General features: G+C 66.2%; 45 protein-coding genes (1 of these 45 only partly in view). 18 read left to right on the top strand and 27 right to left on the bottom strand.

Translation table 11 applies throughout. The features are described 5' to 3' along the window. The coding region (locus L6D89_RS13175) for a contractile injection system protein, VgrG/Pvc8 family (RefSeq protein WP_248285743.1) at positions 1–391 on the bottom strand (391 nt) is incomplete at its 3' end. Positions 392–776: 385 nt separating this feature from the next. Next, positions 777–1115 carry an I78 family peptidase inhibitor gene (locus L6D89_RS13170; RefSeq protein WP_236199994.1) on the bottom strand — a complete coding sequence of 113 codons (339 nt, stop codon included), beginning with the start codon at positions 1113–1115 and terminating at the stop codon, positions 777–779. Between the two features lie 251 nt (positions 1116–1366). Between L6D89_RS13170 and L6D89_RS13165 the strand changes: the two genes are divergently transcribed. Continuing rightward, complete coding sequence (locus L6D89_RS13165) at positions 1367–1741, top strand: hypothetical protein (RefSeq protein ID WP_236175313.1); 375 nt, start codon at positions 1367–1369, stop codon at positions 1739–1741. A gap of 33 nt (positions 1742–1774) precedes the next feature. On the opposite strand, the gene L6D89_RS13160 is transcribed toward L6D89_RS13165, so the two are convergent. Beyond that, the gene (locus tag L6D89_RS13160; RefSeq protein WP_236199993.1) at positions 1775–2647 is read right to left on the bottom strand and encodes a LysR family transcriptional regulator; all 873 of its coding nucleotides are present in this window, start codon (positions 2645–2647) and stop codon (positions 1775–1777) included. 108 nt (positions 2648–2755) lie between these two features. On the opposite strand from L6D89_RS13160, the gene L6D89_RS13155 reads away from it, so the two are divergent. The 7 genes from L6D89_RS13155 (at position 2756) to L6D89_RS13125 (ending at position 6689) form a co-directional block, all read left to right on the top strand. Beyond that, positions 2756–3514 carry a CTP synthase C-terminal region-related (seleno)protein gene (locus L6D89_RS13155; RefSeq protein ID WP_236175315.1) on the top strand — a complete coding sequence of 253 codons (759 nt, stop codon included), beginning with the start codon at positions 2756–2758 and terminating at the stop codon, positions 3512–3514. Beyond that, positions 3511–3834 carry an antibiotic biosynthesis monooxygenase family protein gene (locus tag L6D89_RS13150; protein ID WP_236199992.1) on the top strand — a complete coding sequence of 108 codons (324 nt, stop codon included), beginning with the start codon at positions 3511–3513 and terminating at the stop codon, positions 3832–3834. The genes L6D89_RS13155 and L6D89_RS13150 overlap by 4 nt, the downstream gene beginning before the upstream one ends. Positions 3835–3927: 93 nt before the next feature. Then, positions 3928–4389 carry a hypothetical protein gene (locus L6D89_RS13145; protein WP_236175317.1) on the top strand — a complete coding sequence of 154 codons (462 nt, stop codon included), beginning with the start codon at positions 3928–3930 and terminating at the stop codon, positions 4387–4389. A 20-nt stretch (positions 4390–4409) separates the two neighbouring features. After that, complete coding sequence (locus L6D89_RS13140; protein ID WP_236175318.1) at positions 4410–4835, top strand: VOC family protein; 426 nt, start codon at positions 4410–4412, stop codon at positions 4833–4835. 123 nt (positions 4836–4958) lie between these two features. Next, positions 4959–5630 (top strand): C40 family peptidase, encoded by a 672-nt coding sequence (locus L6D89_RS13135; protein WP_236199991.1) that lies wholly within the window; start codon positions 4959–4961, stop codon positions 5628–5630. Between the two features lie 141 nt (positions 5631–5771). After that, on the top strand, positions 5772–6365 hold the full coding sequence (locus L6D89_RS13130; protein WP_236199990.1) for a C40 family peptidase: 594 nt from the start codon (positions 5772–5774) through the stop codon (positions 6363–6365). Between the two features lie 30 nt (positions 6366–6395). Then, positions 6396–6689 carry a hypothetical protein gene (locus L6D89_RS13125; protein ID WP_236175321.1) on the top strand — a complete coding sequence of 98 codons (294 nt, stop codon included), beginning with the start codon at positions 6396–6398 and terminating at the stop codon, positions 6687–6689. 7 nt (positions 6690–6696) lie between these two features. Here L6D89_RS13125 and L6D89_RS13120 read toward each other — a convergent pair whose 3' ends face one another. From L6D89_RS13120 to L6D89_RS13075, 10 genes are all read right to left on the bottom strand, one after another. After that, the gene (locus tag L6D89_RS13120; RefSeq protein WP_373874948.1) at positions 6697–8154 is read right to left on the bottom strand and encodes an efflux transporter outer membrane subunit; all 1458 of its coding nucleotides are present in this window, start codon (positions 8152–8154) and stop codon (positions 6697–6699) included. A gap of 26 nt (positions 8155–8180) precedes the next feature. Further along, entirely contained in the window at positions 8181–11297 is a 3117-nt protein-coding gene (locus L6D89_RS13115; RefSeq protein ID WP_236175323.1) for a multidrug efflux RND transporter permease subunit, read from the bottom strand. Then, positions 11297–14419: an MdtB/MuxB family multidrug efflux RND transporter permease subunit gene (locus L6D89_RS13110; RefSeq protein ID WP_236199988.1), complete on the bottom strand. Its 3123-nt coding sequence runs from the start codon at positions 14417–14419 to the stop codon at positions 11297–11299. The genes L6D89_RS13115 and L6D89_RS13110 overlap by 1 nt, the downstream gene beginning before the upstream one ends. Continuing rightward, positions 14416–15714 carry an MdtA/MuxA family multidrug efflux RND transporter periplasmic adaptor subunit gene (locus L6D89_RS13105; RefSeq protein WP_236199987.1) on the bottom strand — a complete coding sequence of 433 codons (1299 nt, stop codon included), beginning with the start codon at positions 15712–15714 and terminating at the stop codon, positions 14416–14418. The genes L6D89_RS13110 and L6D89_RS13105 overlap by 4 nt, the downstream gene beginning before the upstream one ends. A 234-nt stretch (positions 15715–15948) precedes the next feature. Next, positions 15949–16449, bottom strand: a complete 501-nt coding sequence (gene tpx / locus L6D89_RS13100; RefSeq protein WP_024762304.1) for a thiol peroxidase — start codon at positions 16447–16449, stop codon at positions 15949–15951. 144 nt (positions 16450–16593) lie between these two features. Beyond that, on the bottom strand, positions 16594–16914 hold the full coding sequence (locus L6D89_RS13095) for a hypothetical protein (RefSeq protein ID WP_138522916.1): 321 nt from the start codon (positions 16912–16914) through the stop codon (positions 16594–16596). A gap of 147 nt (positions 16915–17061) precedes the next feature. Next, positions 17062–17694: a LysE family translocator gene (locus tag L6D89_RS13090; protein WP_236199986.1), complete on the bottom strand. Its 633-nt coding sequence runs from the start codon at positions 17692–17694 to the stop codon at positions 17062–17064. Positions 17695–17750: 56 nt separating this feature from the next. Beyond that, the gene (locus L6D89_RS13085) at positions 17751–18140 is read right to left on the bottom strand and encodes a VOC family protein (RefSeq protein ID WP_236199985.1); all 390 of its coding nucleotides are present in this window, start codon (positions 18138–18140) and stop codon (positions 17751–17753) included. 17 nt (positions 18141–18157) lie between these two features. Continuing rightward, the gene (locus L6D89_RS13080) at positions 18158–18658 is read right to left on the bottom strand and encodes a VOC family protein (protein ID WP_236199984.1); all 501 of its coding nucleotides are present in this window, start codon (positions 18656–18658) and stop codon (positions 18158–18160) included. 753 nt (positions 18659–19411) lie between these two features. Continuing rightward, a complete protein-coding gene (locus L6D89_RS13075; protein WP_236199983.1) occupies positions 19412–21610 on the bottom strand; it encodes an OsmC domain/YcaO domain-containing protein in 2199 nt (732 codons plus the stop codon). A 219-nt stretch (positions 21611–21829) separates the two neighbouring features. On the opposite strand from L6D89_RS13075, the gene L6D89_RS13070 reads away from it, so the two are divergent. Together L6D89_RS13070 and L6D89_RS13065 are read left to right on the top strand one after the other, a co-directional pair. After that, the gene (locus tag L6D89_RS13070; RefSeq protein ID WP_236199982.1) at positions 21830–23017 is read left to right on the top strand and encodes a BaiN/RdsA family NAD(P)/FAD-dependent oxidoreductase; all 1188 of its coding nucleotides are present in this window, start codon (positions 21830–21832) and stop codon (positions 23015–23017) included. A gap of 131 nt (positions 23018–23148) precedes the next feature. Then, a complete protein-coding gene (locus L6D89_RS13065) occupies positions 23149–23904 on the top strand; it encodes a class II aldolase and adducin N-terminal domain-containing protein (RefSeq protein ID WP_236199981.1) in 756 nt (251 codons plus the stop codon). A gap of 136 nt (positions 23905–24040) precedes the next feature. Here L6D89_RS13065 and L6D89_RS13060 read toward each other — a convergent pair whose 3' ends face one another. From L6D89_RS13060 to L6D89_RS13050, 3 genes are read right to left on the bottom strand one after another with little or no spacing between them, the layout of a single operon-like run. Next, positions 24041–25063, bottom strand: coding sequence for a GlxA family transcriptional regulator (locus L6D89_RS13060; protein ID WP_236199980.1), 1023 nt, complete (start codon positions 25061–25063; stop codon positions 24041–24043). 9 nt (positions 25064–25072) lie between these two features. Continuing rightward, positions 25073–26731 carry a choline dehydrogenase gene (locus tag L6D89_RS13055; protein WP_236199979.1) on the bottom strand — a complete coding sequence of 553 codons (1659 nt, stop codon included), beginning with the start codon at positions 26729–26731 and terminating at the stop codon, positions 25073–25075. Positions 26732–26734: 3 nt separating this feature from the next. Continuing rightward, entirely contained in the window at positions 26735–27901 is a 1167-nt protein-coding gene (locus tag L6D89_RS13050) for an aromatic ring-hydroxylating oxygenase subunit alpha (protein ID WP_236199978.1), read from the bottom strand. A gap of 290 nt (positions 27902–28191) precedes the next feature. On the opposite strand from L6D89_RS13050, the gene L6D89_RS13045 reads away from it, so the two are divergent. Continuing rightward, positions 28192–28833, top strand: coding sequence for an HD domain-containing protein (locus L6D89_RS13045; RefSeq protein WP_236199977.1), 642 nt, complete (start codon positions 28192–28194; stop codon positions 28831–28833). Here L6D89_RS13045 and L6D89_RS13040 read toward each other — a convergent pair. Further along, complete coding sequence (locus tag L6D89_RS13040; RefSeq protein WP_236199976.1) at positions 28830–29753, bottom strand: LysR family transcriptional regulator; 924 nt, start codon at positions 29751–29753, stop codon at positions 28830–28832. The two genes, L6D89_RS13045 and L6D89_RS13040, sit on opposite strands and share 4 nt — an antisense overlap. A gap of 164 nt (positions 29754–29917) precedes the next feature. Here L6D89_RS13040 and L6D89_RS13035 point away from each other — a divergent pair, with 164 nt between their 5' ends. From L6D89_RS13035 to L6D89_RS13020, 4 genes are all read left to right on the top strand, one after another. Then, positions 29918–30676 carry an SDR family NAD(P)-dependent oxidoreductase gene (locus L6D89_RS13035; protein WP_236199975.1) on the top strand — a complete coding sequence of 253 codons (759 nt, stop codon included), beginning with the start codon at positions 29918–29920 and terminating at the stop codon, positions 30674–30676. 420 nt (positions 30677–31096) lie between these two features. Continuing rightward, the gene (locus L6D89_RS13030; RefSeq protein ID WP_236199974.1) at positions 31097–31843 is read left to right on the top strand and encodes a gluconate 2-dehydrogenase subunit 3 family protein; all 747 of its coding nucleotides are present in this window, start codon (positions 31097–31099) and stop codon (positions 31841–31843) included. 7 nt (positions 31844–31850) lie between these two features. After that, positions 31851–33614, top strand: a complete 1764-nt coding sequence (locus tag L6D89_RS13025) for a GMC family oxidoreductase (RefSeq protein ID WP_236199973.1) — start codon at positions 31851–31853, stop codon at positions 33612–33614. Beyond that, positions 33611–34837 carry a c-type cytochrome gene (locus L6D89_RS13020; RefSeq protein WP_236199972.1) on the top strand — a complete coding sequence of 409 codons (1227 nt, stop codon included), beginning with the start codon at positions 33611–33613 and terminating at the stop codon, positions 34835–34837. Before L6D89_RS13025 ends, L6D89_RS13020 begins: the two co-directional genes overlap by 4 nt. Positions 34838–35756: 919 nt before the next feature. Here the strand turns inward: L6D89_RS13020 and L6D89_RS13015 are convergent. Further along, positions 35757–36077, bottom strand: a complete 321-nt coding sequence (locus L6D89_RS13015) for a DUF2025 family protein (RefSeq protein ID WP_236175418.1) — start codon at positions 36075–36077, stop codon at positions 35757–35759. A 301-nt stretch (positions 36078–36378) separates the two neighbouring features. Between L6D89_RS13015 and sfnG the strand changes: the two genes are divergently transcribed. Further along, positions 36379–37473: a dimethylsulfone monooxygenase SfnG gene (sfnG, locus tag L6D89_RS13010; RefSeq protein ID WP_236199971.1), complete on the top strand. Its 1095-nt coding sequence runs from the start codon at positions 36379–36381 to the stop codon at positions 37471–37473. A 202-nt stretch (positions 37474–37675) separates the two neighbouring features. Here the strand turns inward: sfnG and ubiM are convergent, their stop codons facing one another. The 8 genes from ubiM to L6D89_RS12970 all read right to left on the bottom strand — a co-directional run bounded on the left by ubiM (position 37676) and on the right by L6D89_RS12970 (position 46021). Beyond that, positions 37676–38848: a 5-demethoxyubiquinol-8 5-hydroxylase UbiM gene (gene ubiM / locus L6D89_RS13005; RefSeq protein ID WP_236199970.1), complete on the bottom strand. Its 1173-nt coding sequence runs from the start codon at positions 38846–38848 to the stop codon at positions 37676–37678. Between the two features lie 113 nt (positions 38849–38961). After that, positions 38962–40080 carry a sigma-54 interaction domain-containing protein gene (locus tag L6D89_RS13000; protein WP_236199969.1) on the bottom strand — a complete coding sequence of 373 codons (1119 nt, stop codon included), beginning with the start codon at positions 40078–40080 and terminating at the stop codon, positions 38962–38964. Next, positions 40077–41282 carry an acyl-CoA dehydrogenase family protein gene (locus L6D89_RS12995; protein ID WP_236199968.1) on the bottom strand — a complete coding sequence of 402 codons (1206 nt, stop codon included), beginning with the start codon at positions 41280–41282 and terminating at the stop codon, positions 40077–40079. The genes L6D89_RS13000 and L6D89_RS12995 overlap by 4 nt, the downstream gene beginning before the upstream one ends. Before the next feature lie 63 nt (positions 41283–41345). Next, positions 41346–42491, bottom strand: a complete 1146-nt coding sequence (ssuD, locus tag L6D89_RS12990) for an FMNH2-dependent alkanesulfonate monooxygenase (protein ID WP_084357660.1) — start codon at positions 42489–42491, stop codon at positions 41346–41348. A gap of 10 nt (positions 42492–42501) precedes the next feature. Continuing rightward, positions 42502–43059, bottom strand: coding sequence for an FMN reductase (msuE, locus tag L6D89_RS12985; RefSeq protein ID WP_236199967.1), 558 nt, complete (start codon positions 43057–43059; stop codon positions 42502–42504). Positions 43060–43246: 187 nt separating this feature from the next. Beyond that, the gene (locus tag L6D89_RS12980; protein WP_236199966.1) at positions 43247–44368 is read right to left on the bottom strand and encodes a saccharopine dehydrogenase family protein; all 1122 of its coding nucleotides are present in this window, start codon (positions 44366–44368) and stop codon (positions 43247–43249) included. A 40-nt stretch (positions 44369–44408) separates the two neighbouring features. After that, positions 44409–44810, bottom strand: coding sequence for a GFA family protein (locus L6D89_RS12975; RefSeq protein WP_236199965.1), 402 nt, complete (start codon positions 44808–44810; stop codon positions 44409–44411). An 83-nt stretch (positions 44811–44893) separates the two neighbouring features. Further along, positions 44894–46021: an ATP-NAD kinase family protein gene (locus L6D89_RS12970; protein WP_236199964.1), complete on the bottom strand. Its 1128-nt coding sequence runs from the start codon at positions 46019–46021 to the stop codon at positions 44894–44896. Between the two features lie 248 nt (positions 46022–46269). Between L6D89_RS12970 and L6D89_RS12965 the strand changes: the two genes are divergently transcribed. Continuing rightward, positions 46270–46443: a PA1571 family protein gene (locus tag L6D89_RS12965; RefSeq protein ID WP_164488251.1), complete on the top strand. Its 174-nt coding sequence runs from the start codon at positions 46270–46272 to the stop codon at positions 46441–46443. 25 nt (positions 46444–46468) lie between these two features. Here the strand turns inward: L6D89_RS12965 and pdxB are convergent, their stop codons facing one another. Then, positions 46469–47617: a 4-phosphoerythronate dehydrogenase PdxB gene (pdxB, locus tag L6D89_RS12960; RefSeq protein WP_236199963.1), complete on the bottom strand. Its 1149-nt coding sequence runs from the start codon at positions 47615–47617 to the stop codon at positions 46469–46471. 263 nt (positions 47618–47880) lie between these two features. On the opposite strand from pdxB, the gene L6D89_RS12955 reads away from it, so the two are divergent. After that, positions 47881–48997 carry the 5' portion of an MATE family efflux transporter gene (locus L6D89_RS12955; RefSeq protein ID WP_236175408.1) on the top strand. It continues 287 nt past the right edge of the window, so 1117 of the gene's 1404 nt are visible here — the first part of the coding sequence; it begins with the start codon at positions 47881–47883; the stop codon falls past the right edge of the window.

Raw genomic sequence — 48997 nt, 5'->3', positions numbered from 1 at the left:
TCTGGTAGATGCGGAACTGCTGGCCCTTGTCGAGCAGGGCCAGGTGCGGCTCGAGGGTGAGTTCATAGCGCGCCTCGTCGCGGGAGGCGGACAAGCGCCGGAAGCGCGTGACCACGCCGTGCAGGGTACGCAGCGGCGCCAGCGCCGGCGGGGTGAAGCCGCGAATGCTCAGCGAGGGCGGTGCGGCGTGCAGGCTGAAGCTGGCGTCCTTGCCGAGCATCGTTTCAGCGGCGATGTCGAGGTTGGGGCTGGTGACCTCGATGGCGTAGCAGAAGGTTTCGCTGAGCGCTTCGGTGCCGGAGAAGACCAGCACGTCCAACAGCGCGCCCTGGCCATCCACGGTGACGGTGTGCCGGCTGTAGTCGAAGAAGGTGCGGAGTTCACTGAGCATCGTTCTTCTCCGTAACCAGGCTTCTGGCTGGGCGGATTTCGACGATGTCTCCTACAACAGCAACCCACCAATCTGAAATGCTGTTCATGGCGATTTATCCCTGTATTGCACGCGAGCGAAGCTGCTCTGGAACGGGCACTTTGGGATGTATTGCGGAGTTTTTGGGGGCCTTGGTACGGGGACAAAAATTTCTGACTGAAAATGCGGAAATGACACTCCAGCCCTGACAGCATTCACCCAGTTATCAGGAAGTTCGAGATAGGGAATTTCCCATCCTGCGGGCGTATCCCGGGCAGCAATTGCTCAGCACTGGCAGACCGACCTGGCATGAAAAAGCCCCGCCTAGGCGGGGCTTTTTCATGGGTGCTGATTCGTCGCGATGCACTCAGCCGCAGGAAACCTGCTTGACCACCTGGTTGTCATCGACATCGATGTTCAGGCGTTGCGAGTTGTATTCCATGGTCACCGGCTGGTGCGGGGTGAGCACGCGGGCGACGCTGGCGCCAGCGTCGCGGCGCGCTTCCTCGGTGAGGGTCGGGGTGACGACCTTGCCGACGATCGATTGCACGGCCTTGGCGTTGCAGGTGCCGGAGAGCGCCGCCGGGTTGTCCGCGGCCGGTTGCGCGGCGTCGGAGGAGGAATCCTTGGAACTGCAACCGGCAAGGGCGGCGACAGCGAGAAGCGACAGCAAGGTGCACTTCAAGGACATGGGATTGAAGGGCATGAAAGGTCTCCCTGGTTCTTCTGGAAAAAGAGCTCTGGAAAGTGCTCTGGAAAAAACGCGAAAGGCGCCACCTTACCAGCCCGAAGGCCGCGGCAGCGCGATGGATGTATTGCAGGCTGATACACGCAATGCCCGTGGCAGAGCCGTGCGGCGCCATTTACACAACCTTTACACCGGCGGCGTTACGATTTGTTCGAGGCCGATGTCTCATAGATACCTGGTTCCTCGCCGGGTTCCTCAGGAGGTGCATCATGCTTCACCGTCTCCCCCAGATCGCCCTGCTCTGCGCTGGCCTCGCCCTCGCTGGCCAGGCCGCGGCCAACAGCCACACCGATGCCGCCGCGATCGGCGCTGTGGTCGGTGCCGTTGTCGGGGGTGCAGTGGTCGCCGGGTCGCAACCCGCGCCGGCGCCCTATTACGCTCCGCCGCCCCCGGTGGCCTATTACCCGCCTGCACCGGTGTATTACCAGCCGGTGCCGGTCTATCAACCGGTTTACCAGCCGGTCTACCGTCCGGTTGTGGTGGTGCCCGGCCCGCGCTACTACGGGCCGCCCCGCTACTATGGCCCGCCGCGCTATTACGGGCCTGGCTACTACGGCCCGCCCGGCCACTATCGCCATTGGTAGAAACGACCCCGCCTTCGAGCGGGGTCTTTTCATTCAGGCGGTCAGGCGGATGCTGCCGGCCAGTTCCTCGAACAGGGTGACCACCGCCCGCAGTGCCCGGCAGTCCGGACGGGTCAGCAGCCAGAGATGGGTGCTGCAACCGGGCAGCTCCGCTTCGAGTATCTGCAGGCCGTCGCCAGGACGCAGCAGGAATGCCGGCAGCGCCGCCAGGCCAAGGCCCGCGCGACAGAGGTCGAGCACCGAAAGCATGCTGTTGCAGCGATAGGCCGGCACTACCGCCGGGAACGCCTGGCGCCGCCAGGCAACGCTGGAATGGTCGGGGAGAAACTCGTCCGGGGCGATCCAGCTCATGTCCTGCCAGGGCCGCGCCCCCTGCTCGGCCAGGTAGTCGCGGTGGGCGCAGAGCACGTAATGCACTTCGCCGAGGTTGCGCCCGACCAGATGTTCCGGCGGCGCGCTGGTCAGGCGCAGGGCAATGTCGGCGTCGCGGCGGCTGAGATTGGCGAAGGCGTTGGAGGTGGTCAGCTCCAGGTTCAACGCGGAGTAGCGCTTCATGAAGCGCGCCAGGGCCGGCAGCAGCAGGCCCTGCAGTACGGTATCGGAGCAGGTCAGGCGCACGGTTCCGCTGAGCACGTCGTGGCCCTGTTCCAGGCCCAGGCGCGCGGCTTCAAGGGCCTGCTCGGCGAGTTCCGCCTGGGTCGCCAGTTGCTGCGCGGTGGCGGTCGCCAGGTAGCCGTTGCGACCTTTTTCGAACAGTGCGGTACCCAGGGACTTCTCCAACCGGCGCACGGCGCGGAACACGGTGGAGACGTCAACCTCGAGCAATTCCGCAGCGCGGGCCAGGCTGCCGCCGCGCACCAGCGCCAGTACCAGGGCAAGATCGGCGTATTCCAGTCGGTATTGCATTGGCGCACTCCAAGATTGCGCAACCGCCCATTTTCGATTGCGCCTGCGCAACTATAAATTGCCTCCCATGGGCCCGCCAATGGGCCACGACGCCTGGGGGAACCAAGAATGGGAAAACGTCGTAAAACCCTGCGGATCGGCCTGATCGGCGATCGCGACAGTCGCGTTACTGCCCACTGGGCGATTCCCCTGGCATTGCAGCAATCGCTGTTGCCGCATTCCGGCACCCTGCGCGTGGATTGGCTGGACACCCCGCGCCTCGCCGATGGCCTGGACCTCGAAGCGTACTCCGGCTTCTGGTGCATCCCCGGCAGTCCCTACCAGGATACCGACGGTGCCCTGCGCGCCATCAGGTTCGCCCGCGAGAATGCAGTGCCCTTCCTCGGCACCTGCGGAGGCTTCCAGCATGCCCTGCTGGAGCGCGCCCGCAACGTCCTCGGCTGGAGCGACGCGGCCCACGCCGAGATCGACCCGCAAGCGCCGCGGGCGGTGGTCCACGCCCTGCCGTGTGCGCTGCTGGAAGTCAGCGAAAGCATCCGCCTGACTGCCGGCTCGCACCTGGCGGCCATCTACGGCCTGGCGGAAATCCGCGAAGGTTATCGCTGCAGCTACGGCGTGAACCCGGAGTTCCAGGATGCCCTGTTCGGCGGCTCGCTGCGTGCCTGCGCCCATGGCGAGGACGACAGCATCCGCGCCGTGGAAGCCACCGACCATCCGTTCTTCCTTGCCACCCTGTTCCAACCCGAGCGCAAGGCATTGGCCGGCATCGCCGTGCCGCTGGCCGAAGCGCTCCTGTCCGCCGCATTCCGCCATCAGTCCAGCCGCGAAGCCAGCCCAAGATCCTTACCCGCCGGGAGCCCCGCATGATCGCCAGTACACCGCAACCGCCCTACTTTGCCGTGACCTTCACCTCCTACCGCACCGCACTGGACGAAGGCTACGGCGCCACCGCCGATCGCATGCTGGAACTGGCCGCCCAGCAGGATGGTTTCCTCGGCGTCGAATCGGCCCGTGGCGCGGACGGCCTGGGCATCACCGTGTCGTACTGGCGCGACGAAGCCGCGATTCGCCAATGGAAACAGCAGGCGGAACATCGGGTGGCCCAGCAGTCCGGGCGCAGCGACTGGTACAGCGCGTTCCGCGTGCGCATCAGCCGGGTCGAGCGCGAGTACGGTTTCGAACGCTGAGCGACCCGTTCTGGCCCAGACACGACATGCCGGGTTCGATGCCCGGTACACATCGTCTAGGCTGGTCCCCATTCAGCAAAGGGGGACCGACGCATGCACCGACAAGCCAATGAACTGCAGGCCGCCTACCTGGGCGAAGTCCGCGGCGAGAACTTCTTCCTCGGCCTGGCCGAGCAATTGCCGGAGGGAGCATCCTCGATGCTCCTGCTGGCGCGACTGGAGCGCCAGACCGGCCTGCGCATGGCGCGGCTGCTGCAGCGCCATGGCCTGCCACTGGGCGACACCGCGCACGCCGCCGCGCAAGGCCGCCAGCGCGCTGCCGACTGGCTCGGGCTCGACTGGCCGCAGACCCTGGAAAAACTCGAGGTGCTGGTGGAGCCTTACGTCCAGCGCTACGACAACCTGGCCGACCAGGGCGACGACGACGACCGCGATATCCTCGACGACCTCGCGGAGCACGAACATGCCCTGCTGGAGTTCACCCGCCTCGCCCGCGAAGGCCAGATGAGCGCGGCCAAGGCCACCATCAGCCGCCTGCTGGCCGTACCGGCCTGAACCTGACAGGGAGCCCGCCCATGGCACTATCGCCCTTCCACCTGGCCATTCCCGTCCACGACCTGGCCCTGGCCCGGCGCTTCTATGGCGAGGTGTTCGGTCTCGCCGAAGGCCGCAGCAGCGCCCAGTGGGTGGATTTCGATTTCTTCGGCCACCAGTTGGTGATCCACGAACACCCGCGCACGCCCAGCCAGGAAGCGGCGCACACCAACGCCGTCGACGGCCACGACGTGCCGGTGCCGCACTTTGGCGTAGTGCTGAGTTGGGACGACTGGGAACGCCTGGCGCAAAGGCTGCGCGAGCGCGGCACGCAGTTCGTCATCGAGCCCCACGTGCGCTTCCAGGGCCAGGTGGGTGAACAGGCGACGCTGTTCCTCTTCGACCCTTGCGGCAACGCCCTGGAGTTCAAGGCTTTCAAGGACATCGGCCAGTTGTTCGCACGCTGAGTGGCGACCGGTCATCCTCCGTAGAATTTGCCTTCAGGCCTACTGGAAATTTCCTACATCGACCTTCCCTAGCAGTTTCTAGGATGGCGCTCGTCTCCACCGTTCACCCTGAGGTGATTCGACGTGCGCCCCCTCTGCTGGCTTCCTCTGTATCTGCTTTGCACCCTCGGTGCGCCAGTTGCCCTGGCCGATGACTTCGACGCTCCGGACTGGCGCCGCTACGATACCGCCGCCATCGACCGGAGCTTTCAGCCCGCCGGGCATGTGGCACGCATTGGCGAGCCGCGCGGCGCGGCCAGTCGCACGCAAGGCAGCTTGCAAAGGATATCGGCGCCGTCTGGAACCCAGCAGCGCACCAGCAGGCTGCTGTCGACCTATTCGCCTGAACAGGGCGACAGGAACTACAGCCCGGTCGATACGACGCGCATTGTCGAACGTGCGCACGAACTGATCGGCACGCCCTATCGCTGGGGCGGTGCAACGGAGGAATCCGGCTTCGACTGCAGCGGCCTGCTGGTCTACCTGTACGGCACCATCGCCAACCGCAAGCTGCCGCGCACCACGACGTCGATGGTCGCGCAGAAGCGCAACGCCGTGGACCTGGACCAACTGCAACCCGGCGATGCGGTGTTCTTCAACCACGACGGCAACGGCCGCACCAGCCACGTTGGCCTGTACATTGGCGACGGGCAGTTCATCCATGCCCCACGCACCGGCAAGACCATCCGCATCGATTCCCTCGACGACAGCTATTGGCAGCGCCGCTACACCACAGCCCGGCGCTTCAGCGGCTGATGGCAGGAGCCGAGAAGCCGGCGCTCGATTCACCAATCAGAAAATGCCTACAGGCATTCAGACTGCTGCCACGTTCTTGCCGAGGAGGAGATTCCTAAGATAGCGCCCCGTTTCGCCAGTTAGTCACACGATGTACCCAAGATGCGCTCCCTCACCCTGCTGAGCACGACCCTGCTGCTTACCCTCTCGCTGCCCTTCGCTGAAGCACGCGAGTCGAAGAATCCGACGCCGCACAAGGCCACAACTAGCCTGTCGCGTGCGGCGCACGCCAAGTCGGTGAATCACAACACCGTCCGACTCCAGCACGGCACCGCACGCCCGCGCTTGGCCGGCCAGCGGCTTGGGCGCCTTACCGCCAACTCCCGCGTCGTCGCCCGCGCCCGTGAACTGATCGGTGTGCCCTACCGCTACGGCGGCACCTCGGTGAGCAGCGGTTTCGATTGCAGCGGCCTGCTGGTCTACCTGTTCCGCACGGAAGCAGGGATGTCGGTGCCGCGCACGACCGGGGAAATGATCGAGAGCGGCGGCACGCAGGTCGATCGCCAGCAACTGCGCCCGGGTGATGCCGTGTTCTTCAACCAGAATGGCCGTGGCAACGTCAGCCACGTCGGGCTGTACATCGGCAACAACCAGTTCATCCATGCGCCCAGTTCGGGCGAGACCATTCGCATGGACTCGCTGGCCAACAACTACTGGCAACGCAGCTTTACCACCGCCCGCCGCTTCAACGGCTGAGCTCTCTGTCGCCACCGGACAATTCAGAACATGCCCAGACTACGGGTCGAGATACTGCGCTACACCGAAGAGTGCTTCGCCGGCTGGGCAGAATGCCGCCTGATTGACGCCGGAGGCCGCGACTGGCGCTTCCTCAAGCCGCTGGCGCGCCTGCGGACCGACTCGGGTAACGCGCCCCTGCCCGCCATCGGTCACATCGATTGCGAGGTGCTCGAACGTCTGGATGGCACGGCGCTGGTCAGCACCGCACGGCCACGCGGGATCAAATCGCTGGATGGCGAAAGCCGCTTCCGCATTCCCCTGAGCTCGCTGAGCGAGGACTGACTGCCCGTCAGTCCCGCGTCGCCTGCCCTTCCTCGGCGATCTTAGCCGCATTCCAGCCGCCACCCAGCGCGGCGATCAGTTGCACACTCGCAGTCAGACGGCTGCCCGTCAGGGTCAGCAGCGTGCGCTCGTTGGACAGCGCGCTGGTCTGCGTGGTGACCACGTTGCTGTAGTCGATGGTGCCGGCCTTGTACTGGTTGGTAGTCAGGCGCAGCGCTTCGCGGGCGGCGTCCAGCGCCTCCTGCTGAACGCCACTCTCCTCTTCCAGCACCTTGAGCTGGACCATGTAGTCCTCGACCTCGCGGAAGCTGTCGAGCACGGTCTGCCGGTAGCTGGCCACGGTCTGGTCGTAACTCGCCTCGGCCTGCTCGACCTGGGAGGCGATCAGCCCACCGTCGAACAGGGTCATGGCGAATTGCGGGCCAATCGACCAGTAGCGGTTCGGCGTCTCGATCCAGTTCTGGAAGCTGCCGCTGCGGTAGCCACCGGCAGCGGTGAGGGTCAGGTCGGGGAACCAGGCGGCCTTGGCCACGCCGATCTTGGCGTTGGCGGAGATCACCTGGCGCTCGGCCGAGGCGACGTCCGGGCGCCGCTGCAACAGCTCCGAAGGCAGCAGTGCGGGCACCGACGGCAGGCTCGGCACGCCTTCCACGGCAGCCAGGGAGAACTGCGCCGGCGGCACGCCGACCAGCACGGCGATGGCGTGTTCCAGTTGCGCACGCTGGTACTTCAGGTCGATGGCCTGGGCCTCGGTGCTCTTTAGCTGAGTGCGCGCCTGAGCCACGTCGGCCTTGGTGACGATGCCGGCGTTGTACTGGTTCTCGGTGAGCTTGAGCGAGCGCTGGTAGGCGCTCACCGTGTCGTTGAGCAGCTTGATCTGCTGATCCATCACGCGCAGTTGCAGGTAGTTCTGCGTCAGCTGGGATTGCAGCGAAAGACGCGAGTTGGCCAGGTCCGCCGCGCTGGCATCCATGCTCGCGTTATCGGCTTCCAGCTGACGGCGCAGCTTGCCCCACAGGTCCAGCTCCCAGCTCACGCCGAGGCTCGCCGAATAGCTGTTGCTGATCGAACTGCTGCCGCCACCGCTGGCGACCGTGGAGCCGTCAGGCAGGCGCACACTGCCGCCACTGCCGGTACCTTGTCCGGAGCGGGTCTTGCCGACGTCGGCGCTGATGGTGGGGAAGAATGAGGAGCGCGCACCCTTGGCCAGCGCCTGGGCCTGGCGGTAGGACGCGAGCGACTGCGCCAGGGTCTGGTTGGCAGCGACCAGGCGGGTCTGCAGGTCATTCAGCGTGGCGTCACCGTACAGCTCCCACCAGGCGCCATGGTTGAAGCCGTCCTGCGGCTTGGCCAGTTGCCAGCCCTCGCCCTCCTTGAAGCTGGCGGGCACCGTCAGCTCGGGGCGCTGGTAGTCCGGGCCGATGGCGCAACCGGCCAGGGCCACGGCCAGCGCCAAGGCCGCCATTGGAGAAAGCAGTGAACGGGAGCGGATCATACGGGTGTCTCCAGGGCGCCGTCGGTGCGCACGCCGCGCTTCTTGTTGACCCAATGGCGCAGGCGGTCGAGGTAGAGGTAGACGACGGGGGTGGTATACAGGGTCAGCAACTGGCTGCCGATCAGCCCGCCGACGATGGTCATGCCCAGCGGGCGGCGCAGCGCCGCATCGCCGCCGATGCCGAAGATCAGCGGCAGCGCGCCGAGGATGGCCGCCAGGGTGGTCATCATGATCGGGCGGAAGCGCTTCATTGCCGCTTCCAGGATGGCATCGTGCGGCGACAGGCCGAGGGTGCGTTCGGCGTCCAGGGCGAAGTCGATCATCATGATCGCGTTCTTCTTCACGATGCCGATCAGCAGGATCACCCCGATCAGCGCGATCAGCGACAGCTCGGTGCGGAACAGCATCAGTGTGAGCAACGCACCGACACCCGCCGACGGCAGCGTCGAGAGGATCGTCAGCGGATGCACGTAGCTTTCGTAAAGGATGCCCAGCACGATGTACACCGATACCAGCGCCAGCAGGATCAGCCAGGGCATGTCGTTCTGCGTGTCCTGCACGGCGCCGGCGTTGCCCTCGAAAGTAGCCTGGATTTCCATCGGCAGGTGGATCGGTTCCACCGCCGCCAGGATCGCGTCACGGGCCGGGCCGATCTGCGCACCCTGAGCCAGGTTGAAGGAGAAGGTGGTCGCGGCGAACTGCCCCTGGTGGTTGACCTCCAGCGGCGCGCGGCTCGGCTCGATGTGGGTGAAGGCCGAAAGCGGGATACGGTTGCCTTCGCTGTTGATCACGTAGACCTGGCGCAACTCCTCGGGGGTTTCCTGGTACGGCTGGGCGACTTCCATCACCACGTGGTACTGGTTCAGCGGGTTGAAGATGGTCGAGACCTGGCGCTGGCCGTAGGAGTTGTTCAGTACCGCATCCACTTCGGCGACGTTCACCCCCAGGCTGGAGGCGCGGTCGCGGTCGATCACCAGGCGGCTCTGCACGCCCTTGTCCTGGGCATCGCTGCTCACGTCGACGATCTGCGGCACCTTGTTCATCGCCGCTTCGACCTTCGGCGCCCATTCACGCAGCAGGTTGAGGTCATCGCTGCGCAGGGTGAAGTCGTACTGCGCGTTGCCCTGGCGGCCGCCGATGCGCACGTCCTGGCCGGCGACCAGGAACAGGTTGGCGCCGGGCACTTCCGCCAGCTTCTTGCGCAGGCGGTTGACGATGGTCTCGGCGGAGTCACGCTCGGTGATGTCCTTGAGGGTGACGAAGAACGAGCCGGTGTTGCTCGACTGCCATTTGCCGCCGCCGACGAAGCCCACCACGTTCTCCACGCCCGGGTCCTCGGAGAGAATCTTGCGGAACTGCGCCATCTTCTTGTCCAGCGCCTGGAACGAGATGCTCTGGTCGGCCACCGCGAAGCCGCGCAAGCGCCCGGAATCCTGCTGCGGCAGGAAGCCCTTGGGCACCACCACGAACAGATAGAGGTTCAGCGCGATGCAGCCGAGCATGATCATCACCATCAGCCGCGAATGTTCCAGCGCCCAGCTCAGGCTGGCACGGTAGCGCTGCATGAAGGCGACGAAGTAGCGATTGCTCTGACGCTCCACCGAAGCCTTCTTCGGCCCTCGCTCGACCGGCTTGAGCAGGCGCGCGCAGAGCATCGGCGTGAGCGTCAGGGACACCACCAGCGACACCAGGATGGCCGCCGCCAGGGTCACCGAGAATTCGCGGAACAGCCGCCCGGTGATACCGCCCATCAGCAGCAGCGGGATGAATACCGCCACCAGCGACAGGGTCATCGACAGCACGGTGAAGCTCACTTCCCGCGCGCCACGAATGGCCGCCTGTATCGGTGGATCACCTTCCTCGATGCGCCGCGCGATGTTCTCCACCACGACGATGGCGTCGTCCACCACGAAACCGGTGGCGATGATCAGCGCCATCAGCGACAGGTTGTTCAGCGAGAAGCCGCACAGGTACATGACCGCGAAAGTGCCGACCAGCGACACCGGCACCGCCAGGCTTGGGATCAGCGTGGCGCGGCCGTTGCGCAGGAACAGGTAGACCACCAGGATCACCAGCACCACGGAGATGATCAGGGTCAGCTCGGCCTCTTCCAGCGAGGAACGGATCGACGGGCTGCGGTCGTCCATCACCGACAGCTTCACCTGCGGGCCGAGCACATCCTGGATGATCGGCAACTGCTCGTGAATGGCGTCGGTGGCCTCGATGATGTTGGCGCCGGGCTGGCGGGTGATGATCAGCAGCACCGCCGGCAGGTCGTCGGAGAAGCCGGCGTTGCGCACGTCCTCCACCGAATCGGTGACCGTGGCGACGTCTTTCAGGCGCACCGCCGCGCCGGTCTCGGCGTTGTAATGGACGATCAGCGGCGCGTACTCGCTGGCCCTGCGCAACTGGTCGTTGGAGTCCACCTGCCAGTGGCGCTCGCCGAACTCCAGCGAGCCCTTGGGCCCGTCGGCGTTGGTGTTGTTGATCGCGTTGCGCACCGTGTCCAGGGAAATGCCGTACTGGCTGAGCTGGTCCGGGTTCACATCGACGCGTACCGCCGGCAGCGAGGAGCCGCCGATGCTCACCTGCCCCACGCCCTTCACCTGCGCGAGCTTGGGCGAGACGATGGTCGAGGCCAGGTCGTACATCTCTCCGCGGGTGTAGGTGTCCGAGGTCAGCGTGAGGATCATGATCGGCATGTCCGACGGATTCGCCTTGCGGTACGTCGGGTTGTTCGGCATGCCGGAGGGCAGCAGGCTCATCGCCGCGTTGATCGCCGACTGCACTTCGCGCGCCGCGCCGTCGATGTCCTTGGACAGGTCGAACTGCACGATGATGGTGGTGTTGCCCAGGGAGCTGCTGGAGGTCATGTCGGTGACCCCGGCGATGCGCCCCAGTGAACGCTCCAGCGGCGTGGCCACGGTGGAGGCCATGGTTTCCGGGCTGGCGCCGGGCAGCGCGGCCTGCACCAGGATGGTCGGGAAGTCGACGTTCGGCAGCGGCGCCACCGGCAGCAGGCTGAACGACAGCGCGCCGGCCAGCATCAGCGCCAGGGTCAGCAGGCAGGTGGCGACCGGGCGCAGGATGAACAGGCGCGAGAGGCCGCCCATCAGCCGCGCTCCGCCGGGTCGATGCTGTTCACGTCGAGGCCGTGACGGCCACGCCAGGCCGCCCAGCGGGCAGCGAGGCGGTCGAAGTACAGGTAGATCACCGGCGTGGTGAACAGTGTCAGCAACTGGCTGACCAGCAGGCCGCCGACCATGGTGATGCCCAGCGGCTGGCGCAGCTCGGCGCCGGCGCCGCCGGCGAGCATCAGCGGCAGTGCACCGAGCAGTGCGGCCATGGTGGTCATCAGGATCGGCCGGAAGCGCAGCAGGCACGCCTGGTAGATCGCCTCATGGGGCGGCTTGCCCTCGTTGCGTTCGGCGTCCAGGGCGAAGTCGATCATCATGATCGCGTTCTTCTTGACGATGCCGATCAGCAGGATGATGCCGATGATCGCCACGATGCCGATGTCCTGCCCCGAGAGCATTAGTGCCAGCAGCGCGCCCACGCCCGCCGAAGGCAGCGTGGAGAGGATGGTCACCGGGTGGATGAAGCTCTCGTAGAGGATGCCCAGCACGATGTACATGGTGACGATGGATGCCAGCACCAGCAGCAGGGTGTTGGACAGCGACGCTTCGAAAGCCTGCGCCGCGCCACGGAAGCTGCCTTGCAGGCTGACGGGCATTTCCATCTGCGCCTCGACGTCGCGGATCGCCTGCACTGCCTCGCCGAGGGCGACGCCCTTGGCCAGGTTGAAGGAGATGGTCGCCGCCGGGAACTGGGCGATGTGGTTGACCGCCAGCAGGGTGTGGCGCTCCTCCACCTTGGCCAGGCTCGACAGGCGCACCTGGGTGCCGTCGCTGGACGGCACGTAGAGGTTCTCCAGCGACTGCGGGCCGATCTGGAATTCCGGCGCCACCTCCAGCACCACGCGGTACTGCGTGGCCTGGGTGAAGATGGTGGAGATCAGCCGCTGGCCGAAGGCGTTGTACAGCACGCTGTCGATGTTCGACAGGCTCACGCCCAGGCGCGAGGCGGTGTCGCGGTCGATGTTGATGTAGGCCTGCAGGCCCTTGTCCTGCCAGTCGGTGGCCACATCGGCCAGCTCCGGCAATTGCTGCAGGCGGTCCACCAGACGCGGCACCCAGTCGGCGAGGACTTCCGGGTCGGCATCCTGCAGGGTGAACTGGTACTGCGTCCGGGCAATGCGGTCCTCGATGGTCAGGTCCTGCACCGGCTGCATGTACAGCTTGATGCCGGCGATCTGGTCCACTTCCGGCTGCAGGCGCTGGATCACCTCGCTGGCGGTCACGTCACGCTCGGCGTGGGGCTTGAGGTTGATCAGCAGGCGCCCGGTGTTGAGGGTGGCGTTGGTGCCATCGACACCGATGAACGAGGACAGGCTTTCCACCGCCGGGTCCTGCAGCACGATCTTCGCCAGGTCCTGCTGGCGGCCGGCCATGGCCTGGAAGGAAATCGACTGCGGCGCCTCGGCGATGCCCTGGATCACCCCGGTGTCCTGTACCGGGAAGAAGCCCTTGGGCATGAAGATGTACAGCAGCACGGTGAGTACCACGGTGCCGATGGCCACCAGCAGGGTGAGCGGCTGATGCCGCAGCACCACGCGCAGGGCCGCGGCGTAGCGCTCGATCAGATTGTCGATGAAACGCCCGGCGGCGCGGGCGAAGCGCCCTTCCTTTTCCGGCTCGACGTGGCGCAGCAGCTTGGCGCTGAGCATCGGTGTCAGGGTCAGCGAGACGAAGCCGGAGATCAGGATCGCCACCGCCAGGGTGATGGCGAATTCGCGGAACAGCCGCCCGGCGACGTCGCCCATGAACAGCAGCGGGATCAGCACGGCGATCAGCGAGAAGGTCAGCGAGATGATGGTGAAGCCGATCTGCCTGGAGCCCTTGAGCGCGGCTTCCAGTGGCGGGTCGCCCTTCTCCAGGTAACGGGCGATGTTCTCCACCATGACGATGGCGTCGTCCACCACGAAACCGGTGGCGATGGTCAGCGCCATCAGCGTCAGGTTGTTGATCGAGAAGCCGGCGAGGTACATCACGCCGAAGGTGCCGATCAGCGATAGCGGCACGGCGAAGCTGGGGATCAGCGTCGCAGAGATATTGCGCAGGAACAGGAAGGTGACCATCACCACCAGGCAGACGGCGAGGAACAGCTCGAACTGCACGTCCGCCACCGAGGCGCGGATAGTCGTGGTGCGGTCGGTGAGCACCGTTACTTCGAGGCTGCCCGGCAGGGTCGCCTGCAGTTGCGGGAGCATCTTCTTGATGCTGTCGACCACCTCGATGACGTTGGCCCCCGGCTGGCGCTGGATGTTCAGCACCACCGCCGGCGAGGTATTGGCCCAGGCGGCCAGGCGCACGTTCTCGGCGTCGTCCTCCACGCTCGCGACGTCGCGCACGCGCAGGGGCGAGCCGTTCTTGTAGGCGATGATCAGGTCGCGGTAGGCATCGGCGGACTTGAGCTGGTCGTTGGCATCCAGGGTCGAGGAACGGGTCGGCCCGTCGAAGCTGCCCTTGGGGCCGTTGAGGTTGTTGTTGGTGACGGTGGTCTGCAGGTCCTGCAGGCTCAGCCCGGCAGCCGCCAGTGCGCCGGGGTTGGCGCGGATGCGTACCGCGGGGCGCTGGCCGCCGCTGATGCTGACCAGGCCGACGCCGGAAATCTGCGAGATTTTTTGCGCGAGGCGCGTGTCCACCAGGTCCTGGATCTGCGGCAACGGCATGTCCGGGGACATCACCGCCAACGTCAGGATCGGCGCGTCCGCCGGGTTCACCTTGCTGTACACCGGCTGGTTCGGCAGATCCTTGGGCAGCAGGCTCTGCGCGGTGTTGATCGCCGCCTGGACTTCCTGCTCGGCCACATCCAGGTTGATCTGCAGACTGAACTGCAGGGTGATCACCGAAGCGCCGCCGGAGCTGGTGGAGGACATCTCGTTGAGGCCGGGAATCTGCCCCAGCTGGTTCTCCAGCGGCGCGGTCACCGAGGAGGTCATGATGTCCGGGCTGGCGCCGGGGTACAGGGTCACCACCTGGATGGTCGGATAATCCACTTCCGGCAGCGCCGAGATCGGCAGGAAGCGGTAGGCAATGATCCCCGACAGCAGGATCGCCACCATCAGGAGCGTGGTGGCGACCGGCCGCAGGATGAACAGGCGCGACGGGTTCATTCGCTCTTACCGCTGTCCTGGACCGGCGCATCCGAGCCGAAGGGCTTGGCAGTGGATTTGTCGGCCTCCTCTCCCGCAGCGGCGCGGGCCTTCTCGGCAGAGGCGGCAATGTTCATGCGGGTTCCTTCGCGCAGGCGGTCGGTGCCTTCGACGACGACGCGGTCGCCCTCCTTCAGGCCTTCGGTGACCACCACGCGCTCGCTCTCGCTGGCGCCCAGGGTGACCAGTTGGCGCTTGGCCTTGTTCTCCTCGCCAACCAGGTACACATAGGTGCCGTCGTTGCCGCGCTGCACGGCGTTGGCCGGGATGGTCAGCACGTTCGGCAGGGTTTCGGCGAGCAGGCGCACATTGACGAACTGGTTGGGGAACAGCTTGTGGTCGTTGTTCTCGAAGCCGGCCTTGAGCTTGACGGTGCCGGTGGTGGTGTCGATCTGGTTGTCCAGGGTCTTCAGCACGCCGGTGGCAAGGGTCTGGTTCTGGTTGCGGTCCAGCGCTTCCACCGGCACCGGCTTGCCGCTGTAGAGTTCGCGGGCGACGGTGCCCAGTTGCTGCTGCGGCAGACTGAACACCACGGAGATCGGCTTGACCTGGGTGATGACCACCAGCGGCGTGGTGTCGCCGGAAGTGACCAGGTTGCCCACGTCCACCTGGCGCAGGCCGACGCGGCCGGCGATAGGCGCGCGCACCTGAGTGAATTCGAGGTTGAGCTTGGCGTCGGCGACCTGGCCCTGGTTGGTCTTCAGGGTGCCTTCGTACTGGCGCACCTGGGCTTCCTGGGTATCCAGGGTCTGCTTGGCGATGGAATCCTCGGCGTACAGGCCCTTGTAGCGGGCCAGGTCGATCTGCGCGTTCTTCAGTTGTGCCTGGTTCTGCAGCAGGGTGCCCTGGGCCTGGTCCAGCGCCGCCTGGAACGGACGCGGGTCGATCACCGCGAGCACGTCGCCGGCCTTCACTTCCTGGCCTTCCTGGAACGGCACCTTGACCAGTTGGCCGCTGACCCGCGCGCGCACATTGACAGTGTTGTAGGCGGTCACCGTCCCCAGCGCGTGGTAGTGCACCGGCAGATCGCCCTTGACCACCGGGGCGACGCTGACGGTCACCGCGGTACCGCCCTGCCCCGCGGCCATCTGCCCCGGCCCCGGTCGTCCGCCACGGCCACCCTGGGCCGCCGGCGCCCCGGAAGACGTCGAGTGCAGCCACATGATCAACCCCACCACGGCGGCGAACAGCAGTGCCGTGATAAGCCAGGGGCGCAGTTTGCGGAGTTTGGAAGGCGATCCGTTGCTTGCAGTCATGGGGCTCTGTCTTGTTGAAAAGAGGGGCTTGGTGCAAAGAAGTGAGAATAGCGAGGCTGAACGATAAGCACAGCCGCGCCGCAGGCAAAGTCTCTTTACCCGCTATTTACCTTTGATTTACCGGGAGTTACGAAAGTCCGGGGCATTGCGACCCGGATTGGCCGGAAGGGTTCCCGACCTGACGGACCGACCCTGACAGGTCGGCCCGGCTTTCTTAGGAAAGCAGCAGCGTCATCAGGCCAGGGCGGCGATGGCGGCGGCGTAGTTCGGCTCGTCGGCGATCTCGCCCACCAGCTCGCTGTGCAGCACCTTGTTCTGCTCGTCCAGTACCACTACGGCACGAGCGGCCAGGCCGGCCAGCGGGCCGTCAGCGATGGCTACGCCGTAGTTGGCGAGGAACTCGCGGCCACGCAGGGTGGACAGGTTCACCACGTTCTCCAGACCTTCGGCACCACAGAAGCGCGCCTGGGCGAACGGCAGGTCGGCGGAGATGCACAGCACCACGGTGTTGGCCAGCTTGCTCGCCTCGGCGTTGAACTTGCGCACGGAGGTGGCGCAGGTCGGGGTGTCGACGCTGGGGAAGATGTTCAGCACCTTGCGCTTGCCAGCGTAGGTTTCCAGGGTGACGTCGGACAGGTTGCCGGCGACCAGCGACAGGGCCGGAGCCTGCTCGCCTTTCTGCGGCAGCTTGCCGTCGACGGAAACCGGGTTGCCCTTGAGGGTGACTTGAGCCATTGCTTGGGTCCTTCTGTGAGGGATGGCGGCGCTGGCGGGTTGCCAGCGCCGCTGGAGGATTCGGGGCCGGAGCAGATGCTAGCACGACTTTCCCGAGCGGATTGCTCGGACATGCATCCGGCCAACCCTCCCCTCAGGCCCGGCTCAAGCGGCAGCCGCTGCAGGAGCGCCGGCTGCAGCACCGACGAATGCCTGATCCTGGAACCCGCGCGGCAGGCGCTGGGTACCGGGCATGGCGGCCAGGCGTTTCTCCCAGAAGCTGCGCCAGTCGTTGTGCACGGCCTCGGCGCGGGCCTTGCGCTGGGCCCGGCGCGCCGCATTGCGGGCCAGACGCCGAGCCTCCTTGTAGACCTCGGTATTGCGGCAGCTGCGGCATTTCACCCGGTTCAGCTCGCTGGTGGACTCCAGGTGCTTGCCCGCGTGCCCGCAGGCCAGGTGGCCTTTGACCTTGTAGTGAGTGACCATCGCAGATTCTCCCTGTCCGGCGAGCGCACCCTCGCCGCTTGGCGGTGCCGCAGTCGGGCAATGGGTGCGTACCGGCTGACTGCGACGCTCAGGGTATTGGACGGCGCGCGTCGCTGCAGGGTTCGAATTTTCTGTTCGGGGGCGCGCTCAGTGACTCGCCACCATCCGCGCGCCGAACAGCAGGTAGCAGCAGCCGGCGAAGCGATCCAGTGCCCGGCGGAAGCGCCGGTAGACCCCTGCCATGCGTTCGCTGGCGAACACCAGCACCACGCAGCAATACCAACTGAACGAGAGCGTCACCATCAGCGCGATAGCCATTGCCAGCAGTGGCAGAGATGGCGAGGCCGGCATGGCGGTGGCGAACAGGGTGGCGACGAACAGCGCGGTCTTGGGATTGGTCAGGTTGCCCAGCAGGCCGAGGCGGAATGCCGAGAAGGCGCTGCGCTCACGGCTGATTTCGGCGAGGCTTTCTCCACCATCGGCCGGCGTCCTGCGCTTGAGCAGCTTGATGCCGAGGTAGATCAGGTAGGCGCCGCCGGCCAGCTTGAAGCCCAGGTACAGCGTCGGCGCGGCACTGAACAGCGACTTGATCCCCAGCCCGCCGGCCAATCCCCAGACTACCGTGCCGCTGGCCACGCCCAGCGCGGCGATGAATCCGTGGCGGCGCGAATGCACGGCGGCGATACGCGCGGTGGTGAAGAAGTTCGGCCCGGGTGTGACCACTGCCACGGCCCACAGCAGGGCCACGGAGAGCAGCGGTGCAAAAGTGCTGGCGGTCATCGGGCGTACTCGTCGGAGGAAAGGCGAAGGCACATTCTAGCGCCCCCGTGCCGGCCTCACTCGTCCAGATGACAGACGCAGCACAGCTTGTTGCCATCCAGGTCGCGCACATAGGCGCCGTAATAGGTCGGCGAGTAGTTCAGGCGCAGGCCCGGAGGCCCTTCATCGACGCCGCCCAGTTGCACCGCGCGGGCGTGGAAGCTGTCGACCTGGTGCCGCGTGCGCGCCTCGAAAGCCACCAGGCTGCCGTTGCCGACGCAGGCCGGCTGGCCGTCGATGGGCTGATAGACGCAGAACACCACGTCGCTGTCCGGATGAGCGAAGATTGCCCGCTCCGGCACATGGCGATGCGCCTTGAGGACAATCCCCAGCGCACCGAGCACCTTGCCGTAGAACTCGATGGCACGCGGCAGATCGTTGCTGCCAACGGTGATATGGCTGAACATGCCGCGCTCCCCCGATCTCAGTTGCCGGCGTGGGCGCGCTCGATGGCGGCCATGTCCAGTTTCTTCATGCCCATCACCGCCTGCAGGGTGCGGCTGGCCTTGGCCTTGTCCGGGTCGGCGACCATGTCGCCGACGTGCCGCGGGCAGATCTGCCAGGACACCCCGTAGCGATCCTTCAGCCAGCCGCAGATCTGTGCCTCCACCGGGCCACCGGCGCCGAGCTTGTCCCAGAAGTGGTCGATTTCCTTCTGGCTGTCGCACATCACCTGCAGCGACAGCGCTTCGGTGAAGTTGAACGCCGGCCCGCCGTTCAGGGCGATGAAGGTCTGGCCATCGAGCACGAACTCCACCGTCAGCACCGAGCCGGGTACGCCGCCGTGGCGGTCTTTCTCGGCTTCGGGGTAATAGGCGGTCTGGACGATCCGCGAATTGGGGAAGATGGCGACATAGAACTCGGCCGCTTCCTGGGCCTTGCCGTCGAACCACAGGCAGGGGGTCACGCGTTGCAGGCTGGACATGTTGAATCTCCGATTTCTCGCACGGTCGGCATGACCGGCATACAGCTTGGTCGCCTGGGCGACGACGGAATCGACAAGTCTAGGCGGACTTTCGCGACTCACCGGACGACCGGTCGAGCGGCATGCCGGTCTGGCGGATCAGGAGCTCCGGAAATGGAAAAGGCACCCGAAGGTGCCTCTTGCGTACGATCGGTAGGATGGGTGGAGCGCAGCGATACCCATGCTGTCCGTGCATCGGTATCGATGGGTATCGCTACGCTCCACGCCATCCTACGAACACCGCTCGACCATCCCCCCGGCAGCGGGCGCCGGATCGAGCGGCATCCACGGCAGGTTCTGCCGGATCAGGAGCTCCGGAAATGCAAAAGGCACCCGAAGGTGCCTCTTGCGTACGGTCAGTAGGATGGGTGGAGCGCAGCGATACCCATGCTGTCCGTGCATCGGTATCGATGGGTATCGCTACGCTCCACGCCATCCTACGAACACCGCTCGACCATACCCCGGCAGCGGAAGCCGGAACGAGCCGCATCCTCGGCAGGTTCTACCGGATCAGGAGCTCCAGAAATGAAAAAGGCACCCGAAGGTGCCTCTGCGTACGGTCGGTAGGATGGGTGGAGCGCAGCGATACCCATGCTGTCCGTGCATCGGAATCGATGGGTATCGCTACGCTCCACGCCATCCTGCGAACACCGCTCGACCATGCCCCGGCAGCGGGCGCTGGAACGAGCGGCATCCACGGCAGGTTCTGCCGGATCAGCGCGCCACTGCCCTGGCCCGAGCCTGGTGCAGCTTCTTGTAGCTCTCGATCAGGCGCAGGTGCTTGTCCAGGCCTTCCAGCTTCATGCTGGTCGGCGTCAGGCCATGGAAGCGCACGCTGCCGTCCAGCGAGCCGAGCACCGCGTCCATGCGCTCGTTGCCGAACATGCGGCGGAAGTTGGCCTCGAAGTCGGCCATCTCCAGTTCCTCGTCCAGCTGCACTTCCAGCGCCGCGTTGAGCGCCTGGTAGAACAGCCCGCGCTCGACGGTGTTGTCGTTGTACTGGAGGAACATTTCCACCAGTTCCTTGGCAACTTCGAAGCGCTTCACCGCGAGGTTGATCAGCAGCTTGAGTTCGAGAATGGTGAGTTGCCCCCAGACCGTGTTGTCGTCGAACTCGATGCCGATCAGCGTGGTGATGTCGGTGTACTCGTCCACCTCGCAGCTTTCCAGGCGCTTGAGCAGCGACTTGAGACGCACGATGTTGAGGCTGTGCAGGTTGAGGATGTCGGCGCGGAACGCCAGCGCCTTGTTGGTGTTGTCCCAGATCAGGTCTTCCACCGGGTAGATTTCCGAGTAGCCCGGCACCAGGATGCGGCACGCGGTGGCGCCCAGGTGTTCGTACACGGCCATGTAGACCTCCTTGCCCTGCTCTTCGAGGATGCCGAAGAGGGTCTGTGCTTCCTGCACATTGGAGTCGTCGCCGTGGCCGGAGAAGTCCCACTCGACGAACTCGAAATCGGCCTTGGCGCTGAAGAAGCGCCACGACACCACGCCGCTGGAGTCGATGAAATGCTCGACGAAGTTGTTCGGCTCGGTCACTGCCTGGCTTTCGAAGGTCGGCCGCGGCAGGTCGTTGAGGCCCTCGAAGCTGCGGCCCTGGAGCAGCTCGGTGAGGCTGCGCTCCAGCGCCACTTCCAGGCTGGGGTGGGCACCGAAGGAGGCAAAAACGCCGCCGGTGCGCGGGTTCATCAGGGTCACGCACATCACCGGGAACTCGCCGCCCAGGGAGGCGTCCTTGACCAGCACCGGGAAGCCCTGTTCCTCCAGGCCCTTGATGCCGGCGACGATGCCGGGGTACTTGGCCAGCACCTCCTGCGGCACGTCCGGCAGCGCCAGTTCGCCTTCGAGGATTTCGCGCTTTACCGCGCGCTCGAAGATTTCCGACAGGCACTGCACCTGCGCTTCGGCCAGGGTGTTGCCGGCACTCATGCCGTTGGAGAGGTAGAGGTTCTCGATCAGGTTGGACGGGAAGTACACCGTCTCGCCGTCGGACTGGCGCACGAACGGCAGCGAGCAGATGCCGCGCTCGGTGTTGCCCGAGTTGGTGTCGTAGAGGTGCGAGCCGCGCAGCTCGCCGTCCGGGTTGTAGACCTCCAGGCAATACGCGTCGAGGATTTCCTCCGGCAGCGCGTCCTTGGGCCCGGGCTTGAACCAGCGCTCGTCGGGGTAATGCACGAACGGCGCGTTGGCGATTTCCTCGCCCCAGAACTGGTCGTTGTAGAAGAAGTTGCAGTTCAGCCGCTCGATGAACTCGCCCAGCGCGGAAGCCAGCGCGCTTTCCTTGGTGGCGCCCTTGCCGTTGGTGAAGCACATCGGCGACTGCGCGTCGCGGATGTGCAGCGACCAGACGTTGGGCACGATGTTGCGCCAGGAGGCGATCTCGATCTTCATCCCCAGGCCGGCGAGGATTTCCGACATGTTGGCGATGGTCTGCTCCAGCGGCAGATCCTTGCCCTGGATATAGGTGCTGGCGCCGGCGTCGGTGCTCGGCATCAGCAGCGCCTGGGCGTCGGCGTCGAGGTTTTCCACTTCCTCGATGACGAAGTCCGGGCCGGTCTGCACCACCTTCTTCACCGTGCAGCGGTCGATGGAGCGCAGGATGCCCTGGCGGTCCTTCTCGGAGATGTCCGCCGGCAGCTCCACCTGGATCTTGAAGATCTGCTTGTAGCGGTTTTCCGGGTCGACAATGTTGTTCTGCGACAGGCGGATATTGTCCGTGGGGATGTCGCGGGTCTGGCAGTAGAGCTTGACGAAGTAAGCCGCGCACAGCGCCGAGGAAGCCAGGAAGTAGTCGAACGGACCGGGCGCCGAACCATCGCCCTTGTAGCGGATGGGCTGGTCGGCAATCACCGTGAAGTCGTCGAACTTGGCTTCGAGTCGGAGGTTGTCGAGAAAATTGACCTTGATTTCCATGCGGGAATTACCACGAAAAAGTAGAAAGCGAACTGGCCGGCATTATCCGGACAAAAGCGCCGCGGGGATATCCCGGCGTGGTCGGCGCCGGTCGGGAAACCCGCCGCTGCAGGTGATGCGCAATCGACGCCCGGTCGGCTGCGGGCACCCGGCGCGCCCGTGCTTCGGGTAAGATGCGCCGCCTCAAGCGCCCGCTACCCCGTACAGAAGGAAACCACCGTGCTCACCTCCCAGGTCATCATCATCGGCGCCGGCGCCGCGGGACTGATGTGCGCCATGAGCGCCGCTGCGCGCGGTCGCCAGGTCCTCCTGATCGACCACGCCAACAAGGCCGGCAAGAAGATCCTGATGTCCGGTGGCGGGCGCTGCAACTTCACCAACATGTACTGCGAGCCGGTCAACTTCCTCTCGCACAACCCGCACTTCTGCAAGTCGGCACTGGCACGTTTCACCCAGTGGGACTTCATCGCCCTGGTGGCCAAGCACGGCGTGCCCTACCACGAGAAGAAGCTCGGCCAGCTGTTCTGCGATAACAAGTCCAGCGACATCCTCGGCCTGCTGCTCGACGAGTGCGAGCAGGCCGGCGTCGACCTGCGCCTGGACACCTCGGTGAGCGAGATCGCCCGCCTCGACGAAGGCGGCTACCAGTTGCAGACCAGCCTCGGCCCCGCTCGCTGCGAATCCCTGGTGATCGCCACCGGCGGCCTGTCCATCCCGACCCTCGGCGCCACCGGGTTCGGCTACCAGATCGCCCGCCAGTTCGGCCACAGCGTGCTGCCGACCCGCGCCGGCCTGGTGCCCTTCACCATTACCGACCCGCAGCTCAAGGCGCTGTGCACCGAGTTGTCCGGCACCTCGGTGGAGGACTGCCGCGTCAGCTGCAACGGCCAGAGCTTCGTCGAGAACATCCTGTTCACCCACCGCGGCCTCAGCGGCCCGGCGATCCTGCAGATTTCCTCCTACTGGCAGCCGGGCGACAGCATCAGCATCGACCTGCTGCCGCGCGTCGACCTGCCCGTCTGGCTCGTCGAGCAGCAGCGCGAGCGCCCCAATAGCGAGCTGAAGACGCTGCTGGGCGAGCTGTTCACCAAGAAGATGGCCGGCCTGCTGGCCGAGCAGTGGTTCGTCTCCAAGTCCATGAAGCAGTACACGCCCGGCGAGCTCAAGGCGATTGCCGAGCGCCTGGGCGACTGGCAACTGGTGCCCGCCGGCACCGAGGGCTACCGCACGGCGGAAGTCACCCTGGGCGGCGTGGACACCCGCGAGGTGTCGTCCAAGACCCTGGAGTCGCTGAAATCCCCCGGCCTGTACTTCGTCGGCGAAGTGCTGGACGTCACCGGCCACCTGGGCGGCTTCAACTTCCAGTGGGCCTGGGCCTCGGGCTACGCGGCGGCGCAGTTCGTCTAGGACGGCGGTGCAATCGACGATCCGGCCAGCGGCACGCCGGGTCGTTCCGCATCAAGTCCGGCAGCGCCACGCCCCTAGACTCGGAATCCAGGCCCGGCCAGCCCGGCACGGGCATCGCTCCCGGAGCCGCCATGCCAACGCTTGCCAGCCGCACCCTCGACACCGGCCTGGAACGCCAGGGCCGCATCGACCTCGCCTGCGCCTTCCGCTGGAGCGCGCGCCTGAACCTGCACGAGGCCATCGCCAATCACTTCAGCCTGGCGTTGTCCGCCGATGGCCGCGACTTTCTGATCAACCCCTATGGCCGGCACTTCTCGCGGATGCGCGCCAGCGACCTGTTGCGCCTGCACGCGGATGACCCCGAGGCGCTGAACCGCCCGGACGCGCCGGACATCACCGCCTGGGCGCTGCATGGCGCACTGCACCGCAACAACCCGCAGGCGCGCTGCATCCTGCATGTGCATTCGAAATACGCCACCGCCCTCGCCTGCCTGGCCGACTCGCGCCTGCCGCCCATCGAGCAGAACAGCATGCGCTTCTTCGAGCGCGTGGCCATCGACGAGGGCTTCGACGGCATGGGCCTGGGCGACGAGGCCGAGCGCGTCAGCCGCCTGCTGGGCGACAAGCCGATCCTGCTGATGGGCAACCACGGCGTGCTGGTCGCGGCGCCCAGCGTGGCCCAGGCCTTCGATGACCTGTACTACTTCGAGCGCGCCTGCGAGGTCTATCTCACCGCCCTGGCCAGCGGCCGGCCGCTGCGCATCGCCAGTGACGAAGTAGCGCGCAAGACCATGCGCCAGTGGCTGGAATATCCGGGGTTCGCCGAGCGGCATTTCGCGGCGCTGCGGGAGATATTGCTGGAGAGCGAACCGGCCTTCGCCGACTAAGCCCCGAACGCTAACGATGCCGCAACCCGTAGGATGGCGTGGAGCGGAGCGATACCCATCGGTTCTCATGCCAACCATGGCGATGGGTATCGCAAGCTCCACCCATCCTACGTCAGCACCGGTGCAACCTGTGGCGCTAACTATCGCGCCCCAGCGGCTGGCGCATCACCGGTGCGGTATAGGTCTGGGTGCGGTCCGCGCTGGGCGGGCAACCGAAATGCGCGCGGTAGGCGCGGGAGAAATGCTCCAGCGAACCGAAGCCGGAGCTGGCCGCGACCTGCGCAACGCTCAGGCGCGTCTGCTGCAACAGGCTGTGGGCGCGGCCCAGCCTCAGGACGATGTAGTACTTGAGCGGCGACAACCCGGTGTGCTGCTTGAACTGCCGCTCCAGCTGGCGGCGCGACAGGCCGACGCGCTCGGCAATGGCGTCGCATTCCAACGGTTCCTCCAGCGCCTGCTCCATCAGCGCGATGGCGCGGCGCACCTTGCCGCCGTGGGCGTGGGCGTCGCTTTGCCGGCCCTGCAACTGGTGCGCGCCGGGCTCGCGGGTTTCGCCCAGCAACAGGTGCATGGCAATCTCCCGCGACAGGTCGGCGTCCACCCGCTGGGCGATCCAGCCCAGCATCAGGTCGAGGATCGCGCTGGCGCCGGCGCAGGTCAGGCGCTGGCGGTCGAGGGTGTAGAGCTGCGCGCGGGCCTGGACCTTGGGGTAACTCTCCTGGAAGCCCTGTAGGTTGTCCCAGTGTACTGCTGCGGGAAAGCCATCCAGCACCCCCGCCGCGGCCAGCAGCTCGGTGCCGGTCTCGATGCCCGCCAGCGTCGCGCCGAATGCCGCCTGGCGGCGCAGCCAGCTTTTCAGCAAGCGATTGCGCGCGTGCTTGTGCACGTCGAAGCTGGCGATGACAAAACAGGCATCCCAGCCCCGCTCCGGGTCGATGGCCTCATGCACTGTGCTGGTCAGGCCGTTGCTGGCGGTGACCGGCTCGCCGTCCAGCGACAGCAGCTGCCACTCGAATAGCGCCTCGCCGCCCAGCCAGTTGGCGATCGCCAGCGGCTCGACCACCGCCGCCAACCCCAGGCCGGGGAACGACGGCAGCAACAGCAGGCCCACGCGCAAAGGCTCGCGGCGAAACCGGGAAGGCGGTGCAACACTGGCCATCGACTCTCCTTAGCGCTGCTGACTCTGCCAGTGCGGGTGTAGCCACACCGGAACATTGGCTGCCGGCAGCGGCGGCAGTCCCCGGATCATATCGCTGGCCTTCTCGGCGATCATCACTGTCGGCGCATTGGTGTTGCCACTGACGATGCTCGGCATGATCGACGCGTCCACCACCCGCAGCCCCTGCAGCCCATGCACACGCAACTGTGGATCGACCACCGCTTCGGGGTCGTTGGCCGGCCCCATCTTGCAGGTACCGCTGGCATGGTAGCCGGTCTCGGTCACGCGCCGCGCCCAGGCATCCAGCTCGGCGTCGCTGTGGGCCAGCGGGCCGGGCGTCAGCTCTTCGCCGGCCAGCCCGCGCATCGACGGCTGGCGCATCAGCTCGCGCACCAGACGGGCGCCGGCACGCATGTCGGCGCGGTCCTGCTCGGTCTGCAGGTAGTTGAAGAGGATGCGCGGCGCCTGCCGAGGCTCGGCACTGCGCAAGGTGACGCTGCCCAGGCTGGTCGGCCGCATCAGGTCGATGTGTACCTGGAAGGCGTGGTCCGGCACCGGCGCCACGCTGCCCGGCTGCACCGCCAGGGGCATGAAGGTGAGTTGCAGGTCGGGATGCTCGACTCCCGCGCGGGAGCGGATGAAAGCGCCCGCCTCGAAGTGGTTGCTCGCCGCCAGCCCGTCATGGGTGGCGAACCAACGCGCGCCGATCCACCATTTGCCCGGCGCGCGGGTCCAGGGGTAGATCGACACCGGTGCCTTGCAGATGAATTGCACGACGCTGTCGGGGTGATCGTTCAGGCGCCGCCCCACACCCGGCAGGTCATGTTTCACCGCGATGCCCAGCTGGCGCAGCTCATCCGCCGGGCCGATGCCGGAGAGCAACAGCAAATGCGGCGAGTTGATCGCCCCGGCGGTCAGCAATACTTCGCGGCTTGCACGGGCAGTCAGTGCCTGGCCGTTCTGCTCGTACTCCACGCCCACCGCGCGCTCGCCGTCGAGCAGAATTTGCAGCGCCAGCGCCCTCGTGGCGACGGTGACGTTGCCACGCCCCAATGCCTCGCTCAGATACCCGCGCGACGTGCTCCAGCGCTTGCCTTGCCGCGTGGTGCGATCAACCCGTCCGAAGCCCTCCTGGCGATGGCCATTGAGATCGCTGCTGCGCCCGTAGCCGGCCTCCTCGCCCGCCGCGACGAAGGCCGCGCACAATGGCGTGTCGATGTCGCCCGGCGTGACATGCAAATGCCCCGCCGCGCCGTGATAATCGTCGGCGCCGCTGGCATGGTTCTCCGAGCGAATGAAGTACGGCAGCACGCGCTGGTAGTCCCAGCCCTCGCAGCCCTGCGCCGCCCAGCCGTCATAGTCGCGGGCGTGGCCACGGATGTAGACCATGCCATTGATCGAAGACGACCCGCCCAGGGTGCGCCCGCGCGGCGTGGCGATCCGCCGGCCATCCAGGTACGGCTCCGGCTCGCTGCTGTAGCTCCAGTTGTAACGCGTGCCGCCGACCACGATGCCCACCGCCGAGGGCATGTCGATGGTCCAGCTGCTGTCCGCCGGCCCCGCCTCCAGCAACAGGATGCGCACGGCGGGATCGGCGCCCAGGCGGTTGGCCAGCACGCAGCCGGCCGAGCCCGCGCCGACGATGACGTAGTCGTAGTCCATGGCCATTCCTCAGAGCTGCGCGCCGTGGATGCCCTGGAACACCAGGCGGTGGAAGTGGTGCACCAGGTGCTCGCTTTCGTTGCTGCGTTCGGCGTCGATCATGTAGCGGCCCTGGTCGTAGCCCATGGAGTGCAGGCCCTTCTGCACGCTGATGTTCAGGGCGATGTCCTCGGGCCCCAGCTCCTCGTTCATCCAGCGCATGCAGGCCTTGCTCACCTCGGCGGTGTGCTCGTTCGCCGAGTAGTAGCCGAAGCGCAGCAGCGAGCGCTCGGCGTCCAGCGGAATCATGATGAAGGTGCCGAGGAACTCGGAGAACGGGAAGGTGTAGAAGGTGTTGTTCGGCCACATGCCGATGTTGAAGAAACACTCGTCGGGGTTGAGGTCGCTGCGCAGTTTCACGCCGTAGGCTTCGCCGGCCGCAAGGTTCGCCGGGGCGATGTAGGTCCACCAGTTGTCGCGCTTGGTCAGTCGGTAGCCCTTGAAGTCGATCAGCTTGGCCAGGTCGATGTGGCACGGCCCGGAGAGCTTGAAGTGATAGCCCTCGATGGAGTTGTCCATGATCACTTTCCAGTTGGCCGGGACGATCACGTCCGCCTCCTCGATCAGGCGCATGTCGGCCAGGTTGGGGAACACCCGATGCATCTCCTCGTCGGCGCCGGGGAACAGTTCGGCCAGCGACGGCGCGTTGGGGTCGAGATTGAAATAGAGGAAGCCGCCCAACTCCTCCAGGCGCACCTGCGGGATGGCGAATTCTTCCTTGTCGAAGTTCTTGATGCGCTCGCAGCGCGGCGCACTGCGCAGCGAGCCGTCCATCTCGTAGCACCAGGAGTGATAGGCGCAGCGCACGATGCCACCGGTGTTGCCGCGACGATCCTCCAGCAGGCGGTTGCCGCGGTGCTGGCAGACGTTGTGGAAGGCGCGGATGTCCCCGGCGCGGCTGCGGGCGATGACGATGCTCTGGTCGAACAGGTCGCAGACCACGTACTGGCCGACTTCCGCGAATTCGCTGAGGTGCCCGGCGACGTGCCAGGAGCGCAGGAAGATGTTGTCGCGCTCGGCCTTGAACAGCGCCTCGTCGAAGAAATAGCGCGACGGCAGGGTGAAGGCCTGTTCCGGGTCCTGGCGGTCCCAGCCGTCGATGGAAGTACGCAGTTTCAGGCTCTCGATGGACGACATGTTCGATTCTCCTCGGCTTCTTCTGGCGTGGCCGGCTCATGGTCCGGCGGCTCGGTTCGAGGACAAATCTAGGGGGACGTCTGCGGCGGCTCTTGATGAAAAACGACAAGTTTTCCGTCAGATGCATCAAGGCAGGCAGGCAGGAAAAGTCGCCGTTGGCAGCAAATGAACTCTGGCTGTCCGGATTCGCTCCCTCGCTCTCGTTGTCCGCGCATGGCCGTGGATTTCCAATGGAACCGACCGCGACGCAGCCCGCGCCGCACCCTGGAAACCCAGCCCCGGAGCCCGCCATGAGCCTCGACCTGAACGGCGTCAAAGTCCCCGACAGCAGCCTCGCCAAGGCCATCACCGAGATGGTCCGCGACAACGCCACCCCGTTGCTCTTCCACCACTCTTCACGCGTCTACTACTGGGGCGCGCTGACCGGTGCACGCAAGAGCCTGAAGTTCGACGCCGAGCTGCTCTACGCCGGCGCGATGTTCCACGACATGGGCCTGATGCCGCGCTATTGCAGCCAGTGCGAACGCTTCGAAGTGGACGGCGCCGACTGCGCCGCCGAGTTCCTGCGCAGCCATGGCATTGCCGAAAGCGACATCGACACGGTGTGGACGGCCATTGCCCTGCACACCACGCCGGGCATCCCGCAGCACATGAAGCCGGAGATAGCCCTGGTCACCGCCGGCGTGGAGATGGACGTGCTGGGTATCGCCTACCAGCAGTTCCCCGACGCCCAGCGCGACGCCGTGGTGGCCGCCCACCCGCGCGGCACGCAGTTCAAGCAGGACATCCTGCAGGCCTTCTACGACGGCATCAAAGCCAAGCCGGAAACCACCTTCGGCAACGTCAAGGCCGACGTGCTGGCGATGAAGGATGCGGACTTCGTGCGCGGCAACTTCTGCGAGGTGATCCTGAATTCCGATTGGGCCAGCTAGGGCCCAGCGATCACGGGCGAACCCAGCACGCCGGGCTCGCCCAGCAGTTGCGTCAGCCACTGCATGAAGGCGCGGACCCGCTGCGGCAGGCGGCGGTGCGCGTAGAGCAGGGAGATTTCCATGGGTGGCAGCGGAATGTGACCCAGCACCTGCACCAGTCGCCCCGCCTCCAGGTCATCCAGCACGCCATGGACCGGCACCTGGATGATCCCCAGCCCACCCATGGCTGCGCTCTCGTAGGCCTCGGCGTTGTTCACCGACAGCGCTCCGGCCATCGGCACGTAGCGCACCTCGCCCTGTTGCAGGTACTCGAAGCCTGGCGGCCGTGCACCCAGCACCGTCACGTAGTGGATCAGTTGGTGTGCGGGCAGATCGTCCAGCGTCTGCGGCACACCGTGCCTGGCGAGATAAGCGGGGCTGGCGCAGGTCACTTGCGGAAACTGCCCGAGCGAACGCGCCACCACCGAGGGATCGTTCACTGAACCGACCCGCACCACGCAATCGAAGCCCTCGCGGACCAGATCGACGCGACGGTCGGTGCAGCTCACCTCCAGCTCCAGCGCCGGATGCCGCGCAAGGAATTCACCCAGGCGCGGCATTACCAGCTTGCGTGCCATCACCGTCGGCATGTCCACCCGCAGGCGGCCGCCCAGGGCTTCGTCGTCCTGGCGGAACAGGCCCTGCAACTCGTCCAGCTGGGCCAACATGTCCTTGCTGCGCTCGTAGAGCACCATGCCGTCCTGGGTTGCGGTCACGCGCCGGGTGGTGCGCTGCAGCAGGCGCGTGCCGAGCAGTTCTTCCAGCGCCTGGACGTGCTCGGACACGGTAGAACGCGGCAGGCCGAGTTGCTCGCTGGCCTGGGTGAAGCTGGCCAGTTCGGTAACGCGGACGAAGGTGCGCAGCAGGTCGGGGCGGATCATGGTCTGGGGCTTCACTGTAGAAAGCGCCGAGCGCTTATTGTTCGCCTATGCCGACCAGTATTTCCGATTTACGCCGGTTTATCACTATCCATTCGAACAATAAGCTCTTCCTCAATCTCACTCGCTCTCCAGCCTGTTGCCCAACCCCCGTAAGGAGCTTCGCCATGACCCGCAAGATCGCTCTCATCACCGGCGCCAGCCGTGGCCTTGGCCGCAATGCCGCCCTGCACCTCGCCGCCGCTGGTGTCGACATCATCGGCACCTACCGCAGCCAGGCCGACGAGGCTCACGCCGTCGCCGCTGAAGTCGAGCGACACGGCGGCCGCGCGGCGATGCTGCGCCTGGATGTGGCGGATAGCACCAGCTTCGCCGCCTTCGCGCAGCAGGTTCGCACTACCCTGGGCGAGACCTTCGGTCGCCAGAACTTCGACTTCCTGGTGAACAATGCCGGCATCGGCCTCTACGCCAGCTTCGCCGAGACCAGCGAGGAGATGTTCGACCAGTTGATGAACATCCAGCTCAAGGGCCCGTTCTTCCTGACCCAGAAGCTGCTGCCACTGATCGCCGACGGCGGTCGCATCCTCAACGTCTCCAGCGGCCTGACGCGCTTCTCGCTGCCTGGCTACGCCGCCTACGCGACCATGAAGGGCGCGATGGAGACGCTGACCAAGTACCAGGCGAAGGAACTCGGCGCGCGTGGCATTGCCGTGAACATCCTCGCCCCCGGCGCCATCGAAACCGACTTCGGCGGCGGCCGGGTGCGTGACGACGCCGAGTTGAACAAACAGATCGCCAGCAACACCGCCCTGGGCCGGGTCGGCTTGCCGGACGACATTGGCGCAGTGATCGCCAGCCTGCTCTCCGAGGGCGGCCGCTGGATCAACGGCCAGCGCGTGGAAGCCTCGGGCGGCATGTTCCTCTAACGCCCCTCGCGCCGCTTTGCTCTTCGTAGGAGCGAGCTTGCTCGCGAACAGGCCCCACAGTGGGGTGGTTCGCGAGCAAGCTCGCTCCTACAAGCCGCCGCAACCCATCGTCTCCAGATAACCGCTCTATTCCGCGGATTTTCTCGAATTTCGCAATAAACATTTACTGCGAAAATTCCTGCAACATTCTGTTACGGCCTCTAGTCTAAAAACGCGTGTGGAAAAGACGAACCGTAGATTCCGCCTGGGCGAAGGAAAGCGTCCGGCGGATTCGCCCAGCGCCCCGACGCGGGCAAGTTCGCATCCACGCTCCGCTCATCCGGCACGCGCCGGGAGTGCAGACCACCGTGAACTGACCTGGCAGCACGCGTTCCCTGCCCCCTCGACAACGAGCGGACGGGTGCTGCCTCAGGAGCCGAAATGACCGAACACCCCAAGGGCTTCACCCGGCGCCAGCTATTGAAGTCGTCCGCCGCCTCGCTGGCCGTCGGCGCTGCCGCCAGCAGCCAGGCCGCCACCGTGATCGGCACGCCGCAATGGCTGCCCTTCGACCACAACGGCCCCCTGCACTACGACAGCCCCGGCTGGCAGTTCTTCAGCGCCGAGGAAGCCACCGAAGTGGAAGCCATCGTCGAGCAACTGATTCCCGCCGATGAGCTGAGCGTCAGCGGCAAGGACGCCGGTTGTGCGGTGTTCATCGACCGCCAGTTGGTGAGCGATTACGGCGACTTCGGCCGCCTGTACATGCAAGGCCCGTTCACGCCCGGCACGCCGGCACAGGCCGACCAGTCGCCGCTGACTCCGCGCGAGCGCTATCGCATCGGCCTCGCGGCGCTGGGCAAGTACTGCCAGGGCAAGTTCCAGAAGAACTTCAGCGCCCTGCCCGGCGAACAGCGCGACCAGGTACTCGGCGACCTGGAAAAGGGCGCCATCAGCCTGGACGGCATCGACGCCAAGGCGTTCTTCCAGCAGGTGCTGGACAACACCATGGAAGGCTTCTTCGCCGATCCCATCTACGGCGGCAACCGCGACATGGTGTCGTGGAAGATGCTCGGCTTCCCTGGCGCGCGCTACGACTACCGCGACTACATCGGGCTGCACAACCAGAAGCTGAACCTCACCCCGCTGTCCATCATTGGCAGTTCCGCCTGGACCAGGAAGGGATAAGCGCACCATGGCCAAGAAACTACCTTCCACCGACGTCGTGGTTGTCGGGCTCGGCTGGGCGGGTTCGATCATCGCCCACGAACTGGCCGACGCCGGCCTCAACGTCATTGGATTCGAGCGCGGCCCCTGGCGCGACACCGCCAGTGACTTCAACCTCGCCTCGGCAGCCGACGAGCTGCGCTACAACCGCCGTCAGGAACTGATGCTGCGGACCCGGCAGAACACCTGCACGATGCGCAACAAGGAATCGGAAACCGCCTTGCCCATGCGCGTCTGGGGTTCGTTCCACCCCGGTAACGGCACCGGTGGCGCCGGCAACCACTGGGCCGGCATCACCTTCCGCTTCCAGCCGGAGGAGTTCCGCCTGGCCAGCCACCTGAAGGAGCGCTACGGCAAGGAAGTGCCAGAAGAGCTGACCCTGCAGGACTGGGGCACCACCTGGGAAGAAATGGAGCCGCACTATGATGCCTTCGAGCGCCTGGCCGGGGTTTCCGGCAAGGCCGGCAACCTCGGCGGCAACCTCGTCGAAGGTGGCAACCCCTTCGAAGGCGCACGCTCGCGTGAATACCCCAACCCGCCCACCGCGCAGACCTATGCCCCGACGCTGTTCGCCGAGGCCGCGCGCAACCTGGGCTACAAACCCTTCCCGGTGCCTTCGGCGCTGGCCTCCCAGGGCTACACCAACCAGCTGGGCGTGACCATGGGGCCCTGCACCTTCTGCGGCTTCTGTACCAACTACGGCTGCGCCAACTACTCCAAGGCCAGCGCCATCGTCAGCGTGATGCCGGCACTGATCCGCAAGCCCAACTTCACCGCCAGGACCAACTCCGAAGTGCTCAAGGTGACGATGGACAGCACCGGCACCCGCGCCACCGGCATTACCTACGTGGACTCCAGCGGCGAAGAATGGGAACAGCCGGCGGATATCGTGGTGGTCGCTGCATTCATCTTCGAGAACGTGCGGCTGATGCTGCTTTCCGGCATCGGCGAGCCCTACAACCCGATCACCAACACCGGCACCACCGGGCGCAACTACGCCTACCAGACGGCCAACAGCGTCAAGCTGTTCTTCAAGGACAAGAACTTCAATCCCTTCATCGGTGGCGGCGCCATCGGCATGGGCATCGATGAGTTCAACAACGACAACTTCGACCACTCCGGCCTCGGTTTCGTCGGCGGTGGCAGCACCCGTGTGACTCCGATCGGCGCCGCACCCATCGACTCGCGGCCGGTTCCGCCCGGCACTCCGGCCTGGGGTTCGAAGTGGAAGAAGGCCACGGTGGAGAACTACCTGAGCAACATGTCCATCGGCTGCGAAGCCAGCAGCTACTCCACGCGCAGCAACTACCTGTCGCTGGACCCCAACTATTCCGACCCTCACGGTCGACCGCTGCTGCGCATCACCTTCGACTTCCCCGAGAACGACCTGAAGATGGCGCAGTACTGCACGAACAAGGTCGTAGAAATCGCCCGCAGCATGAACCCGCAGCAGATGGTGCCTGCACCGCGCAAGGGGCCGTGGGCCAACACCTCGTACCAGTCCTCGCACATCGTCGGCGGTTTCATCATGGGCGCCGACCCGAAGAACAGTTCGGTGAACAAGCACCTGCAGGTCTGGGGCGTGCCCAACCTGTTCGTGGTGGGCTCCTCGGCCTTCCCGCAGAACCCCGGCTACAACCCCACCGGCACGGTCGGCGCGCTGGCGTTCAAGGCGGCGGATGCGATCCGCAGGCTCTACCTCAAGCGCCCAGGGGAGATGATCAGCGTATGAAGACCCTCTCTTCCATCACGACCCTTGCGCTGCTTGGCCTGAGCCTGCAACCCGCCTTTGCCGGGACCGCTGCCGATTCCTACAACCTGGTGGAAAAAGGTCGCTATCTTGCCGTCGTCGGCGACTGCACCGCCTGCCACACCCTGCCCGGCAAAGCGCCGTTCGCCGGCGGCGTGGCCATCGAAACACCGTTCGGCAAGCTGCTCGGCGCGAACATCACCCCGGACCCGGACACCGGCCTGGGGCGCTGGAGCTTCGAGGACTTCCAGGCGGTGATGTCCACCGGTCACAGCCGCGGCGGCAAACGCCTGTATGGAGCCATGCCGTTCACCGCCTATACCAAGGTACGCCGCGAGGACAACCTGGCACTCTGGGCCTACCTGCAGACCCTGCAGCCGGTGCACAACCCGGTGGAAACCAACCAGTTGCCCTTCCCTTTCAGCGTGCGCACCAGCCTGATCGGCTGGAACTGGCTGAACTTCACCCAGGGCGAGTTCGTGCCCTCGGCGGAGAAGTCGGCGCAATGGAACCGCGGCGCCTACCTGGTGGAGGGCCTGGGCCATTGCGGTACCTGCCACACGCCGAAGAACCTGATTGGCGGTGACGACAACAAGCGCTTCCTTGCCGGCGCCAACCTGCAGGGCTGGGTCGCCCCGGACATCACCGCCAATCCCCACGGCGGCATCGGCCAGTGGAGCACCGAGGACCTCGTGCAGTACCTGAAGACCGGCGCCAACCGCTTCGACATCGCCTCCGGCCCGATGGCCGAAGCGGTGGAGAACTCCACCCAGCACTGGAGCGACGAAGACCTGATGGCGGTCGCGGTGTACCTCAAGGATGGCCCGACAGCAGGGAAAGCACCGCCGCCCCTGGCAGCCGACACTGCTGCCATGGTCTCGGGCAAGGCCATCTACGCCGATCGCTGTTCCGCCTGCCACGTGGGCAATGGCGAAGGAGTCCGCAACCTGTTCCCGAAACTGGCTGCCGCGCCGCTGGTGAACAACGACGACCCGACCTCGCTGATCCACGTCGTGCTGGCGGGTAGCCGTGCCGGTGGCACCGACGCTGCGCCGACGGCACCGGCCATGCCGTCCTTCGCCTGGAACCTCAGCGACGACAACATCGCCGACGTGCTGACCTACGTGCGCAACACCTGGGGCAATGCGGCGCCGGCGGTGAGCGCCAGCGACGTCGCTCATCTGCGTGAGGACCTGGCCAACTAGCGGGGTATCCCTGTGCGTAGGGCGCATAACGCGCCAGCGTTATCCGCCACAAAGGGAAACTCCAGCGCTGGACATGTGGCGTAGGAGCGGACTTTGTCCGCGATGTGCAACCGGCCAGCTCGGATTTGCCGGCGAGCGATCGCGGACAGAGTCCGCTCCTACCCATCGATCAAGCACCGCACCGTTGGCCGGCGGAAAACCTTGCAGGAGCGAGCTTGCTCGCGAACCCGCACAGCTCCGGCGATGCCGGTCAATCCGTTCGCGAGCAAGCTCGCTCCTACCGATACTGAATCATCACTGAAAGCCGCGTAGGGCGCATAACGCGCCAGCGTTATCCGCCACAAAGGGAAGCTCCAGCGCTGGGCATATGGCGTAGGAGCGGAGTTTGTCCGCGATGTGCAACCGGTTGGCTCGGAGCTGTCGGCGAGCAATCGCGGACAGAGTCCGCTCCTACCCATCGATCAAGCATCGCACCGTTGGCCGGCGGAGAACCTTGTAGGAGCGAGCTTGCTCGCGAACCCGCACAGCTCCGGCGATGCCGGTCAATCCGTTCGCGAGCAAGCTCGCTCCTACCGATACTGAATCATCACTGAAAGCCGCGTAGGGCGCATAACGCGCCAGCGTTATCCGCCACAAAGGGAAGCTCCAGCGCTGGACATATGGCGTAGGAGCGGAGTTTGTCCGCGATGTGCAACCGGTTGGCTCGGAGCTGTCGGCGAGCAATCGCGGACAGAGTCCGCTCCTACCCATCGATCAAGCATCGCACCGTTGGCCGGCGGAGAACCTTGTAGGAGCGAGCTTGCTCGCGAACCCGCCCAGCTCCGGCGATGCCGGTCAATCCGTTCGCGAGCAAGCTCGCTCCTACCCATCCTGATGACGCGCGCTTACCCTGCGAGCGTCCGGCGCCCGGGCGTGGTGATCACTTCAACCGGCGCTCGGCGGCGATCTCCGGCAGGTCGGTGCGACGCAGGTAGGTGAGCAGCGATTCGTTGAGGTTCAGGCGGTCGTGGATATTCTGCTCGGCGAGTATCTGCAGGCACTCGCGACTCAGGGTCATCACCACGCCGTTCTTCGGCGCCCAGACGAACTCGCAAGCCGGACGGATGCTGTCCTCGGCCACGTCCATGCCGAAGGAATCCTCGCTGAAGCGCACGATGTACTTGCCGGTCTTGAGGTTGAAACCGACGAAGCCGGACAGGCCGTCGGCGGCGTTGCAGATATCACTGGAAGTGATGGCCATGGTGGTGCCCCCTGGAATTTTCCCTGTTATGGATTCGCACGCAGGAGGTTCCCGCTTCTGTGAGCAGGTGAACTTCGAATTCTGACAGCCTTGCCGCCACCTGCTCAGGGGCTGGTTGTCGCACCCCGGACTGTTGCCCCGGCAACACTGGCGCAGCAACGCTGCGCCGGGCGAAACAGCCGCCGCTGTTCGCCCCTGCGGGCAAGTTTCTGATCTGTCGGGAGTTTCCCGCCTGGCACGGCTTTCGCTCTGAGGTTAGCGCGGCACCTTCGCCGCTGTGCAGCTTCGAGGAGCCCGAGTCATGAGCCAACATCCGATCCGCTTCGCCTACTGGGTCCCCAACGTCAGTGGCGGCCTGGTGGTCAGCAAGATCGAGCAGCGCACCCACTGGGACATCGACTACAACCGCGAACTGGCGCGCATCGCCGAGGACGCCGGGTTCGACTACGCGCTGACACAGATACGCTTCACCGCCGGCTATGGCGCCGAGAACCAGCACGAGTCGGTGGCCTTCAGCCACGCACTGCTGGGCGCCACCGAAAAGCTCAAGGTGATCGCCGCCATCCTCCCCGGCCCCTGGACGCCCTCGCTGGCCGCCAAGCAACTGGCGACCATCGACCAGCTCAGCGCCGGGCGCATCGCCGTGAACATCGTCAGCGGCTGGTTCAAGGGCGAGTTCCAGGCCATCGGCGAACCCTGGCTGGAACACGATGAGCGCTACCGTCGCTCGGAGGAATTCATTCGCGCCCTGAAAGGCATCTGGACCCAGGACAACTTCACCTTCAAGGGCGACTTCTATCGCTTCCACGACTACAACCTGAAACCCAAGCCGATCCAGCGGCCACATCCGGAAATCTTCCAGGGCGGCAGCTCGCGCGCCGCGCGGGACATGGCTTCGCGCGTCTCCGACTGGTACTTCACCAACGGCAACAGCGTCGAAGGCATCAAGGCCCAGGTCGATGACATCCGCGAGAAAGCCGCCGCCAACGGCCATTCGGTGAAGATCGGGGTGAACGCCTTCGTCATCGCCCGCGACACCGAGGAAGAAGCTCGCGCGGTGCTCGCCGAGATCATCGACAAGGCCGACCCGGAAGCGGTGAACGCCTTCGGCCACGCGGCGAAGCAGGCCGGAGCGGCGTCACCGGAAGGCGAAGGCAACTGGGCCAAGTCCAGCTTCGAGGATCTGGTGCAGTACAACGACGGCTTCAAGACCAACCTGATCGGCACGCCGCAGCAGATCGCCGAACGCATCGTCGCGCTCAAGGCAGTGGGCGTGGACCTGGTGCAGGCGGGCTTCCTGCACTTCCAGGAAGAGGTTCGCTACTTCGGCGAAAAGGTACTGCCGCTGGTGCGGGAACTGGAGCAGAAGAAGGCGCGGCAGACCGAGGCGGCGTGATCTTCGGCGGTTCGGCTTGTGCGGAAAGCCATCGCGGACGGAGTCCGCTCCTACGCATCCAGTGAGCCCGGTGTAGGAGCGGACTCCGTCCGCGATCGTTTCCAGGCCGCATCTCGGGCAGGTATTGGTTCGCGAGCAAGCTCGCTCCTACAGTCACCGGAGGTGCAGCTATCTGTAGGAGCGAGCTTGCTCGCGAACGCCCTTACGCGCCCTGGGTCAGGTGCCTGGCGATGGCCGTACGCAGCGGCGGCAGGTTCTGCGCCAGGCGCAGGCCGGCATTGCGCAACAGGCGTACCGGCGGGCGTGGGTCGGTGTACATGCCGACGATCAACCGGGTCGCCTGGTACAGCGGCCAGGTTGCCAGGCGGTGGGCCATGGCATAGCGGCGCAACGGCCAGACTCCACCGATATCGCCGCCACGGCGGTGAGTCGCGAGGATTTCGTTGGCCAGCCGGCGCTGGCTCTGCAGGCCGAAGTTGAAGCCGTGCGCGGTCACCGGATGCATGCCGACGGCCGCATCGCCGATCAGCGCGCTGCGCGGGCCGACGAAGCGGTCCGAGTAGACGCCCACCAGCGGGTAGCTGTGGCGCGGACCGAGCAGCTCCATCGCGCCGAGGCGGCGGTCGAAGCGGCGTTCCATCTCGTGGGCAAAGGCTTTCTCGTCCATCTCCAGCAGCGGCGCCATCTCGCGCTGCGGCAAGGTCAGCACCACCGAGGAGCGGTCGCCGTTGATCGGCAGCAGCGCCAGGGTCTGGCCGTAGCCGAACCATTCCCAGGCGACGTTGTGGTGAGCTTTCTCGTGGGCCATGCGGCAGACCATCATGGTCTTGCCGAAATCTTCCATGTGCGCGCCGATGCCGAGCATCCGCCGCGTCTCGGAGAAGCGGCTGTCAGCGGCGACCAGCAGGCGCGCCTGGACGCGGCTGTCATCGTCCAGGGTCAGCTCCACGCCGTTCTGTTCGACACGCAGCGAGCGCAGCGCGCGGCCGCAGACCAGCGAAACGTCAGCGCACTCGTGCACCGCATCGAAGGCCGCGCGGCGGATCATCTGGTTCGAGACGAAGTAGCCCAGCTGTTCGGCGCCGGCCTGTTCCGCCTCGATGCGCAGGGTGAACAGCGACGGGCCGTTGAGCACCTGGGCATCGCGCAGCGGCGAGACTTCCTGCGGGTCGATGCGCGACCACATGCCCAGGCGCTGCAGCTCGGCACGGGACGCGTGGGTCAGGGCGATCTCCCGGCCGTCCTCGGCAGGCTCGGCCACGGCGGCCAACGGCTGGCGGTCGATCAGCAGGATCGACAGGCCGTTGCCCGACAGCGAGCGGGCCAGGCAGAGCCCGGCGGGGCCGGCGCCGACAATGGCGATGTCCACGTGCATGGGTGACTCCTTTCGCTTGGGATGGGCAGCCCCGGAGTCTAGGCCGGCCACTGGCCGGTTTCGTTGCCGTGGATCAGTTGCCTACAGCGAATACCTCCAAATAGACGGCCCTGCTAGATCGACAGCCGCACCCCGCGTTCCGGGTCGATCACCGTCGCGCCGCGACGCTTGTTCACCACCAGCTCGCCGATCTCGATCAGCCGCGTGCGCGTGACGTTGCGGCTCAGGCCCAGCAGGTTGGCGGTGTGCACCTGATTGCAGTGGCAGAAGCGATAAGCCGCGCGCAGCAGTGCATCTTCCACCCGCGCATGCAGATTGCCGCCCTGCTCCTCGAACAGGCGCTGGAAGGCCTGCTGGAGGATCTGCTCGGCACCGAGGGACTCCAGCCGCGGCTCGTCGCTGCGTTCGATGCGCAGGTTGGACAGGTGCAGGTCCTCCGCGCGCACCACGCCATCGCGGCAGATGAGCAAGGTGTGGTGGATGACGTTCTCCAGCTCGCGGATGTTCCCCGGCCAGGAATAGCTGCGCAGTTTCTGCGCCGCCTCGGCGCTGAGCTGGCTTTGCCCGTAGCCCAGGCGCCGGCTGTACTCGGCAATGAAGTGGCGGGTCAGCGGGAGGATGTCGCCAGGGCGCTCGCGTAGCGGCGAAAGCTCCAGGCTGACCACATTGAGCCGGTAATACAGGTCCTCGCGGAAGTGCCCGGCGTTGATCGCCTTCTCCAGCTGCACGTTGGTGGCCGCCAGCACCCGCACGTTGATCGGGATGCTCTTGCGCGAGCCGAGGCGCACCACTTCACGCTCCTGCAGGACGCGCAGCAGCTTGACCTGGATCGGCATCGGCAGGTCGCCGATCTCGTCGAGGAACAGGGTGCCGCCGTTGGCCTCTTCGAACCAGCCGGCCTTGGCCGCCAGCGCGCCGGTGAAGGCGCCTTTTTCGTGGCCGAACAGCTCGGCTTCCACCAGGGATTCGGAGAAGGCCCCACAGTTCACCGCCACGAACGGGCCACTGCGCCGCGCGCTGAGGTTGTGGATGTGCCGCGCCACCAGCTCCTTGCCGGTGCCGGTCTCGCCGATGATCAGCACGCTGGCCTCACTCGGTGCAACCTGTTGCAGGTGGTCGAGCAGGGCCTGGGATTTCGGGTCCTCGAACACCTGCGCGGTGGCGCGGATGGAAGTGGCCAGCGCGGGGGACTTGGGCAGGGTCAGCAAACCCTCGGGTGTGGTCGCATTCATGAGTAGAAAGTCGGTTGCGGCAGTTGCTGGTTCAGCGCCCAGTCGCCCAGCTCGCGGACCTTGTAGTCCACCGGGTCGTGCAGGGTCTGGGTGCGCAGGTTGCGCCAGTAGCGGTCGATGCGCAGCGCGGCATGGGTCGAGCGCGCGCCGGTGACCTCGAACAGGCGGTTGCAGATTTCCAGGCCGTTGCGCGTGGCCGCGACCTTGGCGGTGGCGATGGCCACGGCCAGCCGGCCGCGCTCTTCGGCATCCAGCACGGCGCCCTTGTTCCAGGCTTCATCCAGCAGTTGCGCGGCGCGGCGCACCAGCAGGCGGGTGCTTTCCAGGCCGACCCAGAACTCGCCGTAATGGGCGAGCACGTAAGGGTCTTCGCTGACCGTGGCAGCGTTGGAGCGGAACCACGGGCGAGCTTCCTTGAGCGTGTACTGCCGCGCCTCTTCGAACGCACCTTCGGCGATACCGAGGAATACATGGGTGAAGATCAGTTGCGCGATCAGCGGGCGCAGGCAGGCGAACGGCGTACTCAATGGGCCCGGATCGAGCAGCAGCTCGCTCTCCTCCACGCGCACGCGCTCGAAGGTGGCGCTGCCGCTGTCGGTCTGGCGCTGGCCCATGTTGTCCCAGTCGTGGGCCAGGCTGATGCCGCTGCGCGCAGTGGGAATGGCGGCGATCAGCAGCTTGCCGCCCTCCCCGTCCAGCGCCGAGGCGATGAGCATTTCCGAATCCAGCGCGCCGGAGCAGAAGCTCTTGCGCCCGGAAAACTCGCGCCAGCCGGCGAAGCTGCGCGACACGGTACGGGTATCCAGCGGGTTCAGCGCGTTGCCCCAGAACCACTGATTGCGCGCGGTCAGCTCGAACCACGGCTGCCACTGTTCGGGACGGGAGAACAGGCGCACGGTGGCCAGCATCAGGTGCTGGAAGCCGAACACATGGGCAATGGAGCTATCGACCACGGCGAACTGGCGGACGATGTCCAGCGTGGTGCTCCAGTCGGCGCCCAGGCCGCCGTATTCGCTGGGGATGATCAGCGACAACAGGCCGCTCTGGCGCAGCGCATCGCGCTCGGCCTTCGGCGTGCCACCACGGATGTCGCGCTCGGCGGCGGTTTCGGCGAAACCGGCGGCCAGGTGCTGGGCTATTTGTCCGGGATCAGATGCTATTTGCCCGGGTGTCTGTGCGTCGAGCCGCGTATTGGCGTTCACGCTCGCTTCCTCTTCTATCGATTCGGGATGTGCCGGGCTCCTGCCCGGCACATCAGGGAGAACTCAACCGGCCTTGCGCCCGGGCAACACATCGTTGGCGATCATTTCGCCGAAGGGCCCGGTGAGGTTGGTCACGCCACGCCCGGCAAGGCTGGCATACGGCTCGGGGAGCAGCGGGAAGACCAGCTCGGCGAATCGGTAGGCCTCTTCCAGGTGCGGGTAGCCGGAGAAGATGAAGCTGTCGATGCCCAGGTCCGCGTATTCCTTGATGCGCTCGGCGACCTGCTGTGGGTCACCCACCAGCGCAGTTCCGGCGCCGCCACGCACCAGACCAACGCCGGCCCAGAGGTTGGGGTAGATCTCCAGCTGGTCACGCCGGCCGCCGTGCAGCGCGGCCATGCGCCGCTGGCCTTCGGAATCGAAGCGGGCAAAGGATTTCTGCGCGTTGGCGATGGTCTCGTCGGAGATGTTGGCGATCAGCTTGTCGGCGGCCTGCCAGGCTTCCTCGGCAGTCTCGCGGACGATCACGTGCAGGCGGATACCGAACTTCACGCTGCGGCCCTGCTTCGCCGCCTTCTCGCGCACGTCGGCGATCTTCTGCGCGACCGCCTGTGGCGGCTCGCCCCAGGTCAGGTAGACGTCCACCTGCTCGGCGGCGAGGTCGTGGGCCTCGGCGGAGGAGCCGCCGAAGTACAGCGGCGGATACGGCTTCTGGATCGGCGGATAGAGCGCCTTGGCGTTCTCCACCTGCAGGTGCTTGCCGGCGAAGTCCACCGATTCGCCCTGCAGCACGCGGCGCCAGATACGCAGGAATTCGTCGGTGACTTCGTAGCGCTCGGCGTGGCTGAGGTGGATGCCGTCGCCACGGTTTTCATCCGGGTCGCCACCGGTGACCACGTTGATCAGCAGGCGCCCGCCGGACAGCCGGTCCAGGGTCGCCGCCATGCGTGCGGAGACGGTCGGCGAGATGATTCCCGGACGGATCGCCACCAGGTAGCGCAGGCGCTCGGTGAGCGGCGCCAGGGCCGAGGCGACTACCCAGGAATCCTCGCAGGAGCGGCCGGTGGGAATCAGCACGCCGTAGTAGCCGAGGGAATCGGCGGCCTGGGCGATCTGTTTGAGGTAAGGCAGCGACACCGGGCGCGCGCCCTCGCTGGTGCCGAGGAAGTGGCCGTCGCCGTGGGTAGGCAGGAACCAGAACACGTTCATCGAGGGCTCCTCAGGCGGTCTTGCGCAGTTGCGGGCGGGCGAACAGCGGTGCGGCGCGCTCGGCGGCCAGCTGGATGCGGGCGCGCAGGGTGTCGCTGGTGATCTGGTAGTTGGCGAAGTCGGCCTCGCTGGCGTACACGCCGATCGGCAAGGTGATCGACTGGAAGAAGCTGAACAGCGGGCGCAGCTGGTGATCGAGGACCAGCGCATGGCGCTCGCTGCCGCCGGTGGCGGCGAGCAGCACCGGGGTGTCGATCAGGGCGTTCATGTCCACCAGGTCGAACAGGTGCTTGAGCAGGCCCGGATAGGAGCCACGGTAGACCGGCGAAGCGACGACCAGCAGGTCGGCCGTCTCGATCTCGCGCAGGGTGGCCTCCAGCTCGACGGAGAGTTCCTGGCGCGACAGCGCGGCACCCAGCGGGCGGGCGATGTCGGCCAGTTCGATCAACTGGGTCTGTACTGGCAGGCGTTCGCCGAGGGCGTCAAGCACGGCCTGGGTGAGCACCAGGGTGCGCGAGGGGCGATAGGTGCCGCCGGAAACGGCGACCACTTTGATGGGGCTGGTCATGGGTTTTCCCTGTTGACTGTTGCGCTAGGTACAGAAGCCTTGAGCAAGGGCCGTACCAACCCCCGAAAGGGCCGTAACAACAAGGAAATGTGCGATTTCAGGGCACTTGGGCGGGGTTTCCGGGGTGCGCCCTGTCACTCAGGCAACAGCGCTGCTGATCGACTGTTGTCTGAGCAACAGCGAGCGCTCAATGCACAGCCAGCTCGCGCAGGCCGTGGGAGATATTCAATCCGTCCAGTTCGGCCACGTACTCGCTGGTGCTGAGCAAGCCGATGCAGGGCGTGGCGCCACGCTGGCGCAGCTGTCCCGCCGCCAGCTTGCGTGCCAGCGCCACCGCTGCCATGCAGGGGATGTTCGGGCCATGGTCCTGTTGCGCGAGCATTTCCCAGCAGAGCGCCAGGGGCCGGCCGTCACCGTCGACGCCCTGCAGATGGACGAACATGCCACTACGCCCGTCGCCCAGCGGCTCCATGGCCACGGCCATGCGGTGCAGGCCGCTGCCCAGCCGCGCAGCGTCCTTCAGCAACCCGGCGCGCACCAGCCAGGACAGCCCCCAGGTACCGAATTGGGTGAGGCCGAGCCCCAGGCCGGCGGAGAAGCGCACATCCTGCACGCCGGGGTAGCGCTGCGGGAACAGGTCCAGGTCCGGCACATCGCAGTGGGCCACCCAGCGCCGGCCCAATGGTGCGGGAAAGCGGTGCCTGCTCAGCCCCTGCCAGCCGTGCACGTTCTGCCAGCGCCCCTGGCGCCACTGGCGTATTGGCTTGCCGCAGTAACCGAGCACCGCGGACACGGTGGCCTGCCCGGGAATCTTCGCCGAGGAGCTGATGCCATGGTGGATGCTGTCCAGGCGCTGGAAGCGCGGCAGCAACTCGTCGACCACCGCGGCGGCCAGCGCGGGGACCGAACTGGCGCCGCTGCACACCAGCACGCCGGCGCTGCGCGCGGCGCGGTCGAGTTCGTGGATGCCACAGACGAACTGGCGAGCATCGGCCAGGTCGATGTAGTGCGCGCGGGCACCGATGGCCGCGCGGGCAACCCGGTAGTCCTGCCCCTGGAAGGGGCCGGCGGTGGAGATCACCAGGTTCACCTTCAGTTCATTGAGGCGGCCGGCCAGGGTCGGCTGGTTCATGTCCAGGCACACCGCTTCGCCGGCCACCTGCGTGGCCAAGGCGCTGGCGCGGCGCTGGTCACGGCCACCCACCAGCACGCGGATACCCTCGATAGCGCTCAGGCGCTGCACGATCAGGCTGCCGAAGTTGCCGTAGCCGCCCAGCACCAGCACGCGAAATTTCTGTTCTGTTGCCACTGCCCTTGTTACTCCCTGACTGCTGGCTGCGCCAGCTCCTTCATCCCGGCTTCGCGCCCTGGTGCCGGGGCAGATTGTCCTCCAGCGGCCACCACGTGGCGCGGGACTCGACGTAATAATGTGCTTCGGGCTTTGTCCGTACCGGCTCGTCCAGGGTTCCCGCACGCACCCGCAAAGTTTCCGGCAGGGCATCGCGGGCGCTGTAGATCGGCGAGCCGCAGGTGCGGCAGAACACGCGCTTCTTATCAGGGGTAGCGCGATACTCGCTCAGCTGCGACTCGCCGCTGAGCAGACGGAACGCCGCACGATCCACGGGAATATTGGTGGCGAACGGCCCGCCCTGGGCCTTGCGACACTGGCCGCAATGACAGACCTGGATCAGCCCCAGCGCGCCGCTGATCTCGTAGCGCACCGCGCCGCACAGACAACCACCCGTATGCATGACCTGCCCCTCTTGCGATCTGGCGGAGCGCAGGAGTCTAGATCAGTCGCGCCGCCAATCACCACCGTGCGTTGCAGTGGCCGTCAGCTTTCTCTGCCCCAGCCCAGCGGATAGAGCAGTTCTTCCTTGTAACCGGCCCACACGCGCACTGCAGCGGGGAAGCTCGCGTCCAGCTCGGCGTCGCCGCTGTCCACCAGCAGCGGCCGACCTTCGAGAGTGCCGAGCTTGCGCTTGGTGGCGATCACCCGCAGCCGTTCGATGCCGATGGCGCGCAGTACCCGCGGGCTGATCTGCTGGTTGCCACGGCCGAGGATATGCCCCTGGCCACCAATGGCCGTCACCAGCAGAAAGGCCGGGTGGCCGTCCACCAGTTCGAACAACTGCGCCTCGGTGACATCGCGGGCAATCACTTCACCGTTCTCAATCACGTCGACGCCCAGCAGCGTGGTGTCCAGGTGCAGGTCGGCGGCCAGCCCATGCAGCGTCGAGCCGGGGCCGAAGACGTAACGCACGTCGTTTTCCCAGCTGTCCTCCAGCCAGGCGGCGAGATCGGCCAGCACCAGTTCCTCGGTTTCCATACCGGCCTGCTTCACGTGCTGCATGAAGTGGCCTTCCTCGGGCACCGTCAATTCGGCGTACCAGCGCGCGGCGACGCGGCCTTCGCGCAGCGCGGCTTCGTCCAGATCGCGCACTTCACCCTGGGTCAGGCGCACCAGGCCACCATCCACCAGCCGCCTTGCAAGTTCTCCGGCGGCACGCGGGCTGATGGCATAGACGCCGGAGTGGATCTTCACCCCGGCGGGGATGCCCAGCACCGGCTGGCCCTCACGGGCTACTTCAGCCACGTCCCGCGCAGTGCCATCGCCACCGGCGAAGAGGATCAGCGCCGCGCCAGCCTCCTGCAGCGCCTGGACGGCGTGACGGGTATCCGCCGCTGTGCTCTGCTGTTTTTCCAGCACGCCGACCAGGCGGTGGCCGAAGCCCATGCTCGCCAGCAGATCGGCGCCCATGACACCGGGGAAGGTAAGAAACTCCAGGCGCTCGCGCACCGGCAGCAGATGCTCCAGTGCCACGCGGGTGCGCTCCGCCGCCCGCGGCTGCGCGCCGCGCGCCAGGGCCAGCTCGGCCACTCCGTCACTGCCCTTGAGCGCCGTCGGGCCGCCAATACCGGCCAGCGGATTGATGATCAGCCCTATGCGAATCCTGTCCATACTCAACCTCGAGGGAAACTTCTTCGAACCACCGGCGCAATGCCGGGTCGGACCAGGGAAGCGACGGTTCCACTCACTATAACGACAAGCAAACGACCGGGGACCACGCGATTGGCATGCAATCTGCGAGGGCATTGGTCGTCTGTCTTCGGTGACGGTTCTTCGGCGCTGCCGCGCGCAGCCTCTGTCACCGGGCTTTCATCTGATCTGCCTAGACTGCAACGAACCTGATGTAGAGGAGATTGGCCATGAGCCTGCAAACCCACCGTGAACCCACTCCCCGCCCCGCCCCGCGCAACCCGCAGCAGCCGGTCGGCGGCTCGATCATCGATGCCCAGGGCCGTGAAGTCCCGATCACCGAAGACATGATCCAGCGCGCCTGCCAGGAACTGGACAAGACCTGCGAGCAGCCACGCCGCTGACCGTCAGTGGGGCGGCGCGTCCGCCCTACTCCCCGACCCGGTTGGCGCCCAAGGCGGTCAGCAGGCTTTCCAGGCGCGGCGACTCACCCTGGATGTCGACCCATAGCCCGGTGATTTCGCGCCGCGGCGGGTAATGCTTGCGCAGCGTGTCGAAGGCCGCCCGCCGGGCCTTGGTATCGCCTACCAGGCTGCGACGGAAGTTGGCGTCGTCGCTGCGCGGGTCGTAGACCGCGCGGCAGAGCATCGCCAGTGCCCACTCCGGGTCGCACTCTTCCTTCAGGCTCATTTCGGCCAGCCATTGTGCGGGCAGCAGGTCGTCGAGATCGACTTCCGGCGCGCGTTGCTGCCAGGCGCAGAACGCCTCGTAGATCTGCGCCGTGCCGCGCAGCTTGCCATCGAGGCTGTAGCCGGCGATGTGCGGAGTGGCGATACGGCAGAGCTCAGCCAGGCGAACATTGACTTCCGGCTCGCCTTCCCAGACGTCCAGCGCCACGTCGATATCGGCGCCGGATTCCAGGTGGACGCGCAGCGCGGTGTTGTCCACCACGCCGCCGCGGCTGGCATTGATCAGCCAGGTACCTGGGCGCAGCGCCTTGAGGCGCTCGGCGTCGATCAGGTGGCGGGTCGGGTTGTCGCCGTCGCGGGTCAGCGGCGTGTGCAGGCTGATCACGTCGCACTCGCGCAGGACTTCCTCCAGGCTGCGGAAATCACCACCCTCGGCAGCCGCGCGCGGCGGATCGCAGACACGCACGTCCCAGCCCAACCCGCGTAGAACATCTACCAGGCGCCCCCCCACCTGCCCCGCGCCGATCACGCCATAGCGGCGCTCGGCGAGCTTGGCGCCATGCACGTCGGCCAGGGCCAGCAGGCTGCCCAGCACCCAGTCGACCACGCCACGGGCATTGCACCCCGGTGCGCTGGACCAGGCGATGCCGGCTTCGGCGAAGTAATCGAGATCGAGATGATCGGTGCCGATGGTGCAGGTGCCGACGAACTTCACCTGGCTGCCGGCGAGCAACTCGCGACTCACGTCGGTCACCGAGCGCACCAGCAGGACTTCGGCGTCACCCAAGGCGGCGCGGTCGATGCCGCGCCCGGGCAGACGGCGGATTTCGCCGTGGGCACCGAAAAAGGCTTCGACCAGGGGGATGTTTTCATCGGCAAGGATACGCATGGGCTGACTCCAGAAATCGGCAGCAGGTACTTTACCAGCGCTGCTGCGCGCGGTCCCGCACAGCCATGTAGAGCGCATAACCTGGAACAGGTTATCCGCCGCTCCCTTCAAGGCGGATAACGCTGGCGCGTTATGCGCCCTACGTCAGCGCCGATCCTTCCGCCCTGCGCGCGGTCCCGCGCGACGCAGGCAAGACTTCCTGACTGGCCCGTCAGCCCTTAAACTGGTCGGCTTCCCGCCAATTTCTTTCGCCAAGGAAAGCCGTGACCAGCCTCGCCCAGCCCGTCTCCCGTGGACGGCGCACCGCCACCGAACTCAAGGAACTGCTGACCCTCGCAGCGCCCATCATGATCGCCCAACTGGCGACCACCGCCATGGGCTTCGTCGATGCGGTGATGGCCGGCAGCGTGGGGCCGCGCGACCTGGCCGCGGTGGCGTTGGGCAACTCGATCTGGATTCCGATCTTCCTGCTGATGACCGGCACCCTGCTCGCCACCACCGCCAAGGTGGCCCAGCGCTATGGCGCCGGCGATCAGGCCGGGACCGGCCCGCTGGTGCGCCAGGCGCTGTGGCTGGCATTGCTGGTCGGCCCACTGGCGGGCGCGACGCTGTGGCTGCTCTCCGAGCCGGTACTGCGGGCGATGAAGGTCGAGGAAGCGCTGATCGAGCCCAGTTGCTTCTACCTGCGCGGTATCGCCTGCGGCCTGCCGGCGGTGGCGCTGTACCACGTGCTGCGCTGCTTCAGCGACGGCCTGGGCCGGACCCGGCCGAGCATGGTGCTGGGCATCTGCGGGCTGATGCTGAACATCCCGATCAACTACGTGCTGATCTACGGCCACCTTGGCTTCCCGGCCCTGGGCGGCCCCGGTTGCGGCTGGGCCACTGGCTCGGTGATGTGGTTCATGCTGCTGGGCATGCTGTTCTGGGTGAACTGGGCCAAGGTCTACAAGCCGAGCCAGCTGTTCAGCCATTGGGAGCTGCCGCAGCCGAAGGTGATCGGCAGCCTGGTGGCGGTGGGCCTGCCCATCGGCATCGCGGTGTTCGCCGAGTCGAGCATCTTCTCGGTGATCGCCCTGCTGATCGGCGAGCTCGGCGAGAAGGTCGTCGCCGGGCACCAGGTGGCGCTGAACTTCAGCGCGCTGGTGTTCATGATCCCCTACTCGCTGGCCATGGCGGTGACGGTGCGGGTCGGCCAGTCGCTGGGCGCCGGGGCCCCGCGCGATGCGCGCTTCGCCGCCGGCGTGGGCATGGGCGCGGCGTTGGCGTACGCCTGCATTTCCGCCAGCGGCATGCTGCTGCTGCGCGAACACATCGCCGGGCTCTACACCCAGGACCCGGAAGTGCTGGCCCTGGCCGCTACGCTGCTGGTGTTCTCGGCGC

This window comes from Pseudomonas pseudonitroreducens (genome assembly GCF_021603645.1).
Classification (GTDB): domain Bacteria; phylum Pseudomonadota; class Gammaproteobacteria; order Pseudomonadales; family Pseudomonadaceae; genus Pseudomonas; species Pseudomonas pseudonitroreducens.
The sequence above is the reverse complement of the archived record's forward strand: the minus strand, read 5'-3'. Positions and strand labels throughout refer to the sequence as shown.

Excerpts from the sequence above, each read along its gene's own strand:
- L6D89_RS13025 (WP_236199973.1), top strand. The coding sequence starts at position 31,851 with ATGGCCAAGAAACTACCTTCCACCGACGTCGTGGTTGTCGGGCTCGGC.
- L6D89_RS13000 (WP_236199969.1), bottom strand. The coding sequence starts at position 40,080 with ATGAATGCGACCACACCCGAGGGTTTGCTGACCCTGCCCAAGTCCCCC.
- L6D89_RS13075 (WP_236199983.1), bottom strand. The coding sequence starts at position 21,610 with ATGGAAATCAAGGTCAATTTTCTCGACAACCTCCGACTCGAAGCCAAG.
- L6D89_RS13055 (WP_236199979.1), bottom strand. The coding sequence starts at position 26,731 with ATGGCCATGGACTACGACTACGTCATCGTCGGCGCGGGCTCGGCCGGC.
- L6D89_RS13035 (WP_236199975.1), top strand. The coding sequence starts at position 29,918 with ATGACCCGCAAGATCGCTCTCATCACCGGCGCCAGCCGTGGCCTTGGC.
- sfnG (WP_236199971.1), top strand. The coding sequence starts at position 36,379 with ATGAGCCAACATCCGATCCGCTTCGCCTACTGGGTCCCCAACGTCAGT.
- L6D89_RS12975 (WP_236199965.1), bottom strand. The coding sequence starts at position 44,810 with ATGCATACGGGTGGTTGTCTGTGCGGCGCGGTGCGCTACGAGATCAGC.
- L6D89_RS13060 (WP_236199980.1), bottom strand. The coding sequence starts at position 25,063 with ATGGCCAGTGTTGCACCGCCTTCCCGGTTTCGCCGCGAGCCTTTGCGC.
- L6D89_RS13115 (WP_236175323.1), bottom strand. The coding sequence starts at position 11,297 with ATGGGCGGCCTCTCGCGCCTGTTCATCCTGCGCCCGGTCGCCACCTGC.
- L6D89_RS13110 (WP_236199988.1), bottom strand. The coding sequence starts at position 14,419 with ATGAACCCGTCGCGCCTGTTCATCCTGCGGCCGGTCGCCACCACGCTC.
- L6D89_RS12970 (WP_236199964.1), bottom strand. The coding sequence starts at position 46,021 with ATGGACAGGATTCGCATAGGGCTGATCATCAATCCGCTGGCCGGTATT.
- msuE (WP_236199967.1), bottom strand. The coding sequence starts at position 43,059 with ATGACCAGCCCCATCAAAGTGGTCGCCGTTTCCGGCGGCACCTATCGC.
- pdxB (WP_236199963.1), bottom strand. The coding sequence starts at position 47,617 with ATGCGTATCCTTGCCGATGAAAACATCCCCCTGGTCGAAGCCTTTTTC.
- L6D89_RS13125 (WP_236175321.1), top strand. The coding sequence starts at position 6,396 with ATGCCCAGACTACGGGTCGAGATACTGCGCTACACCGAAGAGTGCTTC.
- L6D89_RS13105 (WP_236199987.1), bottom strand. The coding sequence starts at position 15,714 with ATGACTGCAAGCAACGGATCGCCTTCCAAACTCCGCAAACTGCGCCCC.
- L6D89_RS13040 (WP_236199976.1), bottom strand. The coding sequence starts at position 29,753 with ATGATCCGCCCCGACCTGCTGCGCACCTTCGTCCGCGTTACCGAACTG.
- L6D89_RS12965 (WP_164488251.1), top strand. The coding sequence starts at position 46,270 with ATGAGCCTGCAAACCCACCGTGAACCCACTCCCCGCCCCGCCCCGCGC.
- L6D89_RS13085 (WP_236199985.1), bottom strand. The coding sequence starts at position 18,140 with ATGTTCAGCCATATCACCGTTGGCAGCAACGATCTGCCGCGTGCCATC.
- L6D89_RS13120 (WP_373874948.1), bottom strand. The coding sequence starts at position 8,154 with ATGGCGGCCTTGGCGCTGGCCGTGGCCCTGGCCGGTTGCGCCATCGGC.
- L6D89_RS13095 (WP_138522916.1), bottom strand. The coding sequence starts at position 16,914 with ATGGTCACTCACTACAAGGTCAAAGGCCACCTGGCCTGCGGGCACGCG.
- L6D89_RS13150 (WP_236199992.1), top strand. The coding sequence starts at position 3,511 with ATGATCGCCAGTACACCGCAACCGCCCTACTTTGCCGTGACCTTCACC.
- ubiM (WP_236199970.1), bottom strand. The coding sequence starts at position 38,848 with ATGCACGTGGACATCGCCATTGTCGGCGCCGGCCCCGCCGGGCTCTGC.
- L6D89_RS13165 (WP_236175313.1), top strand. The coding sequence starts at position 1,367 with ATGCTTCACCGTCTCCCCCAGATCGCCCTGCTCTGCGCTGGCCTCGCC.
- L6D89_RS13080 (WP_236199984.1), bottom strand. The coding sequence starts at position 18,658 with ATGTCCAGCCTGCAACGCGTGACCCCCTGCCTGTGGTTCGACGGCAAG.
- L6D89_RS13130 (WP_236199990.1), top strand. The coding sequence starts at position 5,772 with ATGCGCTCCCTCACCCTGCTGAGCACGACCCTGCTGCTTACCCTCTCG.
- L6D89_RS13030 (WP_236199974.1), top strand. The coding sequence starts at position 31,097 with ATGACCGAACACCCCAAGGGCTTCACCCGGCGCCAGCTATTGAAGTCG.
- L6D89_RS13020 (WP_236199972.1), top strand. The coding sequence starts at position 33,611 with ATGAAGACCCTCTCTTCCATCACGACCCTTGCGCTGCTTGGCCTGAGC.
- L6D89_RS13090 (WP_236199986.1), bottom strand. The coding sequence starts at position 17,694 with ATGACCGCCAGCACTTTTGCACCGCTGCTCTCCGTGGCCCTGCTGTGG.
- L6D89_RS13065 (WP_236199981.1), top strand. The coding sequence starts at position 23,149 with ATGCCAACGCTTGCCAGCCGCACCCTCGACACCGGCCTGGAACGCCAG.
- L6D89_RS13170 (WP_236199994.1), bottom strand. The coding sequence starts at position 1,115 with ATGCCCTTCAATCCCATGTCCTTGAAGTGCACCTTGCTGTCGCTTCTC.
- ssuD (WP_084357660.1), bottom strand. The coding sequence starts at position 42,491 with ATGAACGTGTTCTGGTTCCTGCCTACCCACGGCGACGGCCACTTCCTC.
- L6D89_RS13155 (WP_236175315.1), top strand. The coding sequence starts at position 2,756 with ATGGGAAAACGTCGTAAAACCCTGCGGATCGGCCTGATCGGCGATCGC.
- L6D89_RS13050 (WP_236199978.1), bottom strand. The coding sequence starts at position 27,901 with ATGTCGTCCATCGAGAGCCTGAAACTGCGTACTTCCATCGACGGCTGG.
- L6D89_RS13140 (WP_236175318.1), top strand. The coding sequence starts at position 4,410 with ATGGCACTATCGCCCTTCCACCTGGCCATTCCCGTCCACGACCTGGCC.
- L6D89_RS13160 (WP_236199993.1), bottom strand. The coding sequence starts at position 2,647 with ATGCAATACCGACTGGAATACGCCGATCTTGCCCTGGTACTGGCGCTG.
- L6D89_RS13015 (WP_236175418.1), bottom strand. The coding sequence starts at position 36,077 with ATGGCCATCACTTCCAGTGATATCTGCAACGCCGCCGACGGCCTGTCC.
- L6D89_RS13045 (WP_236199977.1), top strand. The coding sequence starts at position 28,192 with ATGAGCCTCGACCTGAACGGCGTCAAAGTCCCCGACAGCAGCCTCGCC.
- L6D89_RS13145 (WP_236175317.1), top strand. The coding sequence starts at position 3,928 with ATGCACCGACAAGCCAATGAACTGCAGGCCGCCTACCTGGGCGAAGTC.
- tpx (WP_024762304.1), bottom strand. The coding sequence starts at position 16,449 with ATGGCTCAAGTCACCCTCAAGGGCAACCCGGTTTCCGTCGACGGCAAG.